Source organism: Burkholderia sp. BCC1999 (assembly GCF_905339975.1).
Lineage (GTDB): Bacteria > Pseudomonadota > Gammaproteobacteria > Burkholderiales > Burkholderiaceae > Burkholderia.
In genome coordinates this window covers 1-57,671 of sequence record NZ_CAJPHP010000026.1, presented here as the reverse complement: position 1 = coordinate 57,671, position 57,671 = coordinate 1, and the positions used below count along the sequence as shown (strand labels likewise).

Sequence of the window (57,671 nt, the reverse complement as noted above, 5' to 3'; positions counted from 1 at the left end):
CCTGCGCTGGATCCGGCGTAATCCGTGGCTCGTCGCGTCGAGTCTCGCGGAAGCCACGCTGACGTTCGTGCTCGTGCTGTTCGTGATGCTCGCGCTCGGCGTGTCGGGGATGGTCGCGCTCGTGCTGTCGGCGATCGCGATCGCCACGTCGCCGTCGATGGTGATCCAGCTCAAGACCGAGCTGCGCGCGGAAGGGCAGGTGTCGCAACGTCTCATCACGCTCACCGCGCTCAACAGCGTGTACGCGATCGTGCTGACCAAGCTCGTGACGAGCTGGCTTCACCAGGAAGCGTACGGCAACGTTTTCGCGACGATCCTGCAACCGCTCTACCTGATCGCCGGTTCGTTCATCGTCGCGTATCTCGTCGCGCGTTCGTGCAACTACCTGTTCCGCCACATGACCGCGACGATGCGCGACGAGCATTCGTTCGTCGCGCTGTTCGGGCTCGTGATGCTCGCGATCGCGGTCGCACAGGCATTGAAGCTGTCGACGCTGCTCACGCTGCTGCTCGCCGGCATCATCGTGAAGAACCTCGAAGCGCGGCCGCAGCTGTGGCCCGAGCATTTCGGCACGGCCGGCTGGCTGCTGACGGTGGTCCTGTTCGTGCTGACGCTCACGTCGTTCACGTGGGGCGACATAGCGCTCGGCGGGCTGCTCGCGATCGTGCTGATCGTCACGCGGCTTGCCGCGAAGCTGGCCGGCGTCGTCGCGTTCGCGAAGCCGAGCGGCCTCGGGATGAAGCAGGGCATTGCGCTCGGCATCGCGCTGACACCGATGTCCGCGCTGTCGTACCTGCTCGTCGACGATACGTACCAGCTCTACCCGAATTTCGACCCGCACCTGCGCGCGATCGTGATGTGCTCGATCGTGATCCTGCAGCTCGTCAGCCCGTTCGTCGTCTACCGCTGCCTGTCGGCGGTCGGTGAACGCAGCGACAGCAACTGATTCCGGAACCTGCCATGGCACTCGAAACCTTCGTCAATTCCGAACCGTTCACGTTCGGCGTCGAACTGGAGATCCAGGTCGTCAACACGCACAACTACGACCTGACCAAGGCTGCATCCGACCTGATGCGCCTGATCCAGGGCGAGACCTTTCCGGGCAACATCACGCCGGAAATCACCGAGAGCATGATCGAGCTGTCGACCGGCATCTGCCATTCGCACGAGCAGGCCGTCAGCGAGCTGCATGCGATCCGCGACGTGCTCGTGAAGGCGGCAGACCAGCTCAACGTCGGGCTGGCCGGCGGCGGCACGCATGCGTTCCAGCAATGGAGCGACCGGCAGATCTACGATGCGCCGCGCTTCCAGTACATCTCCGAGTTGTACGGCTATCTCGCGAAGCAGTTCACCGTGTTCGGCCAGCACGTGCACATCGGCTGTCCCGATCCGGACAGCGCGCTGTTCCTGCTGCACTCGATGTCGCGCTTCATTCCGCACTTCATCGCGCTGTCCGCGTCGTCGCCGTTCGTGCAGAACGTCGACACGGGCTTCCATTCGGCACGCCTGAATTCGGTGTTCGCATTCCCGCTGTCGGGCCGGGCGCCGTTCGTGCTGACCTGGGACAGCTTCGAGGAGTACTTCACGAAGATGGTGAACACGGGTGTCGTCAATTCGATGAAGGACTTCTACTGGGACATCCGCCCGAAGCCCGGCTACGGCACGATCGAGGTGCGCGTGATGGATACGCCGCTGTCGGTCGACCGCGCGGCCGCGATCGCCTGCTACATCCAGACGCTCGCACGCTACCTGCTGACCGACCGGCCCCTGACGCTGTCGGAGGACGATTACCTCGTCTACACGTTCAACCGTTTCGAAGCGTGCCGCTTCGGGCTCGAGGGCACCTGCGTGAATCCTCAGACGGGTGAGCGCCGCACGATCGCGGAAGACATCCTCGACACGCTCGACCGGATCGCGCCGCATGCAACCGCGCTCGGGTCGCGCGCGGCGCTCGACGAGATCGGTGCGCTCGCGAAAGCGCGCGTGAACGACGCATCGTGGTTGAGAACCGTTTTCAAACAGGAAAAATCGCTGAACGAGACGGTCCGGCAGCAGTGCTTACGTTGGCGTGAGTGAAAAAATGTTTTGCAGATTGCAGGCTCGACCGCGTCGCGATTCACTGAACGCCGGTTGGCGCCATTTCAGGCAGAAATCGTTGCCAGGCGTCCTGAAAATCTGTGGATAACCCGATATTCCGCTGCAAAGTCAACGATCTGTGCGCGGGATAACCCGGTGGATCAAACCCACCGAATCGATGGCCGATCCGGACAGGAAAATGCTGGCGCGCCCCGTTCCGCGGGCGCGCGACATAACAGGCACAACGAAAAATTTCAGTTATCCAGCGATTTTCCACAGAATGCAGGGGATAACTTAGCTGTGCGATTTTCCGCTCTCGCTTAGAATGTCGGCTTTGCGGACACCGGAACGACGCGTGTCTCTCCGGTCGCCGCGAACGCGACCGCCGCGTGTGCCTCGCGACGGCCGTGCTGACGCACTCGAGAGAGCGCGTCTGTTTTGAGATAGACATTCGATCTCCACACTACGGCCGCTCGGCAACCCGGGCGGCGGCAAAGCGAAAAGACTATGAGCGAAGGCGTTTACGGGAACCAGGCTTCGGGACGTGTGACCCACAGCCTGCTGCGGTTGAGTACGGCCATGCGAAGCCAGGCATGGGATTGGGCGGAAGGCGCTGGCCTCACGCCGACGCAGGGCGAGATTCTCGTGCTGCTGCTGCAGCGCAAGGGCCCGATGCGGCTCGGCGAGATCGCGCGCGAGACTCAGCTCACCGCGGCAACCACGAGCGATGCGGTCAGCACGCTCGAGACGAAGGGGCTCGTCGAGAAGCGCCGTGCGCTGGACGACGGCCGTGCACTGGCCGTGCGTCTGTCGGCGCGTGGCCGGACCGCCGCGAAGAAGGCGCTGCAATGGCCTGAATTCCTGACGAAGGCGGTCGGCAAGCTCGGCGCGGACGAGCAGGGCGCGCTGTACCGCGCGCTGCTGAAGACGCTGCGCGAGCTGCAGGTGGCCGGTGCGACGCCGCCGCAACGCATGTGCGTGACGTGCGCCCACTTCCAGCCGGGCAAGCTGTCGAAGAAGACCGTGCATCACTGCGCGGCGCTCGACATCTCGATGTCGGACAGCGATCTGCGTCTCGACTGCTCGGTGCAGGAAGAGGCAGACGCGGCGACGCAGAAGAAGACCTGGAAGATTTTCGCCGGCTGACGTCCGTCGATCGACCGGGAGGCCGATGATGAACGCTGAAGTCGTGGCGATCCGCCATGTGCATTTCGAGGATCTCGGGAGCTTCGAGCAGGTGCTCGGCAAACGGGGGAGGCGGGTGCGCTATGTCGACGTCGGATCGTCGCGGGTCGAGGTGCTCGACGTGCTCGAGCCGTCGCTGTTCGTCGTGCTCGGCGGGCCGATCAGCGTGTACGACGATGCGCAGTATCCGACGATCGCGCCGCTTCTGACGCTCGTCCGGCAGCGCATCGACGCAGGGCTGCCGATCCTCGGCATTTGCCTCGGCGCGCAGTTCATCGCGCGGGCGCTCGGTGCACGCGTCTATCCGGCCGCGCAGCACGAACTCGGCTGGGCGCCGCTGGCGCTCACCGATGCAGGCCGCGCGTCGCCGCTGCGTCATCTCGATGGCGCGGCGACTTCGATGCTCCACTGGCACGGCGATACGTTCGACCTGCCGGGCGGCGCGATCCATCTCGCGTCGACGCCGGCGTGCCGCCACCAGGCGTTCGCTTGGGGGCAGCACGTGCTGGCGCTGCAATGCCATCCGGAAATCCGCACCGACCGCTTCGAACCCTGGCTGATCGCGAACGCTGGCGAAATCGCGGCGATGCCCGGTATCGATGCGCGCCAGTTGCGTGCCGATACCGCGCAGCACGGCCCCGTGCTAGAAACGGCCGCGCAACGCATGTTCGGGGAGTGGCTCGACAGCGTCGGGCTCTGACGCCGCGCGCGGCGCTGTTTGCCGCGAAGGTCCAGCCCGGCCTGCATCGATTGCAGGCCGGCGCCTCGCTGTACGCCGCGCATTTGACGCATCGCCGGCCTCTCTTCACTTGCCCTGCCTGACCATCCGCTTACTGCCGGTTGCGCCATCTGCAGGCTTTGGGGCTGCGTGCTACGCTCGTCCGCTCATTCCCTTTCCAGGCGAGCGGCTTCCATGACTGCGCTGTTTTCTCCATTCACGCTGCGCGGCGTGACCATTCCGAACCGGATCGTGATCTCCCCGATGTGCCAGTACTCGGCCGAACGCGGTGAAGCGACCGACTGGCACATGATTCACCTCGGCCATCTCGCGCTGTCGGGCGCGGGGCTGCTGTGCATCGAGGCGACGGCCGTGGAACCCGACGGGCGCATCACGCACGGCGACCTCGGCCTCTGGGACGACGTGACCGAAGCCGCGCTGAAGCCCGTGCTGGCCGCGATCCGCAAGCATTCGCCGATCCGCATCGCGATGCAGCTGTCGCATGCTGGGCGCAAGGCGTCGAGCGCCGTGCCGTGGGAGGGCGGCCAGCTGATATCGGTCGCCGACGGCGGCTGGCTGCCGCACGGGCCGTCGGCCGTGCCGCACAAGGACGGCGAGACGCCGCCGCTCGCGCTCGATGCCGCGGGCCTGAATCGCATTCGCGAAGCGTTCGCGGCGTCGGCGAAGCGTGCGGCACGGCTCGGCATCGACGCGCTCGAAGTACATGCGGCGCACGGCTATCTGCTGCACCAGTTCCTGTCGCCGCTCGCAAACCGGCGTACCGACGAATATGGCGGCTCGCGCGAGAACCGGATGCGTTTTCCGCTCGAGATCTTCGAGATCGTGCGCGCGGCGTTTCCGGAGGACCGGCCGGTTGGCGTGCGCGTGTCCGCGACCGACTGGGTCGAAGGCGGCTGGGAGCTCGACGATACGATCGCGTTCGCGCACGAGCTGAAGCGGCGCGGCTGCGACTGGATCGACGTGTCGTCCGGCGGCGTGTCGCCGCTGCAGAAGATTCCGCTGTCGCCCGGCTACCAGGTGCCGTTCGCGCAGGCCGTGAAACGCGCGGTTGGCATGCCGACGATGGCGGTCGGCCTGATCAACGAGCCCGAGCATGCGAACCGGCTGATCGAAGCCGGCGATGCCGACTTCATCGCGATGGCGCGCGCGATGCTGTACGACCCGCGCTGGCCGTGGCATGCGGCGGCCGAGCTCGGCGCGCAGGTGACGGCGCCGCCGCAATACTGGCGTTCGCAGCCGCGCGAGCACAAGGCGTTGTTCGGCGACATCGCATTCGGCCAGCGTTGAGCGTCCGGCGTGCAATATTGCGCGCGATGTTGAACGAAGCAATCGTGAACGTGTAGGATGCGGGTGATTCGCCGCATGCCCCGACGCGGCACCAACCGGTGCCGCGTTTTCGTTTGGCGCGACGCCAGGCCGCGATCGCGGCCGCTTCCATTCAAGTCGTCTTCACAAGGATTCGTTCGATGAGTTCACGCAGGATCGCGGTGCGCCGCTCGGGAGTACACGGCAAGGGCGTGTTCGCCGTGGCGCCGATCAAGGCCGGCGAGCGCGTAGTGGAATACAAGGGCGAGCGAATCTCGTGGAAGGAAGCGCTGCGTCGCCATCCGCACGACCCGAGCGAACCGAACCATACGTTCTACTTCGCACTGGACGAAGGCGGCGTGATCGACGGCAAGATCGACGGCAACAGCGCGCGCTGGATCAACCATTCGTGCGCGCCGAACTGCGAAGCCGAGGAAGTCAAAGGCCGCGTGTTCATCCATGCGCTGCGCGACATCGGGCCGGAAGAGGAGCTGTTCTACGACTACGGCCTCGTAATCGACGCAAAGCTGACGAAGACGCTCAAGCGCGAATACGCGTGCCATTGCGGTGCGGCGTCGTGCCGCGGCACGCTGCTCGCGACGTCGGACGAAGGCGGGAAGAAGAAAAAGAAGAAGGACAAGAAGGACGGCAAGTCCGAGTCCAGGTCGAAAGACAAGAAGAGCAAGAAGTAAGGCAGGCGGCGGCGCACCAAACGCCGCCGTTGTCGTTTTGGCGGACGGTGGCCGCGCCGTGATCGTCCTTCCTGCTTCCCGTATCCGGCGGGCGGCCCGGCCAACGGGCCGGCGGTTGCCGCCGCGAATCGTTCAGCTCACGCTCAGTGCGTCGATGCGGCAGCAGGCGTTTCGCTGGTCGGCTTCTCCGTCTGCAAGGCGAGCGGCACGCGCACCACGAAGCGCGAACCACCTTCCGACGCGTCCTGGTACGACACGGTGCCGCCGTGCATCGCGATGATGTCGTGCACGATCGCCAGGCCAAGCCCGGCACCCGTTTCGACGCCGTTGCCGCTTTGCGCGTCGCCGCGGAAGAAGCGCTTGAACAGGTCGGCCTGCTGGTTCGCGGGCACGCCGGGGCCGTTGTCTTCCACGACGATCTCGGCAGCCGGCTGGCCATCCTCGAGCGCGCCGCGCGCGACATTCACCGTGATCCGCGCACCGTCCGGCCGCGCGAGCGGCACGTATTTCAGCGCATTGTCGAGCAGGTTCGCGATCACCTCGCGCAGCAGCACGGGGTTGCCGCGCACGGTCAGCTTTTCGTCGTCGTCCGCGCCGTCGGTGCGCTGGAAGCCGAGATCGACATGCGACGCGAGCGCGCGCGGCACCCATTCGGCACCGGTCTCGAACGCCATCGCCGCGAGGTCGACGTCGACGAAGCGGGCGGCCTGTTCGCCGGGTTCCGCACGGGCGAGCGACAGCAACTGGTTGGACAGCCGCACCGCACGGTCGGCGGCCGCGCGCAACTCGCGCACCGCGGCGAAGGTCTGGTGCGGGTCACGCGCGACGGCGGCCTGCTCGGCATGCAGCTTCACGGCCGTGAGCGGCGTGCGCAGTTGGTGCGCGGCATCGGCGATGAACTTGCGCTGCGCGTCGAGCGCGGTCTTCAGGCGGCCGAGCAGGGCGTTCATCGCGCTCGTCAGCGGCCGGATTTCCAGCGGCACCTCGGTTTCGTCGACCGGTTCCAGCGACGTGTGGGTCTGCCGGTTCAGCGAATCGGCCAGATGCGTGAGCGGGCCGAGCTGCTGGTTCACGACGCGCCACACGATGCCCCAGCCCGCGAGCAGCAGCAGCAGCAGCGGCATCATGATCGCGACGAGGAATTCGGCCGCGATCCGGTAGCGGTGCCGCACCGGCTGCGCGACTTCGACGACCATCGGCTTGCCGCCCTCGACGTCGTCGACGCGCACCTGCGCGACGCGCACCGCGCGGTTGTCGTACTCGGCCTCGAACACGTATGCGTGATGCATGCGGCGCACGTTGATGCCCTGCAGCGGCAGCTTCGGATCGCCGGCAAGTTCCTGCTCGCCGTCGCTGATCCGGTAGATCAGCGCTTCGGCGGGATCGGAGAACATCGCCTGCGCGAGCGGCGGCACCGTGAACGGCGCGTCGGGGCCGGCGATCTGGATCTGTTTGGAGATGGCGGTGGCGAGATCCGCGAGCGAGCGGTCGATCACGTGCTGCGTGTATTGCCACGCGAGCCAGTAGGCGATCAGGCCGCTCATCAGCGCGAGCATCGACAGCGGGGCGGCGAGGCGCCGGAGCAGCGAGCGGCGCAGGCTGGTGGTCACAGCCGGATCAGGAGACATTTCGACGGGCAAATGGATAAGCGCCGCTCACGGGGAGCGGCGCGGTCGTGCGCCGGGCGGCGACGCGGAGCAGGGCGCACACGCCGGCGGCACGCGGCCGGCCGGCGCGCGGCGCCGCTCAGACGCTCGCCGTCTGGCGGATTTCCTGCAGCAGGTAGCCGAAGCCGCGCACCGTGACGATTTCGACACGGCACTGCTCGAGTTTCTTGCGCACGCGGTGCACGTAGACTTCGATCGCGGTGTCGCCGAGATCGCCGCCGAAGTGCGTAAGGTGATCCTGCAGCTGGGCCTTGCTGACGACGCGGCCGTGACGCAGCAGCAGCATCTCGAGCACCGCGAATTCGCGCGGCGACAGCTCAAGCGGCTTGTCGTCGTTGAAGATGCGGCGATCGACGCCCGACAGGCGGACGCCGCCGAGCGACACTTCCGGGCGCGGCATGTCGCTGTGCGGGCCGCTGCGGCGCATCACCGCACGGATGCGCGCTTCGAGCTCGGCCGGCTCGAACGGCTTGAGCATGTAGTCGTCGGCGCCCGAGTTCAGGCCCTGGATCCGGTCGTTCAGCTCGTCGCGTGCGGTCAGCACGATGACGGGCGTGTGGCGGTTGGTCTGGCGGAAACGCGTGAGCAGCGTCATCCCGTCGATGCCCGGCAGGCCGAGGTCGAGGATCACGAGTTCGTGGCGGTTTTGTGCCAGCGCCTGTTCGGCAAAAATGCCGTCATGCACCATGTCGACGGTGAAGCCAGCCTGCTCGAGGCTGCTCTGGATACCGCGTGCGATGGGGCGGTCGTCTTCGATCAGAAGGAGTCGCATGAAGTTCGCTCAAGTACAATGGGTTGGCGGTTCAGGCACGCGGACAGCACGAGGCCGTTTCCACAGGGGCGCCGCATCGCGTGACATCAAGCATGGCGGCCAGCGAACGATTAAATCCAATCATGTCCGATATTTCGATCAACGACCTTGAAGCCGCGATCAATTTCTGGCGCGCCCGCTCGCCGTCGAGCGGCGACGAACTCAAACTCTGCGAAGAGGCCAGCGCGCTCTCCAAGCCGTATGCGCTGCTGATTGTACAGCGCGAAAGCGCGCTGCAACTGGAAGGTTTGGACCCCAAGGCACGGAAAGCATACGAGACTTACGTGCGCCTTAAGGATGGCTTGGAAAGCTGAAGGCTTTCGCTGACTACATCCTAGAAAACGTTCATCGAAATGAAAAGTTGACGCGCCGCGCATCGAAAGACGCGCGGCGGTAGAGGAAAGCCTCAGGCGGCCGGTTTTGCGTGCGCGCCGGCACGATCGATGAACAGGGCCAGTTCGATATCGCGTTCGGTCAGGCCGTCGGCGTCGTGGGTCGACAGCGTGACGTCGACGCGGTTGTACACGTTGAACCATTCCGGATGGTGGTTCATTTCCTGCGCCTTGATCGCGACGCGCGTCATGAAGCCGAAGGCTTCGTTGAAATCGGCGAAGCGCAGGCTGCGCTGGATCGCGTCGCGGCCCGGCACGGCCGTCCAGAGCGGCAGGCCCTCGAGCCGTGTCTTGCGTTCTTCTGATGTGAGCTTGTGAATCATCTTGCACCTCTCGTTCGGTAGCGGCGCTCGCGCACGGCTGCGCCGCGCGGCGAAGCCGGCACCGGTCATTGTTTCATAGTTGCGGGAAGGGTGACGGGCGCCGGCCCCGGCGCCCTGAAGCGTCACGCGTCGGCGTCGTCGGGCCAGCCTTCGCCCGTGCCGCGGTGCAGCACGCGATCGGTATCGAGCACCGCGCCGGCCGCGAACTCGGGCAGGGCCGCGAGCCGGTCGGCCAGCGCGCGGCCGTCGACGTCGGCGAGCGCGAACAGTTGCGCGAAATCGTCGATCACGAAGTAGGTCTTCTGGAACGTGTCGATCCGGTACTTCGTGCGCATCACGCGCTCGAGGTCGAAACCGAGCCGGTTCGGCGCCGCGCTTTCGAGGCTGTACAGGCTTTCGCCCTTGCTCGACACGATTCCGGCGCCGTAGATCGACAGCCCGTTCGTGCCGCGCGGGTCGCGGATCAGCCCGAATTCCACCGTATACCAGTAGAGCCGCGCGAGCCGCGCCAGCGTCGCTTCGTCGTCGGCGACCGCGAGCGCGGTGCGGCCGTACGCCTGCATGTAGTCGGCGAACACCGGGTCGATCAGCAGCGGCACGTGGCCGAACAGGTCGTGGAAGCAGTCGGGTTCCTGCAGGTAGTCGAGCTGGTCGGGGCGCCGCATCCACCAGGTGACCGGGAAGCGCCGGTTCGCGAGGTGCTCGAAGAACACACGATCGGGCACGAGGCCGGGCACCGCGACGATCTCCCAGCCGGTCGCGGGCTTCAGCTGGCGGTTCACGTCGGCGAACGACGGCACGCGGTCGGCCGGCAGATCGATCTTGCCCAGCCCCGCGACGAATGCGTCGCACGCGCGACCGCGCAGCAGCGCCGACTGGCGCGCATAGAGCTGCTTCCACACCGCGTGGTCGACCTGGCCGTAGCGCTGCAACGGCTGGTCGATGGTGAAATCCGCGCGGGTTTCGAGGCCCGCGTCGAACTGCTCCTGCAGTTTCGCGGTGACGACGGTGGACATGATCAGGCTCTGCATGCTGTGGTGGGTAACCATGCAAGTGTAGAGCGGGCCGTGCGCGGAATGGGCGCATAGTTGGCGTTGATTTGCAGGTTGATGCGATAATCGCGCATCAAATCATGAATCAATGCGGAGAATGCTCATGCTGGAACTCGATCACTTCGATCTCGCGCTGCTGGACGTGCTGCAGCGCTTCGGTCGCGCGACGCATCAGCAGCTCGGCGAGGAGGTGCCGCTGTCGCCGTCGCAGATCGGCCGGCGGCTGCAGCGGCTCGAGGCGGCCGGCGTGATCGAAGGCTATCGCGTGATGTTGCGGCCCGAAAAGCTCGGGCTCGGCGTGACCGCGTTCACGAGCCTGAAGCTCAAGCACCACGGCGATTCGATCATCGAGCAGTTCCAGCAGCAGATCGACGTGCTGCCCGAAGTGCTCGAATGCCACGCGGTGGTGGGCGATGCCGACTACCTGCTGCGGATCGTCGCGCCCGACCTGAACGCGCTGTCGCAGTTCGTGATGAAGAAACTGATGCGCGTGCCGGGCGTCGACAGCGTGCGCTCGAACATCGTGCTGACGACCTTCAAGCGCAACGGCGCGCTGCCGCTCGCGCACCTGGCACCCGGCGCCGCTTGAAGCAGCGATGAGGCGGCGGCAGGGCTGAAGGCGGCCGTGCTGCACCGCCCGTCGTGGGGACGGATCAGGCCGGTTCGTGCTGCGTGTCGGCGTTCAGCAGGTCGACGTATGCAACCGCGACGAGATCGTCCTGCGCCACGCCGAGCTTCGCGAACACGTCGTGCGCTTCGGCTTCGCCGCCGGCTTCATCGTCGTCCGGGCCGAGCACGACTTCCAGTTCGATGAAATCGCCGAGACCGTCCACGCGGTCGAGGTGGATGCGCGTGCGGCCCGCGAGGTACACGTGCCGTTCCTTCGTCACGATTCCGCGCGTGGTCAGCGCGGTCGCGAGCAGCGAATGCATCGCGTCGGGGTTCGTCACGGGGCTGCGCGTGTAGTACGACGCCTTCGGGCCGTCGCGGTCGTCGCGCTGATAGAAGATCAGTTCGGCCGGCGTGCCGTCCTCGAAGCGGCGCAGCTTCAGCCGGCCGCGCGGCACGTCATAGAAGAAATCCTGCTGGCGGTAGAACAGCGGCGCTTCGGTCGCGAGCTTGGCAGCCTGCTCGCGCAGCCGGTCGAATTCACGGGCGCGGGCTTTGATCTCGATGTTGCGGGCCATGCGGGTCTCCTTCAATCGGGGTCTCGCGGTGTGCGAACGCACAATCTAGCAAAAACGCGGAGTCGCTGGCGTGACGGTCGGTGTGGCGCGATGACGCGTCCGCGCGCGGACGCCGCTTCATCAGCGCCGCTCATATCGCCCACTGGGCCTCGATCAGCCGCAGCGCGGCCGCGATCGCCGGTTCGTCGCGCCGCTCGGCGAGCGTCACGAACGTCAGCTCGGTCGGCACCGTCACGCGCTCGACGATCGTCAGTGCGTGCGCATGCGCTTCGGCCAGCGCGGTCGAGTCGCGCGCGAGCGTCAATCCGATCCCCGATTTGACGAGATCGAGCATCGACTGCTCCTGGTCGACCTCGGCGACCTTCACCGGTTGCGCGCCGGCATCCGCGAAGCGCCGCGACAGCAGCCGGTGGTGCGCGGACGCCGGCGGCGTCCAGATCCACGGCAGCGTGGCGAGCGCGCGCCAGTCGTGCGCTCGCTGCACGCGCTCCTTCCAGCCGGCCGGCGCGAGTACGCGGTACTGGAAATGCGTGAGCGTGACGGTGTGGAACAGTGCGCCGTCGAGCGAATCGTCCTCGCCCGGCCGGCCGATGTAGTAGCCGACGTCGAGCGCGCGTGCGCGCACCTGTTCGATCACCCAGCCCGACATCCCGTGCCGCAGCGCCGTCTCGATCTGCGGATGGGTTTCGACCAGCGCGCGCAGGAAGCCGCCGAGCCGCAGGAAGCCCGGATCGAGGATCGTGCCGATTCGCAGCCGGCCGCGCACCTCATGCCGCAGCGCAGCAGCGGCGCGCTGCACGTCGGCGGCCGCGGCGAGCGCGCGTTCCGCGTGCGGCAGCAGCGTCTGGCCGTCGCGCGTGAGCGCGAGCCCGCGCGACGTGCGCGTGAACAGCGTGACGCCGAGCGTCTCCTGCAGATGCTTGATCTGCAGGCTGACGGCCGGCTGCGTCAGGTGCAGTTGCGCGGCGGCGCGCGTCAGGTTGCCTTCGCGCGCGACCGTCGCGAACGCGCGGAGCAGGGTGAGATCCATCGTCGTGATATGAGCGCAGCTTATAACGCAGTTCAGCATAACTCATTGGATCGGCGGCCGGCGGCGGGAGTACGCTTCCTCGGGTTGCAGCGCACGGCCGCCAGCGCGGCCCGCGACGCACTATGCTGAAAATGCGCGCGGCACCGCGCCGCGCGCCGCACAACAAGGAAGAAGGGGACACGCCGTGAGTACTCCACGCACGCTCGAAGGCGAATTCGATTACGTGATCGTCGGCGCGGGCACCGCGGGCTGCGTGCTCGCGAACCGCCTGACCGAGGATCCCGACATCCACGTCCTGCTGCTCGAGGCAGGCGGCAAGGACGACTATCACTGGATCCATATCCCGGTCGGCTATCTGTATTGCATCGGCAACCCACGCACCGACTGGCTGTACAAGACGCAACCCGAAGCGGCGCTCAACGGCCGTGCGCTGTCGTATCCGCGCGGCCGCGTGCTCGGCGGCTGCTCGTCGATCAACGGAATGATCTACATGCGCGGCCAGTGCGAGGATTACGACAGCTGGGCGGAGGCCACCGGCGACGCCGGCTGGTCGTGGGACAGCGTGCTGCCGATCTTCAAGCGCAGCGAGGACCACCACGCGGGCGCGAGCGATGCGCACGGCGCGGGCGGCTACTGGCGCGTCGAGAAGCAGCGGCTGCGCTGGGAAATCCTCGAATCGTTCGCGCAGGCCGCGCAGCAGACGGGCATCCCCGCCACCGACGATTTCAACCGCGGCGACAATACCGGGGTCGGCTATTTCGAGGTGAACCAGAAGCGCGGCGTCCGCTGGAATACGTCGAAGGCATTCCTGCGTCCCGCAATGGCCAGGCCGAACCTGACCGTGATCACCGGCGCTCAGGCGCAGCGCGTGATCTTCGAGGGGCGGCGCGCGGTCGGCGTCGAGTATCGCGGCGGCGGCACCGATTACGTCGCGCGGGCGCGCTCGGAAGTGCTGCTGACGTCCGGCGCGGTGAATTCGCCGCAACTGCTCGAACTGTCGGGGATCGGCGACGGCCGTCGGCTGCAGGCGCTCGGCATCGACGTCGTGCAGGATTTGCCGGGCGTCGGCGAAAACCTGCAGGATCACCTGCAGTTGCGGATGGCGTTTCGCGTCGAGGGCGTGCGCACGCTCAATACGCTGTCCGCGCACTGGTGGGGCAAGCTGATGATCGGCGCCGAATATGCGTTGCTGCAGCGCGGGCCGATGTCGATGGCGCCGTCGCAGCTCGGCGCGTTCGCTAAATCCGATCCGGATGATCCTGCGCTCACGCGCCCCGATCTCGAATACCACGTTCAACCGCTGTCGCTCGAACGCTTCGGTGAGCCGCTGCACAGCTTCAACGCATTTACGGCGTCGGTCTGCCATCTGCGGCCGACATCGCGCGGCAGCGTGCATGTCACGAGCGCCGATCCGGGCATCGCGCCGGCGATCGCGCCGAACTATCTGTCGACCGACCACGATCGGCATGTCGCCGCGAACGCGCTGCGCCTGACCCGCCGGATCGCATCCGCGCCGGCGCTCGCGCGCTATCGTCCCGCGGAAATCCTGCCGGGCACGCAATACCGGAGCGAAGCCGAGCTGATCGAGGCGGCCGGCGCGGTCGGCACGACGATCTTCCATCCGGTCGGAACCTGCCGGATGGGGCGTGCCGACGATGCGCGCGCGGTGGTCGACAGCCGGCTGCGCGTGCGCGGCATCGCCGGGCTGCGAATTGTCGATGCGTCGGTGATGCCGTTCATCACCTCGGGCAACACCAATTCGCCGACGCTGATGATTGCCGAGCGCGCGAGCGACATGATCCGCGCCGATCGCCGTGCGGCGCGCGATGCGACGACGGTGCGAACCGAGCCGGCGGTGACAGCCGCGTGACGGCGCGCTGACACGCGCGACAGCAGGCCGTCATGAAAGCGCCCGCTGATTCGCTATGCGAAACAAGCTGCCGTTGCGTTTGTTCGAACGGCACGTGCCTTGCCAGCCGCGCAGTCGCGCGGCTTTTTTCATCGTAGGCGTGCCGTGCATGTCGGAAGGTCAACGCGCGATGATGCACGTGTCAAAAAAGCATGGCGAAAAATCGCGCACAGCCGCATGCGACAGGGCGGCCAGCCCTATAAGTGCAAATCCCGATGATTGCACTGCACCAACGGCGCGACAATGTTGCGCAATGTGCATACGCGTCGGCGCGGGAGACCAACCCTCGAGGCGTACCACGGCGCCCGGGGGCAGCCCGCTGATCCGCTGACCTGTTCGCGGCCGCTTGCGCCAGGCATCCCGGTGCTTCGCCTGACTTCGTACGGAAGGGAACATGATTCTCGGCGACACGATTCTGGAAACACGCGGACTGACAAAAGAATTCAGGGGCTTCACCGCCGTGAACGGCGTCAACCTGCGTGTGCGTCGCGGCGCGATCCACGCACTGATCGGGCCGAACGGCGCGGGCAAGACCACCTGCTTCAACCTCCTCACCAAGTTCCTGACGCCGACGGCCGGCCAGATCGTCTTCAACGGCATCGACATCACCAACGAGCGGCCCGCGCAGGTTGCGCGGCGCGGCATCATCCGCTCGTTCCAGATCTCGGCCGTGTTCCCGCACCTGAGCGCGCTGCAGAACGTGCGCATCGGCCTGCAGCGTGCGCTCGGCACCGAATTCCATTTCTGGCGCAGCGAAAGCACGCTGAAACGGCTCGACGATCGCGCGATGGATCTGCTCACGCAGGTCGGTCTCACCGATTTCGCGCACGTGCCGACCGTCGAGCTCGCGTACGGCCGCAAGCGCGCGCTCGAGATCGCGACGACGCTCGCGATGGAACCCGAACTCATGCTGCTCGACGAGCCCACGCAGGGGATGGGCCACGAGGACGTCGACCGCGTGACCGCGCTGATCAAGAAGGTCGCGAACGGCCGCACGATCCTGATGGTGGAGCACAACATGAACGTGATCGCGGGCATCTCCGACACGATCACCGTCCTGCAACGCGGCGAGGTGCTGGCCGAAGGCTCGTATGCGGAGGTATCGAAGAATCCGCTCGTCATCGAGGCCTACATGGGCAGTGCCGACGCGGCGCTCGCGGGGGCGCACGCATGAAGCACAGCGAACGGGAGGAACGCGAATTGAGCGGCGTCGAGAGCGGTACGCCCGCGCTGGAGATCACGGGCCTGGAGGCCTGGTACGGGGAATCCCACATATTGCACGGTGTCGACCTGACGGTGCATCGCGGCGAGGTCGTCACGCTGCTCGGCCGCAACGGCGCGGGCCGCACGACGACGCTACGCGCGATCATGGGCCTTACGGGCCGCCGCAGCGGGTCGATCAAGGTCGCGGGCAACGAGACGATCGGCCTCGCGACGCACCGCATCGCGCATTTCGGCATCGGTTACTGCCCGGAGGAGCGCGGGATCTTCTCGAGCCTGTCGTGCGAGGAGAACCTGATGCTGCCGCCGCTGATCGGGCCGCGCGAGCACGCGATGTCGCTCGACGAGATCTACGCGATGTTTCCGAACCTCGCGTCGCGCCGGCAGAGCCAGGGCACGCGCCTGTCCGGCGGCGAACAGCAGATGCTCGCGGTCGCGCGGATCTTGCGCACCGGTGCGAACCTGCTGCTGCTCGACGAGATTTCCGAAGGCCTCGCACCGGTGATCGTGCAAGCGCTCGCACGGATGATCGTCGCGCTGAAGGCGCGCGGCTACACGATCGTGATGGTCGAACAGAATTTCCGCTTCGCCGCGCCGCTTGCCGACCGTTTCTACGTGATGGAGCACGGCAACATCGTCGAGCATTTCCAGGCGGCCGAACTGGAAAGCAAGATGCCGACCCTGCACGACCTGCTCGGGGTGTGACGCCGCCCCGTTTCCCTTGCCGCTAGCCGTGGCGGCCCTCGAATAACCACAACGCATCAGAACAACAGGAGACGTCAATGAAAATGAAGACCCTCGCACAGGCCTGTCTCGCGCTCGCGACCGCCGCGTTCACCGCCGGCGCCGCACACGCGGCGGATACCGTGAAGATCGGCTTCATCACCGACATGTCGGGGCTTTACGCGGATATCGACGGGCAGGGCGGCCTCGAAGCGATCCGCATGGCGGTCGCCGACTTCGGCGGCAAGGTGCTCGGCAAGCCGATCGAAGTCGTCTACGCCGACCACCAGAACAAGGCCGACATCGCCGCGTCGAAGGCGCGCGAATGGATGGACCGCGGCGGGCTCGACCTGCTGGTCGGCGGCACGAACTCGGCCACCGCGCTGTCGATGAACCAGGTCGCGGGCGAGAAGAAGAAGGTCTACATCAACATCGGCGCGGGCGCCGACACGCTGACCAACGAGCAGTGCACGCCGTACACGGTCCACTACGCGTACGACACGATGGCGCTCGCGAAGGGCACCGGTTCGGCGGTGGTGAAGCAGGGCGGCAAGTCGTGGTTCTTCCTGACGGCCGACTACGCGTTTGGCAAGGCGCTCGAGAAGAACACGTCGGATGTCGTGAAGGCGAACGGCGGCCAGGTGCTCGGCACCGTGCGTCACCCGCTTTCCGCATCGGATTTCTCGTCGTTCCTGCTGCAGGCGCAGGCGTCGAAGGCGCAGATCCTCGGCCTCGCGAACGCGGGCGGCGACACGATCAACTCGATCAAGGCCGCGAAGGAGTTCGGCATCACGAAGACGATGAAGCTCGCCGCGCTGCTGATGTTCATCGACGACGTGCACAGCCTCGGCCTCGAGACGACGCAGGGCCTCGTGCTGACCGACAGCTGGTACTGGAATCGCGACGCGGCGTCGCGCCAGTGGGCGCAGCGCTACTTCGGCAAGATGAAGAAGATGCCGTCGAGCCTGCAGGCGGCCGACTATTCGTCGGTGACGACCTACCTGAAGGCAGTCCAGGCCGCCGGCACGACCGACTCCGACAAGGTGATGGCCGAGCTGAAGAAGATCAAGATCAACGACTTCTACGCGAAGGGTTACATCCGCACGGACGGCAGCATGATCCACGACATGTACCTGATGGAAGTGAAGAAGCCGTCGGAATCGAAGGAGCCGTGGGACTACTACAAGGTGCTCGCGACGATTCCGGGCGAACAGGCGTTCGGGACCAAGCAGGAAACGCGCTGCGCGTTGTGGAAGTAAGCAGGGCGTAGCGGCGTGCACGGGCACGCCGCTCGGCGGCGGCCGCAGCGATGTGCCCGTTGCGCCGCCCGCGTGCATGACGCAGAAAGGTTGCGCACGCAACGAAACTCATTCTGACGGCTAAGTCGATGGAAATCTTTGGCATTCCGTTGCCGGCGATGCTGAGCCAGTTGCTGCTCGGGCTCGTCAACGGCTCGTTCTACGCGATCCTGAGCCTCGGGCTCGCGGTGATCTTCGGGCTGCTCAACGTGATCAACTTCGCGCACGGCGCGCTGTTCATGCTGGGTGCGATGCTTGCGTGGATGGGCCTGTCGTACTTCGGGCTGCCGTACTGGGCGATGCTCGTGCTCGCGCCGCTGGTGGTCGGCGCGTTCGGGATCGCGATCGAACGCTCGATGCTGCGCTGGCTGTACAAGCTCGATCACCTGTACGGGCTGTTGCTCACGTTCGGCCTCACGCTGGTGGTCGAAGGCGTGTTCCGGTCGATCTACGGATCGTCGGGCCAGCCGTACGACGTGCCGTCCCAGCTGTCCGGCGCCACCAACCTCGGCTTCATGTTCCTGCCGAACTATCGCGCGTGGGTCGTCGTCGCGTCGCTCGCGGTGTGTCTCGCGACGTGGTTCGTGATCGAGAAGACGCGTCTCGGTGCGTATCTGCGCGCGGGAACCGAGAACCCGAAGCTCGTCGAGGCGTTCGGCGTGAACGTGCCGATGATGATCACGCTCACCTACGGCTTCGGCGTCGCGCTCGCCGCATTCGCGGGCGTGCTGGCCGCGCCGGTGATCCAGGTGTCGCCGCTGATGGGGCAGCCGATGATCATCACCGTGTTCGCGGTGGTCGTGATCGGCGGGATGGGCTCGATCCTCGGCTCGATCGTCACGGGCCTGCTGCTCGGCGTGATCGAGGGCTTCACGCGCGTGTTCTATCCCGAAGCGTCGGCCACGGTCGTGTTCGTGATCATGGCGATCGTGCTGCTGTTCCGCCCGGCGGGCCTCTTCGGCAAGGAAAAATGATGCAGAGAAAAGCGCTCTACGGCCTGCTGCTCGCCGCACTGCTCGCCGCGCCGTTCATCGGCGCGTACCCGGTGTTCGTGATGAAGGTGCTCGCGTTCGCGCTGTTCGCGGCCGCGTTCAACCTGCTGATCGGCTATACGGGGTTGCTGTCGTTCGGCCATGCGATGTTCCTGGCGACAGCCGGCTACGCGACCGGCTATTCGATGCAGACGCTCGGTTTCACGCCGGAACTCGGCGTGCTGACCGGCACCGTTGCCGCGACGCTGCTCGGGCTCGTCGTCGGGCTGTTCGCGATTCGCCGGCAGGGCATCTACTTCGCGATGATCACGCTCGCGTTCGCGCAGATGGTCTACTTCATCTACCTGCAGGCGCCGTTCACGCACGGCGAGGACGGCCTGCAGGGCGTGCCGCGTGGCCACCTGTTCGGGCTGCTCGACCTGTCGAACGACGTCGCGCTGTATTACGTCGTGCTCGCGGTGGTCGTCGCCGCCTGCGCGTTCATCGTGCGGGTCGTCCATTCGCCGTTCGGCCAGGTGCTCGTCGCCATCAAGGAGAACGAAGCGCGCGCGATCTCGCTCGGCTACGACACCGACCGATTCAAGCTGCTCGCGTTCATCCTGTCGGCAGGGCTCGCAGGGCTGGCCGGCTCGCTGAAGGTGCTCGTGCTCGGCTTCGAGACGCTGTCGGACGCGTACTGGACGATGTCGGGCCTCGTCGTGCTGATGACGCTGGTCGGCGGGATGGGCACGCTGTTCGGGCCGCTGCTGGGTGCGGCGCTGATCGTCGCGCTGGAAGACCGGCTCGGCGATATCGGCGAATGGCTCGCGTCGACGACGGGCGTCGCGTGGTTCCACTCGCTTGGCGAATCGGCGACGATCGTCACGGGGCTGATCTTCATCGCGTGCGTGCTTGCGTTCCGGCGCGGCATCGTCGGCGAGATGGTCGCGCGGATCAAGCCGCTCAGGGCGTCCTGAACGCGTGCGGCGCGCGTCACCGGGGCGTTGATGCGAAGCACCATCCGGCCCGCTCCGGAAGGGCGTTGCAGCGGGCTCGGGCCGGCGCCGCGCGGCCCGCTGATGCCCCATTTTCGTGCGGCAATGCACCATAGGGGTAAATGCTAAGTTGCCGCGGTGCTTAAGCCTCTTTAAGATTCACCCTAGTTCTGATGCACCGCGAAACGAATTTGCAGGTGGAGAACGAGGAGACAATCGAGGCACAAAGTGCCCGGACCCCAAAGCGCTGTTGGACGGAATCCAACAGCGCTTTTTCATTTGCGTGCACGGATTTCCCCCGATGGTGCATCGGCCTGCGCGATCATCCTGTCGCGCGCCTGCATTCGCACCGCCTCTCTTCCGCGCTTCGCGTCGTCCCCCCGTTTTTCCCGTTTCCGTTATTCGTTCGCAGACAGCACGCCATTGCGCACACGCTGTCCGGGCTTACCCGGTTGGCGTGCGCGAAACGCGTCCGTTACACTCAGCTTTCGCCGACCGAGCGGTCGGGAAAACGGTCGGCAGTTCTCCTACAAGCAGAATGCAGAAGAGGGAGTACGGTTGGATGAGCAGCGCAGGACGATGGTTCGGGGCAGGAGGGGCGGTTGGCGCCGCTCGTTCGTCGCGGGGTATGGGACAGCTCTTCGCGGCTATCCCGAGCCGTTCTGCGGCCTGTATGCGCGTTGCGACGCCATCGCGGGTCGTTGCGCTCGCATCCGTATCCGCATCCTCATGACCTGCCGGTTTTCCGACGTTTCGCCGTTCGCCGGCCCGGCCCCGTCGGGCCGGATCGGCGTGCCTTCCCGCTATCGTTGCACCCGCATCGATCTCCCGCACGATCCTGCATTTCTTCGCCTTCTTCATCCTGACGACATTGCTGTTGCGCATCGTGACGGTCGAATGACCGTTTCGGCCGGCATGGGGCGCATGGGTGCGGCGTTTCACGGGAAAACGAGCATGGGCGCGGCCGAGCGAGATATTTAAGATATTAAATTGTTTGGGGACCGGGAGCCGCCCGAGCACCCGTGGCTTTTTCGAGCAGCGTTTGGAGACAACGTAAATGAAGATGAATCGATGGATGGAGGCCGTGCTTGCCGCGGGCCTCGTGTGCGCGGCGGCAACGGCGTCGGCGCAGGTGAAGATCGGCGTGACGCTGTCGGCCACCGGGCCGGCCGCATCGCTCGGGATTCCGGAAAAGAACACGATCGCGCTGCTGCCGAAGGAAATCGCGGGCAAGAGCGTGCAGTACATCGTGCTGGATGACGCCTCCGATACGAGCCGCGCGGTGCAGAACGTGCGCAAGCTGATCGACGAGGATCACGTCGACGCGATCATCGGTTCGTCGGTCACGCCGAACTCGCTCGCGATGCTCGATCCCGTGTCGCAGGGCAAGACGCCGACGATTTCGCTCGCGGCGAGTGCGCAGATCATTGCGCCGATGGACGCGAAGCGTGCGTGGATGTTCAAGGTGCCGCAGAACGACCAGCTGATGGCCGACGCGATCGCCGGCTACATGGCGAAGCACGGCGTGAAGACGGTCGGCTTCATCGGCTTCGCCGATGCGTACGGCGACAGCTGGTACAACACGTTCAATGCGGCGGCCGCGAAGAACGGCCTGAAGGTCGTGTCGAACGAGCGCTTCAACCGCACCGACGCGTCGGTGATGGGGCAGGTGCTGAAGCTGATGGGATCGAACCCGGATGCGGTGCTGATCGCCGGCTCGGGCACGCCGGCGGCGCTGCCGGCGAAGACGCTGAAGGAGCGCGGCTACAAGGGTAAGGTGTACCAGACGCACGGCGTTGCGAACAACGACTTCCTGCGTGTGTGCGGCAAGGATTGCGAAGGCGAGATCCTGCCGGCCGGCCCGGTGCTCGTGACCGACCAGCTGCCCGATTCGAATCCGGTGAAGAAGCCGGCGCTCGGCTACAAGGCCGCGTATGAGAAGGCCTACGGCGCGGGCTCGCTGGCGACGTTCGGCGGCCATGCATGGGATGCGGGGCTGCTGCTGCAGCGTGCGATTCCGGAAGCGCTGAAGAAGGGCCAGCCGGGCACCGAGGCATTCCGCGAAGCGCTGCGCGCGTCGCTCGAAAACGTGAAAGACCTGCCCGTGTCGCACGGCGTGATCAACATGACGGCGACCGATCACAACGGCTTCGACACGCGCGCGCGCGTGATGGTGCAGATCGTCGACGGCAAGTGGAAGCTGCAGGCCGAGTAAGCATCACGTGAAACCGGCATGCGCGGCGCGAACGGCGCCGCGCATGCCGTCGGCAGGGTGCCGGGCCGGATGGGCCCGCACCCGTGCCGCCTGGAACGTCCGGGGCCCGGCACATGGCGCGTGATGCGCCTGTCGTGTCGTCCGCGCCCCGGCCGTCTCCGTCTTTCGTTTCTCCGCAGCATTCTCGATACACGAAACGTATGGATCTCTCGATTGCGGCGATCCTCGCGCAAGACGGCATCACGACCGGCGCCATTTATGCATTGCTGTCTCTGGCGCTCGTGCTGGTGTTTTCCGTCACGCGGGTGATCTTCATTCCCCAGGGCGAATTCGTCGCCTACGGTGCGCTGACGCTAGCCGCGTTACAGGCGCAGAAATTCCCGGCCACTTGCTGGCTGCTGTTTGTGATGGGCATCGCGTGCTTCCTGCTCGAAGTCGGCGGCCTGATCCGGCATCGCGAACGCCGCCATCAACTCGGCCGCACGCTCGCGACGCTCGGTAGCCGCTACATCCTGCTGCCGCTCGCGGTGTTCGCGATCACGCGCAGCTTTGCCGCGCAGCCGATGCCGATGCTTGCGCAGATCGCACTGACGCTCGCGATCGTCGTGCCGATGGGGCCGTTCGTCTACCGGCTCGTCTACCAGCCGATCGCCGAAGGCACGACGCTGCTGCTGCTGATCGTGTCGGTTGCCGTCCACTTCGCGATGGTCGGCCTCGGGCTCGTGATGTTCGGCGCGGAAGGCTCGCGTACCAACGGGTTCTCGGATGCGTCACTCGCGGTCGGCAGCATGACGGTGTCGGTGCAGAGCATCCTGGTCGTCGTCACGGCGCTCGTGCTGATCGGTGCGCTCTACGTGTACTTCGGCCGCACGATCGCCGGCAAGGCGCTGCGCGCGACGTCGGTGAACCGGCTCGGCGCGCGGCTAGTCGGCATCGGCACGACCGAAGCGGGGCGGCTCGCGTTCACGTTCGCGGCGGGGCTCGGCGTGCTGTCCGGGATCCTCGTCGGCCCGCTGACGACGATCTACTACGACTCGGGTTTCCTGATCGGCCTGAAGGGCTTCGTCGGCGCGATCATCGGCGGGCTCGTCAGCTATCCGCTCGCGGCCGCCGGCTCGCTGCTCGTCGGCGTGCTCGAATCGTATTCGTCGTTCTGGGCGAGCGCGTACAAGGAGGTCATCGTGTTCACGCTGATCATTCCGGTGCTGCTGTGGCGGAGCTTCGTGACGCCGCACGCGGAAGAGGAAGAGGAGTGACGCGATGAAGACGATGGTACGCAACAAGACCTTCTGGGTGTTTCTCGTGGTGCTGTTCGCGTTGCCGGTGCTGCCCGGCGCGCTGCAGGTGCCCGAGTACTGGATCACGCTGCTGAACTATATCGGCCTCTATGCGATCGTCGCGATCGGGCTCGTGCTGCTGACGGGCGTCGGCGGGATGACGAGCTTCGGCCAGGCCGCGTTCGTCGGCATCGGTGCATATGCGACCGCGTTCCTGACGACGCACTACGGCGTGTCGCCGTGGCTCGCGCTGATCGTCGGCGTCGTATTGACCGCGGTTGTCGCGCTCGTGCTGGGCGCGGTCACGATGCGCCTGTCCGGCCACTTCCTGCCACTCGGCACGATCGCGTGGGGCCTCGCGCTGTTCTACCTGTTCGGCAACCTCGAACTGCTCGGCAAGTACGACGGGATCAACGGGATTCCGGCGTTGAACCTGTTCGGCATCACGCTCGAAAGCGGCCGCAGTCTGTACTTCCTGATCTGGGCCGTCGTGCTGGCCGCGATCGTGTCGGTGCAGAACCTACTGAACAGCCGCCCGGGACGCGCGATCCGCGCGCTGCGTGGCGGCGGCGTGATGGCCGAGGCGATGGGCGTGAACACCGCGTGGATGCGCGTGGTGATCTTCGTCTACGCAGCGGTGCTGGCAGCCGTGTCGGGCTTCCTGTACGCGCATCTGCAGCGTGCGGTGAACCCGACCCCGTTCGGCCTGAACCACGGGATCGAATTCCTGTTCATGGCCGTGGTCGGCGGTGTGTCGCACGTGTGGGGCGCGGTGCTCGGCGCGGCGATCCTCACCGTGCTGCAGGACTACCTGCAGACGCTACTGCCGAAGCTGCTCGGCTCGGAAGGCAACTTCGAGATCATCGTGTTCGGCGTGCTGATGGTGCTGCTGCTGCAGTACGCGCGCCAGGGCGTCTGGCCGTTCGTTGCGAGGCTGTTCCCGCGCGGGCCGCGCGCGCACGTGCCCGAGCAGGCCGATCCGCTGCCGCAACGTGCGAAGCCGGTGGCCGGCGAGCCGCTGCTCGTAGTCGACAACGCGCGCAAGCAGTTCGGCGGGCTCGTGGCCGTCAACGACGTCAGCTTCGATGTGAAAGCGGGGCAGATCATCGGGCTGATCGGCCCGAATGGCGCCGGCAAGTCGACCACGTTCAACCTCGTGACGGGCGTGCTGAAGCCGACAGGCGGCACGATTACGTTCCGTGGCGAGCGCATCGACGGGCTCACGTCGCGCCAGATCGTCCGCCGCGGCATCGGCCGTACGTTCCAGCACGTGAAGCTGCTGCCGGCGATGACGGTGCTCGAGAACGTCGCGATCGGTGCGCATCTGCGTGGCCATACGGGCGTCTGGCGCAGCATCGCGCGGCTCAACGCACACGAGGAGGCGCAGTTGCTGGCCGAAGCCGCACGCCAGATCCGCCGCGTAGGGCTTGAAAAGCACATGTACGACGAAGCGGGCAGCCTCGCGCTCGGCCAGCAACGGATTCTCGAAATCGCACGCGCGCTGTGCTGCGATCCGACGCTGTTGCTGCTCGACGAGCCGGCTGCGGGGCTGCGTTACCAGGAGAAGCAACAGCTCGCCGACCTGCTGCGACGGCTAAAGGCCGAAGGCATGAGCGTGTTGCTCGTGGAACATGACATGGATTTCGTGATGAATCTCACCGACCGGCTGGTGGTGATGGAGTTCGGCACGCGGATCGCGGAAGGGCTGCCGCAAGATGTGCAGCAGGACCCGGCCGTGCTCGAAGCGTATCTGGGCGGGGTGGAGTGATGACGGGCACGACAATGCCGATTCTCGAAGTGCGCGGGCTGGCGGTCCGGTACGGGAAAGTGGAAGCACTGCACGGCGCGGCGATCAAGGTCGGCGCCGGGCAGATCGTCAGCGTGATCGGCCCGAACGGCGCCGGCAAGTCGACGCTGCTGAACGCGATCATGGGTGCGTTGCCGGTGACGGGGCATGCATCGGGCGCGGTCGTGTATCGCGGCAACGATGTCGGCGCGTTGCCGGTCGAGCAGCGTGTCGCGCGCGGGATGTGCCTCGTACCGGAAAAGCGCGAGCTGTTCAGCACGATGACGGTTGAAGACAACCTCGTGTTGGGTGCGTATCGGCGCAAGCTGGCTGGCGAATCGAACTTTCTCGACCAGCTCGATCACGTGTTTGCACTGTTTCCGCGGCTGAAGGAGCGCCGCAAGCAGGCGGCCGGCACGCTGTCAGGCGGCGAGCGGCAGATGCTCGCGGTCGGGCGCGCGCTGATGGGCAAGCCTGACCTGCTGATGCTCGATGAGCCAAGCCTCGGGCTCGCGCCGCTGATCGTGAAGGAGATCTTTCATATCATCAGCGCGTTGCGCGGTACAGGCGTCGCGACGCTGCTGATCGAGCAGAACGCGCGGGCTGCGTTGCAGATATCGGACTACGGCTATGTGCTGGAGACCGGTGAGTTTGCACTGGAAGGGCCGGCTGCCGAGCTCGCGCAGAATCCGCGTGTGATCGAAACGTACCTTGGGCTGGCGAAGAAGACGGCTTGATGGTTGTGGCAGTTGGCGGGAAACGGGCGGCGTGTTTCACGTGAAACACGCCGTTTTTGTTTGTGGGGTGCCGGTATACGACGGCTAGTGACCGGGTATAAGTGCCAGGGAAACAGTCGGAAGTTCTGTGTGATAGCGCTGGTCGAGGCGCCAGCAGCGCGGATGGACGGTTCGACGCATCGTTCGCGGAGGGCTGCCGCTTGTTCCACAGGCCGAGGATGTGCCGGGCCACAGGGGATTAGTGTCGGGCGAATCGTCGGAAAATCTGAGAGGAAGAGGGCGGGCGCGGTCGCACAAGATGTTCCGTCCGGGTTGTCGTGCGGAGCACGGGCATAGTCGTGACCGGGGGATAAGTGCGAGGGAAACAGTCGGAAGTTCTGTGTAATAGCGCTGGTCGAGGCGCCCACAGCGCGGATGACGGTTCGACGCATCGTTCGAAGAGGGCTGCCGCTTGTTCCACGGAACGAGGATGTGTCAGGTCGCACAGGATGTTCCGTCCGGGTGGTCGTGCGGAGCACGGGCATAGTCGCGAGGAAAACAGTCGGAAGTTCTGTGCAATCGCATTGTTCGAGGCGCCCACAGCGCGGATGACGGCCCGACGCATCGTTCACGGAGGGCTGCCGCTTGTTCCACGGAACGAGGATGTGCCACGTCACAGGGGATATCTGTCGAGCGAACCGTCGGAAAATCTGTGGGGAAGAGGGCGGGCACGGTTGCACAGAATGTTTCGTCGGTGTTGTCATGCAGGGCCCGGGTATCGAATGGGTGTGTGTTTCACGTGAAATTTCCCCGCAAGCGAATCTTCGCACAGGCGCCACAATGTGCTGACAAGCGGGCTGGAAGCGTTGCCGGAGCGGGCTCTGCGCCACGGATTCATCGGCCGATCACGGAAAAATCGACGAAATGCACAGACCCTACCATTCGGACGGCATTCGGGTGAAAAGCGAACCCGCTATAATTCGGCCCATACATTTCTCTGATAGGTTCGTGCGCAGCTCTGCGTGCGGAATCCACCATGCTTTTTCCCACAGAATTTGACGTCATCGTCGTCGGTGGCGGCCATGCCGGCACTGAAGCCGCGCTGGCGTCCGCCCGTATGGGCGCGAAGACGCTGCTGCTGACTCACAACATCGAAACGCTCGGGCAGATGAGCTGCAATCCGTCGATCGGCGGCATTGGCAAGGGCCATCTGGTCAAGGAAGTCGACGCGCTGGGCGGCGCAATGGCCGCGGCGACGGACGAGAGCGGTATTCAGTTCCGGATCCTCAATTCGTCGAAAGGCCCGGCCGTGCGGGCGACGCGCGCACAGGCCGACCGCATCTTGTACAAGGCGGCAATCCGCCACCGGCTCGAGAACCAGCCGAACCTGTGGCTGTTCCAGCAGGCCGTCGACGACCTGATGGTCGAAGGCGACCGTGTGGTGGGCGCCGTCACGCAGATCGGCATCCGCTTCCGCGCCCGCGCTGTCGTGCTGACCGCCGGCACGTTCCTCGACGGCAAGATCCACGTCGGCCTGAACAACTACACGGGTGGCCGTGCAGGCGATCCGGCGGCCGTGTCGTTGTCGTCGCGCCTGAAGGAGCTGAAGCTGCCGCAGGGCCGCTTGAAGACCGGTACGCCGCCGCGTATCGACGGCCGGACGATCGACTTCTCGCAGCTCGACGAGCAGCCGGGCGATCTCGATCCGATCCCCGTGTTCTCGTTCCTGGGCCGCGCGGAGCAGCATCCGCAGCAGCTGCCGTGCTGGGTTACGCACACGAACGAGCGCACGCACGACATCATTCGCGGCGGCCTCGACCGTTCGCCTATGTATACAGGCGTGATCGAAGGTGTCGGGCCGCGCTACTGCCCGTCGATCGAGGACAAGATCCATCGGTTCGCATCGAAGGAATCGCACCAGATCTTCCTCGAACCGGAAGGGCTGACGACCAACGAGTACTACCCGAACGGGATCTCGACGAGCCTGCCGTTCGACGTCCAGCTCGAGCTCGTGCATTCGATGCGCGGCCTCGAGAACGCGCACATCCTGCGCCCTGGCTATGCGATCGAGTACGACTACTTCGACCCGCGCGCGCTGAAGGCGTCGCTCGAGACGAAGGCGATCAACGGACTGTTCTTTGCGGGCCAGATCAACGGCACGACGGGCTACGAAGAAGCGGCAGCGCAGGGCCTGCTGGCCGGTCTCAATGCGGGCCGCTACGTGCAGGAGAAGGACGCATGGTGCCCGCGCCGCGATCAGGCTTACCTGGGCGTGCTGGTCGACGATCTCGTGACGCGTGGTGTGGCCGAGCCTTATCGGATGTTCACGAGCCGCGCCGAGTACCGCCTGAGCTTGCGTGAAGACAATGCCGACATGCGACTGACCGAGATCGGCCGCGAGCTGGGGCTCGTCGACGACGCGCGCTGGGACGCATTCAGCCGGAAGCGCGACGCTGTTTCACGTGAAACCGAACGCCTGAAGTCGACGTGGGTCACGCCGAAGACACTGCCGCCGGAAGAGGCGACTGCACTGCTGGGCAAGGCGATCGATCACGAATACAGCCTCGCCGAGCTGCTGCGCCGCCCGGGCATCAGCTACGACGGCGTGTGCGACCTGAAGGGTGGCGAATGCGGCCCTGCGGAGCCGCTGAGCGACGATCCGGTGCTGCTCGAGCAGATCAAGGAGCAGGTCGAGATCGGCATCAAGTATCAGGGCTATATCGAGCGCCAGGCATCCGAGATCGAGCGCAACGATGCGAACGAGAACACGCGTTTGCCGGACGGCATCGATTACCGCGAAGTGCGCGGGCTGTCGTTCGAAGTGAGCCAGAAGCTGAACGAGTTCCGGCCGGAAACGATCGGGCAGGCTTCGCGTATTTCGGGCGTCACGCCGGCGGCAATCTCGCTGCTGATGGTGCACCTGAAGCGTCGCGGCCTGGGCCGCCGGAATGGCCCTGCCACTGAGGCAACGGAGCAGGGGGACGGCGCTGTCCCGACGCAACAATGACGGCGCGTCGCGCGCCGGCGGTTAATCGGGACGTACTGGAACAGATGCTTGTCGAAGGCACGACGGCGCTCGGCCTCGCGCTGACGGATGCACAACGCAACCAGCTGCTCGACTATGTCGCGCTGCTCGGCAAGTGGAACGCGGTCTACAACCTGACCGCGATCCGCGACCCGAAGCAGATGCTGATTCAGCACATCCTCGATTCGCTTTCGATCGTTCCGCATCTGCGTGGCCGCGCATCGGCGCGCGTGCTCGACGTCGGCTCGGGCGGCGGGCTGCCCGGCATCGTGCTGGCGATCGTCGAGCCCGACTGGCAGGTCACGCTGAACGATATCGTGCAGAAGAAGTCTGCATTCCAGACGCAGATGCGCGCGGAGCTGAAGCTGGCGAACCTGTCGGTCGTCACCGGCCGAGTCGAATCGCTGCAGCCGGGTGTCGAAGTGCCAGAAAAATTCGACATGATCGTGTCCCGCGCTTTCGCGGATCTATCCGACTTCGTTAAACTTGCTCGACATCTGGTCGCGCCGGGCGGATCGATCTGGGCAATGAAGGGCGTTCACCCGGATGACGAAATTGCGCGCTTGCCGGAAGGCAGCCGCGTGAAGCAGACGATACGGCTGGCGGTGCCGATGCTCGATGCCGAACGGCATCTGTTCGAAGTGGCCGTCGACGACGCGAATTGAAGGCGCGCGGTAGCGCGCCGTTTGTTTGAAGGTAAAGGGAACACACCAACGATGGCAAAGATCTTCTGCGTTGCGAACCAGAAGGGGGGCGTCGGCAAGACGACGACATCGGTCAATCTCGCCGCAAGCCTTGCAGCGCAGGAGCAACGAGTCCTGTTGATCGATCTCGACCCGCAGGGCAACGCGACGATGGGCAGCGGGATCGACAAGGCCGCCTGCGAATCGACCGTGTACGAAGTGCTGATCGACGGCGTGTCGGTGACCGACGCGCGCATCCGCCCGGACGGCGTCACCTACGACGTCCTGCCCGCGAATCGCGAGCTGTCGGGTGCCGAGATCGAACTGATCAGCATCGACAACCGCGAGCGCCGGCTGAAGGCGGCGCTCGAGCACGTGGCCGACGACTACGATTTCGTGCTGATCGATTGCCCGCCGACGCTGTCGCTGCTGACGCTGAACGGGCTGTGCGCGGCACATGGCGTCGTGATCCCGATGCAGTGCGAGTACTTCGCGCTGGAGGGGTTGTCCGACCTCGTCAACACGATCAAGCAGGTTCACGCGAACATGAATCGCGACCTGAAGATCATCGGCTTGCTGCGCGTGATGTTCGACCCGCGTATCACGCTGCAGCAGCAAGTCTCCGATCAACTGAAAGCGCACTTCGGCGACAAGGTGTTCGACGCGGTGATTCCGCGCAACGTGCGCCTGGCGGAAGCGCCGAGTTACGGGTTGCCGGGCGTCGTGTTCGACCGCAACTCGCGCGGTGCGCAAGCGTATCTCCAGTTCGGAGCCGAGATGATCGAGCGCGTGCGCGCGTTCGAGGTGTCGTGATCCGGACATGAGCGAAGCGAGGAAGAAAGACATGAACGCGGTACCAAAGAAGAAGGGCTTGGGACGTGGCCTCGAAGCGCTGCTCGGCGGCAGTGCCGATATCACCGAAGCGGTGAAGATCGAAGGGGCGCCGAACACGCTCGCGCTCGGCAAGCTGCAGGCTGGCAAGTACCAGCCGCGGACGCGGATGGACGAGGGCAGCCTGCAGGAGCTCGCCGCGAGCATTCGCGCGCAGGGCGTGATGCAGCCGATCCTGGTGCGGCCTATTTCATCAGACAAATACGAGATCATCGCGGGCGAGCGGCGTTTCCGCGCGGCGCGCCTGGCCGGCCTCGATGAAGTGCCGGTGCTCGTGAAGGACGTATCCGATCAGGCCGCCGCCGCGATGGCGCTGATCGAGAACATCCAGCGCGAGGATCTGAACCCGCTTGAAGAAGCGCACGGTATCCAGCGCCTGCTCGACGAATTCGGTTTCACGCACGAACAGGCGGCCGAATCGGTCGGCCGTTCGCGCAGCGCGGTGTCGAACCTGCTGCGCCTGCTGAACCTCGCGTCGCCGGTACAGACGATGCTGCTGGCCGGCGATCTCGACATGGGCCACGCGCGTGCGCTGCTCGCCGTCGATGCGGCGACGCAGATTACGCTCGCGCATCAGGTCGTCAACAAGCGCATGTCGGTGCGCGAGACCGAGAAGCTGGTGTCGCACACGACGAAGGAAGCGCCGGCCGTGAAGGCACGCGCGAAAGACGACGGCGGCCGCGACACGCGCCGTCTCGAGGAGGAGTTGTCTGACCTGCTCGCGTCGACCGTGAAGATCAAGCTCGGCCGCCGCGGGCGCGGGCAGGTATTGATCGACTTCGGCAATCTCGACGCGCTCGAGGGCATTCTCGCGCGGCTGCGCGGTAACGTCGCGACCGAAGAGTAACGCGGTGCCGATGGAGAAAGCCGGCGCACCTGCGCCGCGCCGGTGGCTCGGCTGGCTTGCGCAGGAACCGGTTCTGTCGGTGCTTGCGCTCGGCCTGATCGTGCTGCAATGGGTGCGCCCGCAACCATTTGCGGTACTCGCCGGTCGCGTCGACTGGCAAACCGTCGCGACGCTCGCGGGCCTGTTGATGCTGACCAAGGCACTCGAGTTGTCCGGCTGCCTGATGTGGCTCGCACATCGCATCGTTCATCACGTGCACTCCGAACGCGGGCTCGCGATGCTGCTCGTCGGATTCGCCGCGGTGCTGTCGATGTGGCTCACCAACGACGTCGCACTGTTCGTCGTCATGCCGTTGATGGTGTCGCTGCGTGCACTGACACCACTGCCGTTCCGGCGCCTCGTGATCGTCGTCGCCTTGGCCGTCAATGCAGGGTCCGTCGCGACACCGCTCGGCAATCCCCAGAATCTTTTCCTGTGGCAATTGAGCGGCGTGTCGTTTGGCCGCTTCGTGGTCACGCTCGGGCCGCTCGCGCTCGCGCTGATGGGGCTGCTGCTTGTGCTGACCGCATGCGTGTTTCGCGCGAAGCCTCTCGACCTGTCCGGCGATGCCACTGCGTTGCCCGTACAACGCATGCACGCGCTGATCGCGGCGGTGCTGTTCGCGGCGTTCGTGCTGCTCGCCGATGCGCATCATCCGCTGCCCGGTCTCGTCGGTGTCGCCATCGTGCTGCTCGCCGTCAAACGCGACGCAGTCCTAAAGATCGACTGGCTGCTGCTGCTGATCTTCGTACTGATGTTCGTCGTGCTGCGTACTGCGGCTGCGCTGCCCGTCGTGCACGACACGATTGCGAATGCGCAACTCGATTCGCCGCTGCGTGTCTACGCCGCCGGCGCGCTCCTGTCACAGGTAATCAGCAACGTGCCGGCCGCGATCCTGCTGTCGGAATTCGCGCACGACTGGCGCGCGCTCGCATTCGGCGTATCGGTCGGCGGTTTCGGTTTCGCGATCGGCTCGCTCGCGAACCTGATCGCGGTGCGTCTCGCGAAGGAGCCGCGCATGTGGCTGCCGTTTCATCTGGTGTCGATTCCGTTCGCGCTCGTGAGCGCGATACTCGGTGCGTGGCTGCTCGTTCACGGTTGAGCGAGGCGGGTGCGCGCGGCACAGATATGCGAGTCGGGTGGTTGGGAGGAGGGCACAGCGTTCGCTGTGGCTATAGGTTGTTGATAAGTGCCGCAACCCACAGTCGAACATCTGTGGCGGCGCGACAACTGATTGGACTTAACGATGCATGAGCGTCGGATCGAAATTCGCACGTTGCGTGCGCTCGATCGGTCACAGCCTTTCGTGTGTTCCGGGGCGTCGCGCGGCGTCATTCCGGATCGCTGTTCCACCGCACGTTCCCCGCGGCGATCGCGCCGCTCCGTCCGGGCCCGCATCGGACGTCGTTTCCCGTCATTTCCGCCTTCACCGGCTTTTTTCGAGCAAGAAATACCGGTGCAAAAAATTGACCTTACAACTGTCATCGTACGTCGTCGAATCGGGCGTTTTTTCACATGATGAGGCGTCGTTTTATGCAGGTTTTTGTCGCTTCTAAAGCCTTGAATCACTTGCAACTATCGCTTACAATCGCCCGGATTTGTTAGCTAGGCACCCCTGAAAGCTTTCAGAAAGCTTGGGGTCGGGTTCAAGGACTTTGCGGAAGATTGCGATGGCGGGTCAGGCGCCGGACGACAGGCACGATGATCAGCGCACGCAACGCACCGCTTCGGCGGCCGGCGAGTGGCGCGAATCCGACGATGACTGGGATGTCGAGCAGCAAGATAACAACATCGTTCCGCTTACACGGACAGAAGCCGAGAGGCTGTTCGGTCCGGACGTGAGCAAGCCCTCGCGCGTGACCCCCTACAAGGTGGTGTTCGCGCAAGTGGTCCTGTCCCTGGTTGCAACGCTGGCGTGGTGGCTGTTTTCGAAGTCGCCGGGCGCCGCTGCGCAATCCGCGTTTCTGGGCGGAGCGATCGGCTGGGTGCCAAGTGCGGTATTCGTGGCACGACTGAAGGCAGGTGGCTCGGCCACCGTGATGAGCTGGGTGATGGGCGAAGCCCTGAAGCTCGCTCTGACGATCGGGATGTTCACTGCAGTGGCGTTCGGTTGGGCCGGCGTGCACTGGGTGCCGTTCCTCGTCACGTACCTCGTCGTGCTGAAGACGTACTGGATCGCGCTGGCCTGGCGGTAAGGAACAAGCAGCGTGCGGTTTCGACAACGAACCGCACCGGCCCGTTCCCGCAATAGCGTGTTGCGGAACAGGCAAAACGATTTTCGACAATTTGGGTGGCATTAACGATATGGCAGCTAGCGAAGGCACGCGCGGTCCGGATCCGTCCGAGTACATTGCGCACCACTTGCAGAATTTCTCCACCTCGCATCAGACGTCGATTTTCGACATTCACGTCTGGAATCTCGACACGCTGTTCTGGTCGATCGTTTGCGGCATCGTGACGTTCGTCCTGCTGCGTCTGGCTGCCCGCAAGGCGACGTCGGGCGTGCCGGGCCGTTTCCAGTGCGCAATCGAGATGCTCGTCGAAATGGTCGAAGACCAGTCGAAGGCCATCGTCCACGGCAATCGTACCTTCATCGCTCCGCTCGCCCTCACGGTGTTCGTGTGGGTCGCGCTGATGAACGCCCTCGACTTTCTCCCGGTCGACCTGCCGGGCCGCGTGATCGGCCTGCTGGGTCTGTCGGACGTGATTTCCCACCATCGCATCGTCCCGACTGCCGACCTGAACGGCACGCTCGGCATCGCGCTCGGCGTGTTCGTCCTGATGATCTACTACAGCATCAAGATCAAGGGCGCGGGCGGCTTTGTGCATGAGCTGCTGTCGGCCCCGTTCGGCGCCCACCCGCTGCTGTGGATCCCTAACCTCGCGCTCAACATCGTCGAATATCTCGCAAAGACCGTCTCCCTCGGTATGCGGTTGTTCGGCAACATGTACGCGGGTGAGCTGTTGTTCCTGTTGATCGCCCTGCTCGGCAGCATGTGGAGCTTCGGTGGCGATGCAACGTTCCTCGGCTTCGTTGGCCACGTGATCGCGGGCAGCGTCTGGGCAATCTTCCACATCCTGATTGTTCTGTTGCAGGCATTCATTTTCATGATGCTGACGCTGGTGTATCTCGGCCAGGCGCACGACAAGCACTAAGCGCGGCGTGCAAGAAAGAGTTTCCGTTTTAGTTTTTTAAATCTCAGTTCCAAGTCTTTTCACAAAGGAGTGATCATGCAAGCTTACATCGCCAACATCCAGGGTCTGACCGCCATCGGTATCGGCATCATCATCGGCCTGGGTGCAATCGGCGCCTGTATCGGTATCGCGCTGATGGGTGGCAAGTACATCGAAGCCTGCGCACGTCAGCCGGAACTCATCAACCCGCTGCAAACGAAGATGTTCCTGCTGGCTGGTCTGATCGACGCGGCATTCCTGATCGGCGTGGGTGTTGCAATGCTGTTCGCGTTCGCGAACCCGCTCCTGTCGAAGCTCGCAGGCTAAGGTTCCTCGGAAATATGCGTCCGGCGCAAGCCGGCGCAGGGCGGAACGGAGACTTGGGGCGCTGATCGAATGCAACTCGATGAGCGCCTTACCGTTTCATTTTTCCGGAATAGCAGATAAGGAAACACCGTGAATCTCAACGCAACTCTGTTTGCGCAAATGGTCGTGTTCCTGGTCCTCGCGTGGTTCACGATGAAATTCGTGTGGCCGCCGTTGATCAACGCCCTCGACGAACGTTCGAAGAAGATCGCCGACGGCCTCGCCGCCGCCGAAAAGGGCAAGGCGGAACTCGACGCAGCGCACAAGCGCGTGGACCAGGAACTCGCGCAGGCCCGCAATGACGGCCAGCAGCGCATCGCCGACGCTGAAAAGCGTGCCCAGGCGGTCGCCGAGGAAATCAAGGCCAACGCCCAGGCTGAAGCCGCCCGCATCGTCGCTCAGGCGAAGGCGGAAGCAGAACAGCAAATCGTGAAGGCGCGCGAAGCGCTGCGTGGCGAAGTCGCCTCGCTGGCCGTGAAGGGCGCCGAGCAGATCCTGAAGCGCGAAGTCGATCAAACGGCCCACGCCCAACTGCTGAATCAACTGAAAGCCGAGCTCTGATCATGGCCGAACTTGCAACCATCGCCCGCCCTTACGCAGAAGCGCTGTTCCGCGTGGCCGAGGGCGGTGACATCGCCGCCTGGTCCACGCTCGTGCAAGAGCTGGCCCAGGTTGCGCGTCTGCCGGAAGTGCTGTCGGTCGCGTCGAGCCCGAAGGTGACGCGCACGCAAGTAGCCGAGTTGCTGCTTGCTGCGGTGAAGTCGCCGCTCGCGGCTGGCGCCGAAGCGAAGAACTTCGTGCAGATGCTGGTCGACAATCATCGCATCGCGCTGCTGCCGGAAATTGCCGAGCAGTTCGAGGCGCTTAAGAACGAACGTGAAGGTGCAGCCGACGCCGAGATCGTGAGCGCGTTCCCGCTGAACGGCGCGGATCTCGACAGTCTCGTCTCGGGCCTCGAACGCAAGTTCAAGCGCAAGCTGAAACCGACGGTCGAAGTCGATTCGTCGCTGATCGGCGGCGTGCGCGTGACGGTCGGCGACGAAGTGCTCGACACCTCGGTTCGCGCGCGCCTCGCATCGATGCAGGCTGCCTTGACCGCCTGAGCGCCACGCCGGCACGCAACAGAATTGACTATCAGGAGCGAATAATGCAACTCAATCCCTCTGAGATCAGCGAGCTGATCAAGAGCCGGATCCAGGGCCTTGAAGCGAGCGCAGACGTTCGCAACCAGGGCACCGTGATCTCCGTGACCGACGGTATCGTGCGTATCCACGGCCTGTCGGACGTGATGCAGGGCGAAATGCTCGAGTTTCCGGGCAACACGTTCGGTCTCGCGCTGAACCTCGAGCGCGACTCGGTCGGCGCGGTGATTCTCGGCGAATACGAACACATTTCGGAAGGCGACATCGTCAAGACGACGGGCCGCATTCTCGAAGTCCCGGTTGGTCCGGAACTCGTCGGCCGCGTGGTCGACGCGCTCGGCAACCCGATCGACGGCAAGGGCCCGGTCAACGCCAAGCTGACCGACGCGATCGAAAAGATCGCCCCGGGCGTGATCTGGCGTAAGTCGGTGTCGCAGCCGGTGCAGACGGGCATCAAGTCGATCGACGCGATGGTGCCGATCGGCCGTGGCCAGCGTGAGCTGATCATCGGCGACCGTCAGTGCGGCAAGACCGCGGTGGCGCTCGACGCGATCATCAACCAGAAGGGCAAGGACCTGATCTGTATCTACGTCGCGATCGGCCAGAAGGCTTCGTCGATCATGAACGTGGTTCGCAAGCTCGAAGAAACGGGCGCGATGGAATACACGATCGTCGTCGCCGCTTCGGCTTCGGATTCGGCAGCGATGCAGTACCTCGCGCCGTACGCCGGCTGCACGATGGGCGAATACTTCCGCGACCGTGGCCAAGACGCGCTGATCATCTATGACGACTTGACCAAGCAAGCCTGGGCATACCGTCAGATCTCGCTGCTGCTGCGCCGCCCGCCGGGCCGTGAAGCGTACCCGGGCGACGTGTTCTATCTGCACTCGCGTCTGCTGGAACGTGCGGCTCGCGTGTCGGAAGAGTACGTCGAGAAGTTCACGAACGGCGAAGTGAAGGGCAAGAGCGGTTCGCTGACGGCACTGCCGGTCATCGAAACGCAGGCTGGCGACGTGACCGCGTTCGTTCCGACGAACGTGATCTCGATTACCGACGGCCAGATCTTCCTGGAAACCGACCTGTTCAACGCAGGCATCCGCCCGGCAATCAACGCCGGCGTGTCGGTGTCGCGAGTCGGTGGCGCCGCTCAGACGAAGGTCGTGAAGAAGCTGTCGGGCGGTATCCGTACCGACCTCGCGCAGTACCGTGAACTGGCCGCATTCGCGCAGTTCGCATCGGACCTCGACGAAGCGACCCGCAAGCAGCTCGAGCGCGGCCGCCGCGTGACGGAACTGCTGAAGCAGCCGCAGTACCAGCCGCTGCAGGTCTGGGAACTGGCCGTGTCGCTGTACGCCGCGAACAACGGCTACCTCGACGACCTCGACGTCAAGCAAGTGCTGTCGTTCGAGAAGGGCCTGCGCGAAAACCTGAAGACCAGCCACGCTGACCTCATCAAGCGCATCGAAGACACCAAGGATCTCTCGAAGGACGACGAAGGCGCACTGCGCTCGGCGATCGAATCCTTCAAGAAGTCCGGTGCCTATTGATCCGCGAGTGACACACTGAGGCCGCGCGGGTGCTGAGGCGCCCGCGCCGCTTCGGTCAAGGAGCAAGCTATGGCTGGAATGAAGGAAATTCGCGGCAAGATCAAGAGCGTGCAGAACACGCGCAAGATCACGAAGGCGATGGAGATGGTGGCCGCATCGAAGATGCGTCGCGCGCAGGAACGCATGCGCGCCGCTCGTCCGTATGCGGACAAGGTCCGTGCCATCGCCGCGCACATGAGCCGCGCGAACCCGGAGTACCGCCACCCGTTCATGGTGGCGAACGAAGGCACGAACACGGCCGGCATCATTCTCGTCACGACGGACAAGGGTCTGTGCGGCGGGTTGAACACCAACGTGCTGCGTGCGACGGTTCAGAAGTTCAAGGAGCTGGAAGAGAAGGGCCAGAAGGTCGAAGCCACCGCGATCGGTAGCAAGGGCCTCGGGTTCCTGAACCGCTTCGGCGCGAAGGTGATGTCGCAGGTCGTGCACCTCGGCGACACCCCGCATCTGGACAAGCTGATCGGCGCCGTGAAGACGCAGCTCGATCTGTACTCGGAAGGCAAGCTGTCGGCGGTTTATATCGCTTACACGCGCTTCGTCAACACGATGAAGCAAGAAGCCGTGATCGAGCAGTTGCTGCCGCTGTCGTCGGAACACTTCGAAGCCGATGACGGTACGCCGGCCACGTCGTGGGACTACATCTACGAGCCGGACGCGCAGGCAGTCGTCGACGAACTGCTCGTGCGTTACGTCGAGGCGCTGGTGTACCAGGCCGTCGCGGAAAACATGGCGTCCGAGCAATCGGCGCGCATGGTCGCGATGAAGGCCGCGTCCGACAACGCGAAGACGGTGATCAGCGAACTGCAGCTCGTGTACAACAAGAGCCGTCAGGCCGCGATTACGAAAGAACTGTCGGAGATCGTCGGCGGCGCAGCCGCTGTTTAAGCGCGCGCCACGGACGACAACTGCGCCTTTGCGCGAGTAAAGAATCAGGTATTTAAAGGAAAAGCGATGAGTACTGCTGCTTTGGTAGAAGGCAAGATCGTACAGTGCATCGGCGCCGTTATCGACGTGGAATTCCCGCGCGACAGCATGCCGAAGATCTACGACGCGCTCATTCTCGATGGCTCGGAACTGACGCTCGAAGTCCAGCAGCAGCTGGGTGACGGCGTGGTCCGTACCATTTGTCTGGGTGCATCCGACGGCCTGCGCCGCGGCCTGACCGTGAAGAACACGGCAAAGCCGATCTCGGTGCCGGTCGGCAAGCCGACCCTCGGCCGGATCATGGACGTCCTCGGCCGTCCGATCGATGAAGCTGGCCCGATCGAAAGCGCAACGACGCGTTCGATCCACCAGAAGGCTCCGGCGTTCGACGAACTGTCGCCGTCGACCGAACTGCTCGAAACGGGTATCAAGGTTATCGACCTGATCTGCCCGTTCGCAAAGGGCGGCAAGGTTGGCCTGTTCGGCGGTGCTGGCGTGGGCAAGACCGTCAACATGATGGAGCTCATCAACAACATCGCGAAGGAACACGGCGGTTACTCCGTGTTCGCGGGCGTGGGCGAGCGTACCCGTGAAGGGAACGACTTCTACCACGAAATGAAGGACTCGAACGTTCTCGACAAGGTCGCGCTGGTGTACGGCCAGATGAACGAGCCGCCGGGCAACCGTCTGCGCGTCGCGCTGACCGGCCTGACGATGGCCGAGCACTTCCGTGACGAAGGCCTCGACGTGCTGTTCTTCGTCGACAACATCTACCGTTTCACGCTGGCCGGTACCGAAGTGTCGGCACTGCTCGGCCGTATGCCGTCGGCAGTGGGCTATCAGCCGACGCTGGCTGAAGAAATGGGCAAGCTGCAAGAGCGCATCACGTCGACCAAGAAGGGCTCGATTACGTCGGTCCAGGCCGTGTACGTCCCTGCGGATGACTTGACCGACCCGTCGCCGGCTACGACCTTCGGCCACTTGGACGCAACCGTCGTTCTGTCGCGTGACATCGCTTCGCTGGGTATCTACCCGGCGGTCGACCCGCTCGACTCGACGTCGCGCCAGATCGACCCGAACGTGATCGGTGAAGAGCACTACTCGATCACCCGTCGCGTTCAGCAGACGCTGCAGCGCTACAAGGAACTGCGCGACATCATCGCGATTCTGGGTATGGACGAACTGTCGCCGGAAGACAAGCTGTCGGTCGCGCGCGCTCGTAAGATCCAGCGTTTCCTGTCGCAGCCGTTCCACGTCGCTGAAGTGTTCACGGGCTCGCCGGGCAAGTACGTGCCGCTGAAGGAAACGATCCGCGGCTTCAAGATGATCGTCGACGGCGAGTGCGACCACCTGCCGGAACAGGCGTTCTACATGGTCGGCACGATCGACGAAGCCTTCGAAAAGGCCAAGAAGATCTCGTAAGGGGCAGGCGTAATGCAGCGGGCGCCGTGCGTCCGCGATTGCTACCGTTCGGGTAGTTTTCGCGGACGAGCGCCCACGTAATACGCTCAACCCGCCGTGCATGGGATCGGAGCAGGCGCCAAAGCGCTGACTCTGATCGACAGGAGTCGATATGGCAACCATCAAAGTAGACGTCGTCAGCGCGGAAGAGCAGATCTTCTCGGGCGAGGCGAAATTCGTCGCGCTGCCGGGCGAAACGGGTGAGCTGGGCATTCTGCCGGGTCACACGCCGCTGATCACGCGGATTCGTCCGGGTGCGGTGCGCATCGAAGTCGAGGGCGGCAACGACGAATTCGTGTTCGTCGCGGGCGGCATTCTCGAAGTGCAGCCGGGCGCCGTGACGGTGCTCGCCGATACCGCGATCCGCGGCAAGGACCTCGACGCGGCGAAAGCCGAGGAAGCGCGCAAGCGTGCCGAGGAAACGCTGCAGAACGCGAAGTCGGATCTCGACCTCGCGAAGGCGCAATCCGAGCTCGCGACCGCAATGGCGCAGCTCGAAGCGATCCAGCGTCTGGCGAAGATCCGCAGCCGGCACTGAGCCGCGCCGCGTATCCCGCGAAAGAAAGCAGCCTTCGGGCTGCTTTTTTTTCGCCTGTCGTTTTCGTCTGTTTTTTGCGGGCCGGATCATTCCGTCCGGTCGTGCTATTTCACCCGTCTGCCGCGATTCGATGTCAGAGTGTCGTCAGCGGAGCGCGGCATCATCCGCGGTGAGGCTGTCCGTCGCGATCCGGCGGCGGAGGCGGGCGCAGCAGGCGCGCGCGGGCCGATCAGACAAAAAGGACGGAGACATTCATGGCAGCAGACCTTGGCGTGGGCGCGCTGATCGCGCCCGAGAACGGCTTGTCGTACGTGCGTGGCGCGACCGACGTACCGCTATCCGAAGCGACGATCGGCCGGTTCCTGCGCGATACCGCCGGCCGCTTTCCCGACCGTCCGGCCGTCGTGTTCCGCGAACAGCAGGTGCGCTGGACCTGGCGCGAGTTCGCGAACGAGGTCGACGTGCTCGCGGTCGGCCTGGCCGCGCTCGGTATCGTGAAGGGCGACCGCGTCGGCATCTGGTCGCCGAACCGCAGCGAATGGCTGCTCACGCAGTTCGCGACCGCGCGGATCGGCGCGGTGCTCGTCAACCTGAATCCGGCCTACCGGCTCGCCGAGCTCGAATACGCGCTGAACAAGGTCGGCTGCAAGGCCGTGATCACGGCCGAGCGCTTCAAGTCGTCGGCCTACGTCGAGATGCTGCAGGCCATCGCGCCGGAGCTTGCGACCGCGACGCCGGGCGACCTGCACGCGGCACGCGTGCCGAGCCTGCGCACGGTCGTGTCGATGGGCGACGTCGCGCCGGCCGGCATGTTCCGTTTCGCGGACGTGATGACGCGCGGCCGCCAGGCGGTCGATCCCGCGTTGCTCGATGCGATCGGCGCGACGCTCACGGCCAACGAGCCGATCAACATCCAGTTCACGAGCGGCACGACGGGCAGCCCGAAGGGCGCGACGCTCACGCACCGCAACGTCGTCAACAACGGGCGCTCGATCGCGACCGCGATGCGTTTCACCGAGCAGGACACGCTGTGCATTCCCGTGCCGCTGTACCACTGCTTCGGGATGGTGCTGGCCGTGCTCGCATGCGTATCGAAGGGCGCGGCGATGGTGTTCCCGGGCGAAGCGTTCGACCCGGTCGCGACGCTCGCGGCCGTGGCCGGCGAGCGCTGTACCGCGCTGCACGGCGTGCCGACGATGTTCATCGCGGAACTCGATCATCCGGAGTTTTCGAAGTTCGACCTGTCGACGCTGCGCACCGGGATCATGGCCGGCTCGCCGTGCCCGATCGAGACGATGAAGCGCGTCGTGTCGCAGATGCACCTGTCGGAGATCACGATCGCGTACGGGATGACGGAGACGAGCCCCGTGTCGTTCCAGAGCTCGACCGACGATCCGCTCGAGAAGCGCACGACGACGGTCGGCCGCATCCAGCCGCACCTGGAAGTGAAGATCGTCGATGCGAGCGGCGACATCGTGCCGGTCGGCGCGACGGGTGAGCTCTGCACGAAGGGCTATTCGGTGATGCTCGGCTACTGGGACGACGACGCGAAGACGCGCGAGGTGCTGGTCGACGGCTGGATGCATACGGGCGACCTCGCGACGCTCGATGTGGACGGCTACTGCAACATCGTCGGCCGCCTGAAGGACATGGTGATTCGCGGCGGCGAGAACGTCTATCCGCGCGAGATCGAGGAGTTCCTGTTTCGGCATCCGAAGATCCAGAGCGCGCAGGTCTTCGGCGTGCCCGATGCGAAGTACGGCGAGGAGCTGTGCGCGTGGATCGTGCTGCGCGCGGACGAGCAGATGACGGAGGACGACGTGCGTGCGTTCTGCAGCGGGCAGATCGCGCACTACAAGATTCCGCGCTACATCCGCTTCGTCGACGAGCTGCCGATGACGGTGACGGGCAAGGTGCAGAAGTTCGTGATGCGCGACCGGATGATCGAGGAACTGAAGCTCGACGTGCAGAAGACCGCTTGAAGCGGTATGGCGGCGGGAAACATGCGGGAAAAACGTGGCGGCCTGCGGGCCGTTACGCTTTCGATGGACGAAAAAAAGCGGGCTTATTAGCCCGCTAAAAACCACACGCTACGGGGTTAGCGCGAGGAGACCAAAGATGAAACCGAATCCGGCGGGGGGCCGGAAACGACTCCAACAAGGATGCCCCTCGGAAGGGCTTCGGTACGTGACCGACTGGCTCGCAGCGCTTCGCGTCCGCTCACACTTGGCACACGAGACCGCATCCGTGTTGAAACCGTTGAGCCCATTGTGGGCGAATTAATGACCCGTCGCGGTAACAAAGTGTTTCAGGTTGTAACGCCCGCCAGATAAGGCTTGGCGGGATTTTTTGCTGTTTTCGGGGTCCTGAAAAAGGTCATTTTTACCCATATTTTCCGCAGCGTTTTCAGCGCATGCGCACGATGCGTTTTTCATGCGTATCAGGCGCGATGAATTGCCGATTTTCACGCGAGAAAGTGCGCGGCATGACCGATACCGCGCATGACGATTCATTCGTCAGAAAGATTTTGAAACGTGATTGGAATGCGCGGAAGTCGGACGAATGGCCAATTCGGGTGGTTTCGCGCCGGTTGCGGGTCGCGGCGGCGCGATGGAGATGTGTAACGGCGGCACGTTTGCCGCCGCCGTACCACGCATTCCGCGGGCAGCGGCCACGGGGTCGATGCCCGTTATCGGCCGCCGCGGGCGGGCGCGCCTACTTCAGCCACTTGTCCGAAATCGCCTGGTATTCGCCGGTCGACAGCGCGAGATGCAGCCACTGGTCGACGTACTGCTGGAACACGACATCGCCGCGCGGCACCATGTATGCCTTCTCGCCGAACTGGAACGGCTTGTCCGGATGCACCGAGCACAGCCCCGGATTCAGCTTTTGCTGCAGCTGCGTCTCGGACGCGTCCGTCACCATCACGTCGGCCTTGCCCGCGAGGATCTGCTTGAAGATCGTCACGTTGTCCGGATAGACGGTCAGGTTCGCATGCGTGAAGAACTGTTTCGCGAACCGCTCGTTGGTGCCGCCCGGGTTCACGATCACGCGCGTCTCGGGCCGGTCGATCTGCGCGACGGTCTGGTACTTGTCGGCGTCCGCGCAGCGCACGATCGGCGTCTTGCCGTCGACGACATACGGCTGCGTGAAGAACACGCGCTTCTGGCGCTCGAGCGTCGTCGAGACGCCACCGACCGCGATATCGCATTTCGCGACGAAATCGGCGGTCAGGTTCGGCCAGCTCGTCTTGACGAAGTCGGTCTTCACGCCGAGCGATTTCGCGAGCGATTCGGCCATGTCGATGTCGATGCCTTCGAAGCGGCCGTCCGCGCGGTAGTACGAATACGGCTTGTAGTCGCCCGTCGTGCACACGCGCAGCGTGCCGCGCGCGAGCACGTCGTCGAGCCGCGAACCGGCGCCCGGCGCGGCGGCGCTGCCCGCGGCGGTCTGCGCGTGCGCGGTGGCGCAGCAGAGCAGCGCGGCGGCGGCCAGCGTGGCGAATGTCTTCATCGGTCTCCTCCTTCGTTTCGTTCGATATGAGCGTCCGATCATAACGGAGCCATCGCGCGCGTCATATGGCCGCCATCGCGTCGGCATGCGCAGCCTGAGGGCGGCTGTCCGGTAAAATGCCGCTTTGCCTTCGCATCGTCGCTCCTACCGTGGCCCATAACCTGCTCAACGACACCTTCCTGCGTGCACTTCTGCGCGAGCCGACCGACTACACGCCGATCTGGCTGATGCGCCAGGCCGGCCGCTACCTGCCCGAATACAACGCGACGCGTGCGCGCGCCGGCAGCTTTCTCGGTCTCGCGAAGAATCCCGACTACGCGACCGAGGTGACGCTGCAGCCGCTCGACCGATTCCCGCTCGACGCCGCGATCCTGTTCTCGGACATCCTGACGATTCCCGACGCGATGGGGCTCGGCCTCGACTTCCAGGTCGGCGAAGGGCCGAAATTCGCGCATCCGGTGCGTACCGAGGCCGACGTCGCGAAGCTCGCGGTGCCGGACATCGAGGAAACGCTCGGATACGTGACGGGCGCCGTGCGCGAGATCCGCCGTGCGCTCACCGACGGCCAGGGCCGCCAGCGCGTGCCGCTGATCGGCTTCTCCGGCAGCCCGTGGACGCTCGCGTGCTACATGGTCGAAGGCGGCGGGTCGGACGATTTCCGTACGGTGAAGTCGATGGCGTATTCGCGCCCTGACCTGATGCACCGGATCCTCGACGTGAACGCGCAGTCGGTGGCCGCGTACCTGAACGCGCAGATCGAAGCGGGCGCGCAGGCCGTGATGATCTTCGATACGTGGGGCGGCGCGTTGGCCGACGGCGCATACCAGCGCTTCTCGCTCGACTATATCCGCCGCGTGGTGTCGCAGCTCAAGCGCGAGCACGACGGCGAGCGCGTGCCGGTGATCACGTTCACGAAGGGCGGCGGGCTGTGGCTCGAGGAGATCGCGGCGACCGGCGTCGACGCGGTCGGGCTCGACTGGACGGTCAACCTCGGCGCCGCGCGCGAGCGCGTGACGGGGCGCGTCGCGCTGCAGGGCAACCTCGATCCGACGATCCTGTTTGCGCCGCCGGCCGCGGTGCGCGAACAGGCGCGCGCGGTGCTCGACAGCTACGGCAACCATCCGGGCCATGTGTTCAACCTCGGCCACGGCATCTCGCAATTCACGTCGCCCGATCACGTCGCCGAACTCGTCGACGAAGTGCATAGCCACAGCCGCAAGATCCGTAGCGGAGCCGCCGGCTGAACGCAAGCGCTGTCATGCTGCACTGCGGGGTGACAGCGTTTCGCTGCCGGCACTAAACAGGGCGCAACCCCGCACTGGTTGCCGATGCGGTGCTTGTCAAGACTTGACTTATACACATTTTCCACGTTGCAGCGCGGTAGAGCCCTGTATCGGTCAATTTGTCTGGCTATGGTTCGGTAATTTGAATAGCAGCCTTATGGAATAAGGCTCCGCGGGGCGGTGCAATGCACGGCGAAAAACAGCGGAAAGCACGGCCCCGCGTGCGTTGCGGCCATTGAGCGGCGAGTTCTCAACAAAGTTATCCACAGGCTGGGCAGGGTATACGGCGATTCCTAATGCGAATCCAAAACTTAGCGCCGAATCTGGAGTTTTACTTTAAGTGCGCTGTCGCGATGCGGGCGCGGACGCAAGCCGCCTGTATTTCGCATATCGCTGCCGCCGGAGCGCCGCAATGAGCGGCACCTACCTGCGCGTCGCGCTCGATCATCCGCTCGCGACCCTGTTCGACTACCGCTGCGACGCGCAACCGACACCGGTGCCCGGCACGCTCGTGCAGGTGCCGTTCGGCAAGCGGCAGGCCGTCGGGCTCGTCTGCGAAGTGACGACTCACACCGATGTGCCGCCGTCGCGGCTGCGTGCGGTCGACGCGATCTGCACCGACCTCCCGCCGCTGTCGCCCGACTGGCTCGCGCTCGTGTCGTTCGCTGCTGATTACTATCAGCGCGGGCGCGGCGAGGTCGCGCTGCCGGCGCTGCCGCAGGCGTTGCGCGACGCCGGGCGCTGGGGGCGGTTGCTCGCGCCCGAGGTGCGCTACCAGCCGACGGAAGCCGGCCGCGCGGCGCTGCCCGATACATTGCCGGCACGCGGCGCCGCATTGCGGCGGCTCGCGCAGGCGCTCGTCGATACCGGCTCGCTGACGCTGCCCGACGCGCGCGCGCTGCATCCGAAGGCGGCCGCGACGCTCGACGACTGGGCGGCGCGCGGCTGGGTCGAGGTCGAAGAGATCGGCTGGGCCGATGCGCCTGTGCCCAAAGCTGTGGATAACCTGTCGACAACCGGTGGACGAACTGTGCCGCCGGCGCTGAACGACCAGCAGGCCGAGGCGCTCGACGCGATCCGCGCGGCGAAGGGCTTCGCGCCGTTCCTGCTGCATGGCGTGACGGGCAGCGGCAAGACCGAGGTCTATCTGCATGCGCTCGCGGCGCTGCTCGAGGCGCGGCCGGACGCGCAGGCGCTCGTGCTCGTTCCCGAAATCAACCTGACGCCGCAGTTCGAGGCCGCGTTTCGCGCGCGCTTCGCGGGCGCGCTCGCCGACGACGCGATCGTCACGCTGCACAGCGGGCTCGCCGAGGGCGAGCGGGCGCGCAACTGGCTGGCCGCGCACACGGGCCGCGCGCGGATCGTGCTCGGCACGCGCCTCGCGGTGCTCGCATCGATGCCGACGCTCGCGCTGGTCGTCGTCGACGAGGAGCACGAACCTGCGTACAAGCAGCAGGAAGGGCTGCGCTATTCGGCGCGCGATCTCGCTGTCTGGCGCGCGAAGCAGCTCGGTATCACGGTCGTGCTCGGCTCGGCCACGCCGTCGCTCGAAAGCTGGTGGCAGGCCGAGCAGGGGCGCTACACGCGGCTCACGCTTTCGCGCCGCGCGGTGGCCGACGCGACGTTGCCGACCGTGCGGCTGATCGATCTCGAGGAGGAGCGGCGGCGCGGGCGCGCGTCGATGGGCGGGCTGTCGGGGCCGCTCGTCGCGGCGCTGAAGGCACGGCTCGAACGCGGCGAGCAGAGCCTCGTGTTCCTGAACCGGCGCGGCTACGCGCCGCAGCTCGCGTGCGACGCATGCGGCTGGGTCGCCGGCTGCCCGCGCTGCAGCGCGTATGTCGTGCTGCACAAGCCCGAGCACGCGCTGCGCTGCCATCACTGCGGTTGGGAAGCGCGCATTCCGCGGTCGTGCCCCGAGTGCGGGAACGTGGACATCGCACCGCTCGGGCGCGGCACGCAGCGCATCGAGGAGGCGCTCGCGGAGGCCGTGCCGGGCGCGCGCGTGCTGCGGATCGACGCGGACAGCACGCGCCGCAAGGGCAGTGCGCAGGCGCTGTTCTCCGACGTGCACGCGGGCGAGGTCGACATCCTGGTCGGCACGCAGATGATCGCGAAGGGGCACGACTTCCAGCGTGTGTCGCTCGTCGGCGTGCTCAATGCCGACACGGCGCTGTTCTCGCACGACTTCCGCGCGAGCGAGCGGCTGTTCGCGCAGCTGATGCAGGTGAGCGGCCGCGCGGGGCGTGCCGGGCTGCCGGGCGAGGTGATGGTGCAGACGCGCTACCCGCGTCACGCGCTGTATCACGCGCTCGGGCGGCAGGATTACGTCGGTTTCGCGAATTCGACGCTCGGCGAGCGCCGCGACGCGCACCTGCCGCCGTTCGTCTACCAGGCGCTGTTGCGCGCCGAAGGGCGCACGCTCGACGCGGCGCTCGCGTTCCTGCTGCAGGCCGCGGCCGTCTTGCCGGGGCTGCCGGGCGCCGATCGCGTGACCGTGTACGACGCGGTACCGATGACGATCGTCAAGGTCGCGAACGTCCATCGCGCGCAATTGCTGCTCGAAAGCGCTTCGCGGGCAGCGCTGCAGCATGCGCTGCGGGCATGGCAGCCGGAGCTGCGCGCGCTGAAGGGCGTGCTGCGGTGGAGTGTCGAAGTCGATCCGCTGGATATCTGAGCGGCGCGCTGCCGTATCGAAGCTGCCCGGCCCGCCGGGCAGCACCCAACTGTCTCCCGTCGTGCGCCCGAACCGGGCCCCACATCCCGTTATCCCGCCCAGTGCAACCCGTTTTCGGCCGCATCCGTGCGCACCGAAGGTTGCACACGTGCGTCGAATCGGCCCGATCAGGGAAAACACCGATCCGCCGACCACGGGCAACCCCTAGGTTGCAACCGCATAAGTGGCTGATTATATTGACTAACTTGAGGGTGCAACCTATCTCGCAATTTGGTTGCACCTTTTTATTGCGTGCCGTAGGATTTCGCGCATCCTCTTACACCTCATTGCCGGGCTCGCACCGGCGCACGAACCCACCATGGCAAGCACGACTCTCGGCGTCAAAGTCGACGACCTTCTCCGCTCGCGCCTCAAGGACGCCGCCGCGCGTCTCGAGCGCACTCCCCACTGGCTGATCAAGCAGGCGATCTTCGCGTATCTCGAGCGGATCGAGCACGGCCAGCTGCCGCCCGAGCTGTCGGGCAACAGCGGCGTGACGGAGCTCGCCGACGGTCAGGCGGCGGATGGCGACGACGACAACTCGCCGCATCCGTTCCTCGAGTTCGCACAGAACGTGCAGCCGCAATCGGTGCTGCGCGCGGCGATCACGGCTGCATACCGTCGACCCGAGCCGGAATGCGTGCCGTTCCTGCTCGGCCAGGCGCGCCTGCCGGCGAACCTACAGGCGGACGTGCAGGCGCTCGCGACGAAGCTCGTCGAGGCGCTGCGTGAGAAGAGCTCGGGGGGCGGCGTCGAAGGGCTGATCCACGAGTTCTCGCTGTCGAGCCAGGAAGGCGTCGCGCTGATGTGCCTCGCCGAAGCGCTGCTGCGCATTCCCGATCGCGCGACGCGCGATGCGCTGATCCGCGACAAGATCAGCAAGGGCGACTGGCGCTCGCACGTCGGCCACGCGCCGTCGCTGTTCGTGAACGCGGCGACCTGGGGGCTGATGATCACCGGCAAGCTCGTGACGACCAACAGCGAAGCGGGCCTGTCGTCGGCGCTCACGCGCCTGATCGGCCGCGGCGGCGAGCCGCTGATCCGCAAGGGGGTCGACATGGCGATGCGCCTGATGGGCGAGCAGTTCGTCACCGGCGAAACGATTTCCGAAGCGCTCGCGAACAGCCGCAAGTACGAAGCGCGCGGCTTCCGCTACTCGTACGACATGCTCGGCGAAGCGGCGACGACCGAAGAGGACGCGCAGCGCTACTACGCGTCGTACGAGCAGGCGATCCACGCGATCGGCAAGGCGGCCGGCGGCCGCGGCATCTACGAAGGCCCGGGCATCTCGATCAAGCTGTCGGCGCTGCATGCGCGCTACTCGCGCTCGCAGCAGGACCGCACGATGAGCGAACTGCTGCCGCGCGTGCGTGCCCTTGCGCTGCTCGCGCGCCGCTACGACATCGGCCTGAACATCGACGCGGAAGAAGCCGATCGTCTCGAACTGTCGCTCGACCTGCTCGAGGCGCTGTGCTTCGATCCGGATCTCGCGGGCTGGAACGGCATCGGCTTCGTCGTGCAGGGCTACCAGAAGCGCTGCCCGTTCGTGATCGACTACCTGATCGATCTCGCGCGCCGCAGCCGTCACCGCCTGATGATCCGCCTCGTGAAGGGCGCGTACTGGGATACCGAGATCAAGCGTGCCCAGGTCGACGGCCTCGAAGGCTACCCGGTCTACACGCGCAAGATCTACACCGACGTGTCGTACCTCGCGTGCGCGAAGAAGCTGCTCGCGGCGCCGGACGCCGTCTACCCGCAGTTCGCGACGCACAACGCGCACACGCTGGCCGCGATCTACCAGCTCGCGGGCCAGAACTACTACCCGGGCCAGTACGAATTCCAGTGCCTGCACGGGATGGGCGAGCCGCTGTACGAGGAAGTCACGGGCCGCGACAAGCTGAACCGTCCGTGCCGCGTGTACGCGCCGGTCGGCACGCACGAGACACTGCTCGCGTACCTGGTGCGCCGCCTGCTGGAAAACGGCGCGAACACGTCGTTCGTGAACCGCATCGCGGATAAGGCCGTGCCGGTGAAGGAACTGGTCGCCGATCCGGTCGACGAAGCGTCGAAGGTCGTGCCGCTCGGCGCGCCGCACGCGAAGATCCCGCTGCCGCGCAACCTGTACGGCGACGAGCGCCCCAACTCGATGGGCCTCGACCTGTCGAACGAACACCGTCTCGCGTCGCTGTCGTCCGCGCTGCTCGCGAGCGCGCACTTCCCGTGGCGCGCGGCGCCGATGCTCGACGACGACACGCTCGTCGACGCCCCGGCACGCGACGTGCGCAACCCGGCCGATCAGCGTGACCTGGTCGGCACGGTCAGCGAAGCGACGGCCGAACACGTGAGCGCGGCGCTCGCGCATGCGGTGGCCGCCGCGCCGATCTGGCAGGCGACGCCGGTCGACGCACGCGCCGACTGCCTGGTGCGCGCAGCCGACCTGCTCGAAGCGCAGATGCACACGCTGATGGGCCTGATCGTGCGCGAAGCCGGCAAGTCGCTGCCGAACGCGATTGCCGAGATCCGCGAAGCGGTCGACTTCCTGCGCTACTACGCGGCGCAGATCCGCGACGAATTCTCGAACGACACGCACCGTCCGCTCGGCCCCGTGGTCTGTATCAGCCCGTGGAACTTCCCGCTCGCGATCTTCATGGGCCAGGTGGCCGCGGCGCTCGCCGCCGGCAACACGGTGCTCGCGAAGCCGGCCGAACAGACGCCGCTGATCGCGGCACAGGCCGTGCGCCTCTTGCGCGAGGCCGGCGTGCCGGCCGGCGCGGTGCAACTGCTGCCGGGCACCGGCGAGACCGTCGGCGCCGCGCTGGTTGCCGATCCGCGCACGCGTGCGGTGATGTTCACCGGCTCGACCGAAGTCGCGCGCCTGATCAACAAGACGCTGTCGGCGCGCCTCGACCCGGACGGCAAGCCGATTCCGCTGATCGCGGAAACGGGCGGCCAGAACGCGATGATCGTCGACTCGTCGGCGCTCGCGGAGCAGGTCGTCGCGGACGTGATGCAGTCGTCGTTCGACTCGGCCGGTCAACGGTGTTCGGCGCTGCGCGTTCTGTGTCTGCAGGACGATGTCGCGGACCGCACGCTGACGATGCTGAAGGGCGCGATGCACGAGCTGGCGCTCGGCAACCCCGACCGGCTGTCGACGGACGTCGGCCCGGTGATCGACGGCGAAGCGAAGCAGACGATCGACACGCACGTCGCGGCGATGAAGGACAAGGGCCACGCGGTCACGCAACTGCCGTCGCCGGAAGCCTGCGCGCACGGCACGTTCGTGCCGCCGACGCTGATCGAGATCGGCACCATCGACGAGCTGAAGCGTGAAGTGTTCGGCCCGGTGCTGCACGTGGTGCGCTACCGCCGCAGCCAGCTCGACAAGCTGCTCGAGCAGATCCGCGCGACCGGTTACGGGCTGACGCTCGGCATCCACACGCGGATCGACGAGACGATCGCGCACGTGATTTCGAACGCGCACGTCGGCAACATCTACGTGAACCGCAACGTGATCGGCGCGGTGGTCGGCGTGCAGCCGTTCGGCGGCGAAGGGCTGTCGGGCACGGGCCCGAAGGCCGGCGGCGCGCTGTACCTGCAGCGCCTGCTCGCGACGCGTCCGTCGGGCCTGCCGCGCTCGCTCGCGCAGACGCTGATCGCGGACGGCGCGGTCGAAGGCGATACGCGCGGCAACCCGGCGGCAGCGCTCACGACGCTGCGCGACTGGTTGATCGAGCAGCGCGAGCCGGTGCTGGCCGCACGTTGCGACGGCTATCTGGCACAGGTGCCGGCCGGCGCGACCGCGGTGCTGAGCGGGCCGACGGGTGAGCGAAACACGTATACACTCGGCCCGCGCGGCACGGTGCTGTGTGTCGCGGCCACGCCGGGCGGTGCGCGCGCGCAGTTCGCGGCGGTGCTGGCTACGGGCAACCGCGCGCTGTTCGCCGGCGCGGCCGGCGAGGCGCTGGTCGCCGCGCTGCCGGCGTCGCTGAAGGCGCATGCGAGCGTGCGCAAGCAGGCCGACGCGCCGTTCGACGCCGTGCTGTTCGAAGGCGACAGCGACGAGCTGCAGACGCTCGTGAAGGACGTCGCGCAGCGGCCGGGCCCGATCGTGTCGGTGCAGGGCGTGTCGGTGGGCGCGTTCGAGAACGGCGATGCGGAAGATTACGCGCTGGAACGGCTGCTGACGGAACGCTCGGTGAGCGTGAACACGGCGGCGGCCGGCGGCAATGCGAATTTGATGACGATCGGCTGATCATCCTTGCCGTTCGGATCAAACATAGGAAGCGGCAAGGCGATCCCGAAGCCGCTCCATTTACCCTGGTACCAAGGAGATGCTATGCAACACACGATGAAAAAGCTGGCAGGCGCGACGTTTGTCGCCGTCATGTCGCTGGCGGGGACGGCCCATGCAGATGACGTGAAGATCGGTTACGCAGGGCCGATGACGGGCGCGCAGGCGCACTACGGCAAGGATATGCAGAACGGGATCGTGCTCGCGCTGGAAGACTTCAACGCGACGAACCCGAAGATCGGCGGCAAGCCGGTGAAGTTCGTGCTGAGCACGCAGGACGACCAGGCTGACCCGCGCACGGGTACGACGGTCGCGCAGAAGCTCGTCGACGACGGCATCAAGGGCATGCTCGGCCACTTCAACTCGGGCACGACGATTCCCGCCTCGCGCATCTACGCGAACGCGGGCATTCCGGAAATCGCGATGGCGACGGCGCCGGAATACACGCAGCAAGGTTACAAGACGACCTTCCGCATGATGACGTCCGACACGCAGCAGGGCTCGGTGGCCGGCACGTTCGCGTCGAAGGATCTCGGCATGAAGAAGATCGCGATCGTCGACGACCGCACGGCCTACGGCCAGGGTCTCGCCGACCAGTTCGAGAAGGCCGCGAAGGCCGGCGGCGCGACGATCGTCGACCGTGAATTCACGAACGACAAGGCAGTCGACTTCAAGGCGATTCTGACCAAGATCAAGTCGACGAAGCCGGATCTCGTCTACTACGGCGGCGCGGATTCGCAGGCAGCGCCGATGGTCAAGCAGATGAAGACGCTCGGCATCGCCGCACCGCTGATGAGCGGCGAAATGGTGAAGACGCCGACGTTCCTGAAGATCGCGGGCAACGCGGCCGACGGCACGATCGCTTCGCTGGCCGGCCTCCCGCTGGAAGAAATGCCGGGCGGCAAGACCTACGCCGACAAGTACAAGAAGCGTTTCGGCGAAGACGTGCAAACGTACTCGCCGTACGCGTACGACGGCGCGATGGCGATGCTGAACGCGATGAAGAAGGCTGACTCGACCGATCCGGCGAAGTACCTGCCGGTGCTCGCGAAGTCCGACATGGCCGGCGTGACGTCGACGCACGTCGCGTATGACGCGAAGGGCGACCTGAAGAACGGCGGCATCACGATGTACAAGGTCGAGAAGGGCGAGTGGAAGCCGCTGAAGAGCATCGGCGGCAAGTAAGCAGCCTGATGTGATGTGACGCGCGGGCGGCGGCGCAGGTCGCTGCCCGGCCGATCATGAAAAAGCCACCGGGCCGTCGAGGCCGGGTGGCTTTTTTGTTGCAGCGGGCTGGCGCTAATCCCGGCGCACGCGCAGCAGGAACTTCTGCAGCTTGCCGGTCGGCGTGCGCGGCAACGCCTGCGCGAACGTGAATTCGCGCGGGACCTTGTACGCGGCCAGCCGCTCGCCGCAGAACGCGCGCAGCGCGTCCGCGTCGGGCGCCGCGTTCGCGCGCAGCACGACGTGCGCGACGACCGTCTCGCCCCAGTCGGGATGCGGGACGCCGACGACGGCCGCCTCGGCGATGTCGGGGTGCGCGCCGAGCACGTCCTCGACTTCCTTCGAATAGACGTTCTCGCCACCCGTGACGATCATGTCCTTCAGCCGGTCGACGATAAACAGATAGCCATCCTGATCGATCCGCGCGATGTCGCCGGTGCGATACCAGCCGTCCGGCGTGAACGCGGCACGCGTCGCGGCCGCGTCGTCGAGATAGCCGAGCATCATGCAGTCGGCCTTCAGCCAGATCTCGCCGGTCTCGCCCGGCTGCGCGTCGATGCCGTCCATCCGCACGACGCGCAGGTCGACGCCCGGGCCGCCCTGGCGGCCGATCGAACCGGCCTTCGCGATCTGCTCGTCCGGATACAGCGTCGTGCCGGCCGGCCCCGTTTCGGTCATCCCGTACACCTGGAAGAACGCGTGGCTGCGATACGCCTGGGCGAGCCGTTCGGCCTGCGCTGCGCCGATCGGGCCGCCGCCATACAGCCACGCGCGCACGCTCGACAGGTCGAACGCGCCGAAGCCGTCGATCGTGTCGAGCGGCAGCGTGTACGACACCGGCGCGCCGAAATACATCGTCACGCGCTCGCGCTCGACGGTTTGAAGGAAGCGCAGCGGATGGTATTCGCGCAGCAGCACGACGGTGCCGCCGGCGAACAGCGTGCCGCCGAACCAGTTGTTCAGCGGTGACGAATGCCAGATCGGCATTGCCATCAGCGTGCGCTCGTTGCGGCCGATGCCGGTCGCGAGCGCTGCCTGAATCGCCGCGAGCGTCACGGTGCGATGACTGTGCACGCAGCCTTTCGGGCGGCCGGTCGTGCCGGACGTATAGAGGATCTGCGCGATGTCGCCGTCGGCAGGTTCAATGCCCGCGAGGCCGTCCCGCGTCGCGCACATCGTGTCGAAGTTCGCCACACCGTCCAGCTCGCCCTCGGTCACGAGCCGCCGCGCCGGATGCACGAGGCGCTCGACCACCGGCGCGAGCGTCACGTCGAACAGCAACGCCTTGCAGCGGCTGTGCTCGAGCACGTAGTCGACTTCCGGCGCCTGCAGCTTGTGGTTGATCGGCACGAACGCCGCGCCGAGCCGCCATGCGCCGAACATCAGGTCGACGAAGGCCGGCGTGTTGAAGCACATCGCGGCGACGCGGTCGCCGGCCGCGACGCCGAGTGCGCTCAGCACGGCCGCCGCGCGGTGCGAGCGCTCACGTGCGGCGGCATAGGTGATCGTCGCGGATTCGCTGACGAGGAACGGCTTGTCGGGCGTCGCACGGGCGGCGCGGTCGAGTGCGGCGACGAGGTTCATCGGGGCTCCGGGCGGGTGAGCGAAGGCGAACGAGGGGGAACGAGCCGGCGTCAGGCCGGATACGCGCGCTGCAGCAGCGCGGCGACGTCGAGCGCGCGCGGATCGAAGCCGCCCGCGATGCGGCCCCAGTCGGGCGCGGCGAGCCGTGTCGCGACGAATGCGTCGGCGACCGCGGCCGGCGCATCGCGGCGCAGCAGGCACGCCTGCGCGACGAGCGCGAGCCGCTGCACGAACACGCGGGCCGACGCTTCGAGCGTGTCGGCCGGCGCGGCGAGCATCGCGCGCAATGCGTCGAGCGCGGCGCGAATGCGCGGTTCGTCCGCGCCGAGGTCGGCGAGTTCGTCGAACAGCGCGGCGGCCGCGTCGGGCTCGCGTGACACCGCGCGCAGCACGTCGAGGCACATCACGTTGCCGGAGCCTTCCCAGATCGAGTTGACGGGTGCCTCGCGGAACAGCCGCGCGATCGGGCCGTCGTCGACATAGCCGTTGCCGCCGAACACTTCCATCACTTCGCCGGTCAGCTCGACCGCGCGCTTGCAGACCCAGAATTTCGCGGCGGGCGTGACGATCCGCTTCCACGCGCGTTCGAGCGGCGAGTCGTCGCGTTCGAACGCGTCGGCGAGACGCATCGCGAGCGACAGCGCGGCTTCGCTTTCGAGCGCGAGATCGGCGAGCACGGTGCGCATCAGCGGCTGTTCGGCGAGCGCGCGGCCGAACGCGTGGCGCTGACGCGTGTACGCGATCGCCTGCACGACGCCCTGGCGCAGCATCGCCGCGCTGCCGAGCACGCAGTTCAGCCGCGTGTAGGTGGCCATCTCGATGATGGTCGGGATGCCGCGGCCTTCGTCGCCGAGCATGATGCCCCACGCATCGTTCAGCTCGATTTCGCTGCTGGAGTTGCTGCGGTTGCCGACCTTGTTCTTCAGCCGCTGGATCTCGACCGCGTTCTTCGTGCCGTCCGGCCGCCAGCGCGGCACGTAGAAGCACGATGGGCTGCCTGCCTCGGTGCGCGCGACGACGAGGTGCGCGTCGCACATCGGCGCGGAGAAGAACCACTTGTGGCCGCGCAGCCGGTATTCGCCGCCGCGCCCGCCCGCGCCGACCGGCGTGGCGAGCGTCGTGTTCGCGCGCACGTCGGAGCCGCCCTGTTTCTCGGTCATGCCCATGCCGAACCAGATCGCGCGTTTGTCGGCGACCGGCACGTCGCGCGGATCGTAAGCGTCGCTATAGAGCTTGTCGCGCAGCAGGTCCCACAGCGCGGGTTCCTTCTGCAGTACGGGGATCGCGGCCTGCGTCATCGTCGCGGGGCACAGCGTGCCGGCCTCGATCTGGCCATGGAGGTAGAAGCCGGCGGCGGTCGCGGCCCAGCGGCCGCGGCGCGACTCGCGGAACGCGAGCGACACGAAGCCTTCGTGGCGGTACTGCCCGAGCAGCGCGTGCCATGCCGGGTGGAAGTCGACGCGGTCGATGCGCCGGCCGCGCCGGTCGAACGTGTTCAGTTCCGGCGTGTGGCGGTTCGCTTCGTCGGCGAGCCGCGCGGTATCGGCGCTGCCGAGCCGTGCGCCGTACGCGTCGAGCCGCGGCATGGCCCAGTCGGCGCCTGCCCGGGCGAGCGCGTCGCGCAGCGCGATATCCGTCGCGAAGAGGTTATAGTCGACGAGTTCGTCGAACTGGTTCGTGACGGCGTGAGTCGATTCGGTCATCGGGCGTGTCTCCGGTCTCATGCTTCGCGGGCAGTCGGCGTCGTGCCGCCCGGAGGGCACTTCGGCGCGGGTTCCGGCTCCCGGTAAACGTATTCCCTGCTGATTTCAGAGTAGCAAATATGCCGCCGCGACATGTTCAGGTTCCGGCGCCGCCCGGCCAGCCGGCGGCGCAACCCGCGCCCGCCTTGCGCCGCCGGCCGCGCCAGTCGCGCGCGCAGGCGAGCTCCGACGCGCTGCAGCAGGCGTTCGTTCAGCTTTTGCTCGAGCGCGGCTATGCGAAGGCGACGATCCGCGAGATCGCGGCCGTCGCGGGCGTCAGCATCGGCACCTTCTACGAGTATTTCGGCGACAAGCAGAGCCTCGCGGCGCTCTGCATCCACCGCCGCGTGCTGGCGCTGGCCGACCGGTTGCGCGACGCGGTCGAGCGCTTGCGTGGCGTGCCGCGGGCCGAACTCGCGGCCGCGCTCGTCGACCTGCAGGTCGACGCGATCGCCGCCGACGCGGCACTGTGGGGCGCGCTGTTCGTGCTGGAGCGGCAGGTGTCGCCGCTCACCGCGTACCGCCGGCATTACGACGCGTATGTCGCGCTGTGGCGCGACGCGCTGGCCCATGCGGCCGATCCGCCGCCGGCCGCGCGGCTCGACGGGCTCGCCCGGATGGCCCATGCGATCTGCTACGGCGGCCTGTCGCAGGCCTTGCTGACGCTCGGGCCCGCGCTCGATTTCGCCGTGCAACGCCGCGAACTGCGGGCCGTGCTGCTCGCGTACCTGGCGGATGCGGACGCGTAGCGCCGCCTAGGGGAAATGCCTGATCCGCATGTCGGGCCGGTCGGCCAGCCTCGCCGTCCCGTGCTTCTCCGGGCGAGCCATGAGAAAAACGCATGGCCGCCATGACGAACTTTCGATTGTCCACCGATATTGACTCGGGCTAAATCATGCGGCAGATGCTGGGCCGCGCACGTCGCGCGGGCCTGCCCGAAGGACATCAGAAGGAGAAGTCATGCGAAGCGCCACCGCGCCCCGTTCGAAATTGCCCGACGTCGGGACGACGATCTTCACGGTGATCGGCCAACTGGCCGCTCAACACGATGCGC

48 protein-coding genes (1 of these 48 running past the window's edge) are annotated in these 57,671 nt (G+C 65.8%); 39 read left to right on the top strand and 9 right to left on the bottom strand.

Annotated features, from left to right (window positions below; genetic code table 11):
- From U5809_RS29455 to U5809_RS29430, 6 genes are all read left to right on the top strand, one after another.
- Positions 1-946, top strand: partial view of a cation:proton antiporter gene (locus U5809_RS29455; RefSeq protein WP_176049151.1) — the 3' portion only. It extends 269 nt beyond the left edge of the window; 946 of the gene's 1,215 nt are visible here — the last part of the coding sequence; its start codon lies off the left edge, out of view; its stop codon occupies positions 944-946.
- 14 nt (positions 947-960) lie between these two features.
- Positions 961-2,076, top strand: coding sequence for a YbdK family carboxylate-amine ligase (locus U5809_RS29450; protein WP_322089080.1), 1,116 nt, complete (start codon positions 961-963; stop codon positions 2,074-2,076).
- A 507-nt stretch (positions 2,077-2,583) separates the two neighbouring features.
- Positions 2,584-3,222 (top strand): MarR family winged helix-turn-helix transcriptional regulator, encoded by a 639-nt coding sequence (locus U5809_RS29445; RefSeq protein ID WP_043184842.1) that lies wholly within the window; start codon positions 2,584-2,586, stop codon positions 3,220-3,222.
- Positions 3,223-3,250: 28 nt separating this feature from the next.
- A complete protein-coding gene (locus tag U5809_RS29440) occupies positions 3,251-3,961 on the top strand; it encodes a glutamine amidotransferase (protein WP_322089079.1) in 711 nt (236 codons plus the stop codon).
- Positions 3,962-4,174: 213 nt separating this feature from the next.
- A complete protein-coding gene (locus tag U5809_RS29435) occupies positions 4,175-5,287 on the top strand; it encodes an NADH:flavin oxidoreductase/NADH oxidase (protein ID WP_322089078.1) in 1,113 nt (370 codons plus the stop codon).
- 179 nt (positions 5,288-5,466) lie between these two features.
- Positions 5,467-5,997 (top strand): SET domain-containing protein, encoded by a 531-nt coding sequence (locus tag U5809_RS29430; RefSeq protein WP_282506291.1) that lies wholly within the window; start codon positions 5,467-5,469, stop codon positions 5,995-5,997.
- A gap of 143 nt (positions 5,998-6,140) precedes the next feature.
- Here U5809_RS29430 and U5809_RS29425 read toward each other — a convergent pair whose 3' ends face one another.
- Positions 6,141-7,625: a sensor histidine kinase gene (locus tag U5809_RS29425; RefSeq protein ID WP_322089077.1), complete on the bottom strand. Its 1,485-nt coding sequence runs from the start codon at positions 7,623-7,625 to the stop codon at positions 6,141-6,143.
- Between the two features lie 118 nt (positions 7,626-7,743).
- Positions 7,744-8,436: a response regulator transcription factor gene (locus tag U5809_RS29420; RefSeq protein WP_006401494.1), complete on the bottom strand. Its 693-nt coding sequence runs from the start codon at positions 8,434-8,436 to the stop codon at positions 7,744-7,746.
- Positions 8,437-8,558: 122 nt separating this feature from the next.
- Here U5809_RS29420 and U5809_RS29415 point away from each other — a divergent pair, with 122 nt between their 5' ends.
- Positions 8,559-8,789, top strand: coding sequence for a DUF3717 domain-containing protein (locus U5809_RS29415; protein ID WP_034183818.1), 231 nt, complete (start codon positions 8,559-8,561; stop codon positions 8,787-8,789).
- A 92-nt stretch (positions 8,790-8,881) separates the two neighbouring features.
- Here U5809_RS29415 and U5809_RS29410 read toward each other — a convergent pair whose 3' ends face one another.
- Positions 8,882-9,259 (bottom strand): 4a-hydroxytetrahydrobiopterin dehydratase, encoded by a 378-nt coding sequence (locus U5809_RS29410; protein WP_322089076.1) that lies wholly within the window; start codon positions 9,257-9,259, stop codon positions 8,882-8,884.
- Positions 9,260-9,312: 53 nt separating this feature from the next.
- Positions 9,313-10,206, bottom strand: coding sequence for a phenylalanine 4-monooxygenase (gene phhA / locus U5809_RS29405; protein WP_322089075.1), 894 nt, complete (start codon positions 10,204-10,206; stop codon positions 9,313-9,315).
- Positions 10,207-10,345: 139 nt separating this feature from the next.
- Between phhA and U5809_RS29400 the strand changes: the two genes are divergently transcribed.
- Positions 10,346-10,831, top strand: a complete 486-nt coding sequence (locus tag U5809_RS29400; protein WP_006408082.1) for an Lrp/AsnC family transcriptional regulator — start codon at positions 10,346-10,348, stop codon at positions 10,829-10,831.
- Between the two features lie 64 nt (positions 10,832-10,895).
- Here U5809_RS29400 and U5809_RS29395 read toward each other — a convergent pair whose 3' ends face one another.
- Complete coding sequence (locus U5809_RS29395) at positions 10,896-11,429, bottom strand: class IV adenylate cyclase (RefSeq protein ID WP_176049141.1); 534 nt, start codon at positions 11,427-11,429, stop codon at positions 10,896-10,898.
- Between the two features lie 130 nt (positions 11,430-11,559).
- Entirely contained in the window at positions 11,560-12,459 is a 900-nt protein-coding gene (locus tag U5809_RS29390) for a LysR family transcriptional regulator (protein WP_322089074.1), read from the bottom strand.
- Between the two features lie 184 nt (positions 12,460-12,643).
- On the opposite strand from U5809_RS29390, the gene U5809_RS29385 reads away from it, so the two are divergent.
- From U5809_RS29385 to U5809_RS29260, 26 genes are all read left to right on the top strand, one after another.
- The gene (locus U5809_RS29385; protein WP_322089073.1) at positions 12,644-14,329 is read left to right on the top strand and encodes a GMC family oxidoreductase; all 1,686 of its coding nucleotides are present in this window, start codon (positions 12,644-12,646) and stop codon (positions 14,327-14,329) included.
- A gap of 433 nt (positions 14,330-14,762) precedes the next feature.
- A complete protein-coding gene (locus U5809_RS29380; protein ID WP_282506296.1) occupies positions 14,763-15,542 on the top strand; it encodes an ABC transporter ATP-binding protein in 780 nt (259 codons plus the stop codon).
- On the top strand, positions 15,539-16,294 hold the full coding sequence (locus U5809_RS29375; RefSeq protein ID WP_309286939.1) for an ABC transporter ATP-binding protein: 756 nt from the start codon (positions 15,539-15,541) through the stop codon (positions 16,292-16,294). The genes U5809_RS29380 and U5809_RS29375 overlap by 4 nt, the downstream gene beginning before the upstream one ends.
- Before the next feature lie 77 nt (positions 16,295-16,371).
- Complete coding sequence (locus tag U5809_RS29370) at positions 16,372-17,571, top strand: ABC transporter substrate-binding protein (protein WP_176049133.1); 1,200 nt, start codon at positions 16,372-16,374, stop codon at positions 17,569-17,571.
- Positions 17,572-17,699: 128 nt separating this feature from the next.
- Positions 17,700-18,584, top strand: coding sequence for a branched-chain amino acid ABC transporter permease (locus U5809_RS29365; RefSeq protein WP_034188182.1), 885 nt, complete (start codon positions 17,700-17,702; stop codon positions 18,582-18,584).
- On the top strand, positions 18,584-19,558 hold the full coding sequence (locus U5809_RS29360; RefSeq protein WP_322089072.1) for a branched-chain amino acid ABC transporter permease: 975 nt from the start codon (positions 18,584-18,586) through the stop codon (positions 19,556-19,558). Before U5809_RS29365 ends, U5809_RS29360 begins: the two co-directional genes overlap by 1 nt.
- A 576-nt stretch (positions 19,559-20,134) precedes the next feature.
- On the top strand, positions 20,135-20,557 hold the full coding sequence (locus tag U5809_RS29355) for a hypothetical protein (protein ID WP_322089071.1): 423 nt from the start codon (positions 20,135-20,137) through the stop codon (positions 20,555-20,557).
- A 76-nt stretch (positions 20,558-20,633) separates the two neighbouring features.
- Entirely contained in the window at positions 20,634-21,791 is a 1,158-nt protein-coding gene (locus U5809_RS29350) for an ABC transporter substrate-binding protein (protein WP_282506297.1), read from the top strand.
- Positions 21,792-21,991: 200 nt separating this feature from the next.
- On the top strand, positions 21,992-23,047 hold the full coding sequence (locus U5809_RS29345; RefSeq protein ID WP_322089070.1) for a branched-chain amino acid ABC transporter permease: 1,056 nt from the start codon (positions 21,992-21,994) through the stop codon (positions 23,045-23,047).
- 4 nt (positions 23,048-23,051) lie between these two features.
- The gene (locus tag U5809_RS29340) at positions 23,052-24,836 is read left to right on the top strand and encodes a branched-chain amino acid ABC transporter ATP-binding protein/permease (RefSeq protein WP_322089069.1); all 1,785 of its coding nucleotides are present in this window, start codon (positions 23,052-23,054) and stop codon (positions 24,834-24,836) included.
- The gene (locus U5809_RS29335; RefSeq protein ID WP_176049126.1) at positions 24,836-25,591 is read left to right on the top strand and encodes an ABC transporter ATP-binding protein; all 756 of its coding nucleotides are present in this window, start codon (positions 24,836-24,838) and stop codon (positions 25,589-25,591) included. Before U5809_RS29340 ends, U5809_RS29335 begins: the two co-directional genes overlap by 1 nt.
- A 1,015-nt stretch (positions 25,592-26,606) precedes the next feature.
- Positions 26,607-28,577 (top strand): tRNA uridine-5-carboxymethylaminomethyl(34) synthesis enzyme MnmG, encoded by a 1,971-nt coding sequence (gene mnmG / locus U5809_RS29330; protein ID WP_322089068.1) that lies wholly within the window; start codon positions 26,607-26,609, stop codon positions 28,575-28,577.
- A complete protein-coding gene (rsmG, locus tag U5809_RS29325) occupies positions 28,574-29,260 on the top strand; it encodes a 16S rRNA (guanine(527)-N(7))-methyltransferase RsmG (RefSeq protein ID WP_322089067.1) in 687 nt (228 codons plus the stop codon). The genes mnmG and rsmG overlap by 4 nt, the downstream gene beginning before the upstream one ends.
- A 51-nt stretch (positions 29,261-29,311) precedes the next feature.
- On the top strand, positions 29,312-30,091 hold the full coding sequence (locus U5809_RS29320) for a ParA family protein (RefSeq protein WP_176049120.1): 780 nt from the start codon (positions 29,312-29,314) through the stop codon (positions 30,089-30,091).
- A gap of 31 nt (positions 30,092-30,122) precedes the next feature.
- On the top strand, positions 30,123-31,016 hold the full coding sequence (locus tag U5809_RS29315; protein WP_011546803.1) for a ParB/RepB/Spo0J family partition protein: 894 nt from the start codon (positions 30,123-30,125) through the stop codon (positions 31,014-31,016).
- Positions 31,017-31,026: 10 nt separating this feature from the next.
- Positions 31,027-32,157: an SLC13 family permease gene (locus tag U5809_RS29310; RefSeq protein WP_322089066.1), complete on the top strand. Its 1,131-nt coding sequence runs from the start codon at positions 31,027-31,029 to the stop codon at positions 32,155-32,157.
- A gap of 568 nt (positions 32,158-32,725) precedes the next feature.
- Positions 32,726-33,250 carry an ATP synthase subunit I gene (locus U5809_RS29305; RefSeq protein ID WP_176049115.1) on the top strand — a complete coding sequence of 175 codons (525 nt, stop codon included), beginning with the start codon at positions 32,726-32,728 and terminating at the stop codon, positions 33,248-33,250.
- A 109-nt stretch (positions 33,251-33,359) separates the two neighbouring features.
- Complete coding sequence (gene atpB, locus U5809_RS29300; protein ID WP_069746380.1) at positions 33,360-34,211, top strand: F0F1 ATP synthase subunit A; 852 nt, start codon at positions 33,360-33,362, stop codon at positions 34,209-34,211.
- A 75-nt stretch (positions 34,212-34,286) separates the two neighbouring features.
- Positions 34,287-34,556 carry a F0F1 ATP synthase subunit C gene (gene atpE, locus U5809_RS29295; RefSeq protein ID WP_006482730.1) on the top strand — a complete coding sequence of 90 codons (270 nt, stop codon included), beginning with the start codon at positions 34,287-34,289 and terminating at the stop codon, positions 34,554-34,556.
- A gap of 129 nt (positions 34,557-34,685) precedes the next feature.
- On the top strand, positions 34,686-35,156 hold the full coding sequence (locus tag U5809_RS29290) for a F0F1 ATP synthase subunit B (RefSeq protein WP_006751767.1): 471 nt from the start codon (positions 34,686-34,688) through the stop codon (positions 35,154-35,156).
- Between the two features lie 2 nt (positions 35,157-35,158).
- Entirely contained in the window at positions 35,159-35,698 is a 540-nt protein-coding gene (locus U5809_RS29285; RefSeq protein ID WP_034188172.1) for a F0F1 ATP synthase subunit delta, read from the top strand.
- 44 nt (positions 35,699-35,742) lie between these two features.
- Entirely contained in the window at positions 35,743-37,284 is a 1,542-nt protein-coding gene (atpA, locus tag U5809_RS29280; protein WP_021160444.1) for a F0F1 ATP synthase subunit alpha, read from the top strand.
- Between the two features lie 69 nt (positions 37,285-37,353).
- Positions 37,354-38,229, top strand: a complete 876-nt coding sequence (gene atpG / locus U5809_RS29275) for a F0F1 ATP synthase subunit gamma (RefSeq protein WP_166963895.1) — start codon at positions 37,354-37,356, stop codon at positions 38,227-38,229.
- Between the two features lie 66 nt (positions 38,230-38,295).
- A complete protein-coding gene (gene atpD, locus U5809_RS29270) occupies positions 38,296-39,690 on the top strand; it encodes a F0F1 ATP synthase subunit beta (protein WP_174940224.1) in 1,395 nt (464 codons plus the stop codon).
- Between the two features lie 151 nt (positions 39,691-39,841).
- Positions 39,842-40,267 carry a F0F1 ATP synthase subunit epsilon gene (locus tag U5809_RS29265; protein WP_006477288.1) on the top strand — a complete coding sequence of 142 codons (426 nt, stop codon included), beginning with the start codon at positions 39,842-39,844 and terminating at the stop codon, positions 40,265-40,267.
- Positions 40,268-40,521: 254 nt separating this feature from the next.
- The gene (locus U5809_RS29260) at positions 40,522-42,249 is read left to right on the top strand and encodes an AMP-binding protein (protein ID WP_322089065.1); all 1,728 of its coding nucleotides are present in this window, start codon (positions 40,522-40,524) and stop codon (positions 42,247-42,249) included.
- A 733-nt stretch (positions 42,250-42,982) separates the two neighbouring features.
- Here the strand turns inward: U5809_RS29260 and U5809_RS29255 are convergent.
- The gene (locus tag U5809_RS29255) at positions 42,983-43,780 is read right to left on the bottom strand and encodes a transporter substrate-binding domain-containing protein (RefSeq protein WP_322089064.1); all 798 of its coding nucleotides are present in this window, start codon (positions 43,778-43,780) and stop codon (positions 42,983-42,985) included.
- A gap of 149 nt (positions 43,781-43,929) precedes the next feature.
- Here U5809_RS29255 and hemE point away from each other — a divergent pair, with 149 nt between their 5' ends.
- The 4 genes from hemE to U5809_RS29235 all read left to right on the top strand — a co-directional run bounded on the left by hemE (position 43,930) and on the right by U5809_RS29235 (position 53,252).
- The gene (gene hemE / locus U5809_RS29250; protein WP_322089063.1) at positions 43,930-45,024 is read left to right on the top strand and encodes a uroporphyrinogen decarboxylase; all 1,095 of its coding nucleotides are present in this window, start codon (positions 43,930-43,932) and stop codon (positions 45,022-45,024) included.
- Between the two features lie 451 nt (positions 45,025-45,475).
- Positions 45,476-47,737: a primosomal protein N' gene (locus tag U5809_RS29245; protein WP_322089062.1), complete on the top strand. Its 2,262-nt coding sequence runs from the start codon at positions 45,476-45,478 to the stop codon at positions 47,735-47,737.
- A gap of 358 nt (positions 47,738-48,095) precedes the next feature.
- Entirely contained in the window at positions 48,096-52,028 is a 3,933-nt protein-coding gene (putA, locus tag U5809_RS29240) for a trifunctional transcriptional regulator/proline dehydrogenase/L-glutamate gamma-semialdehyde dehydrogenase (protein WP_322089061.1), read from the top strand.
- Positions 52,029-52,112: 84 nt separating this feature from the next.
- Positions 52,113-53,252, top strand: coding sequence for a branched-chain amino acid ABC transporter substrate-binding protein (locus U5809_RS29235; RefSeq protein WP_322089060.1), 1,140 nt, complete (start codon positions 52,113-52,115; stop codon positions 53,250-53,252).
- A gap of 114 nt (positions 53,253-53,366) precedes the next feature.
- Here the strand turns inward: U5809_RS29235 and U5809_RS29230 are convergent, their stop codons facing one another.
- Positions 53,367-54,875 carry a class I adenylate-forming enzyme family protein gene (locus U5809_RS29230; RefSeq protein ID WP_322089059.1) on the bottom strand — a complete coding sequence of 503 codons (1,509 nt, stop codon included), beginning with the start codon at positions 54,873-54,875 and terminating at the stop codon, positions 53,367-53,369.
- A 50-nt stretch (positions 54,876-54,925) separates the two neighbouring features.
- A complete protein-coding gene (locus U5809_RS29225) occupies positions 54,926-56,578 on the bottom strand; it encodes an acyl-CoA dehydrogenase family protein (RefSeq protein WP_322089058.1) in 1,653 nt (550 codons plus the stop codon).
- Positions 56,579-56,697: 119 nt separating this feature from the next.
- Here U5809_RS29225 and U5809_RS29220 point away from each other — a divergent pair, with 119 nt between their 5' ends.
- Positions 56,698-57,366, top strand: coding sequence for a TetR/AcrR family transcriptional regulator (locus tag U5809_RS29220; RefSeq protein WP_322089057.1), 669 nt, complete (start codon positions 56,698-56,700; stop codon positions 57,364-57,366).
- The last annotated feature ends 305 nt before the right edge of the window (positions 57,367-57,671 follow it).

What these genes read in the sequence shown, in the direction of transcription:
- U5809_RS29285 (WP_034188172.1), top strand. Translation starts at nt 35,159, where the DNA reads ATGGCCGAACTTGCAACCATCGCCCGCCCTTACGCAGAAGCGCTGTTC.
- U5809_RS29245 (WP_322089062.1), top strand. Translation starts at nt 45,476, where the DNA reads ATGAGCGGCACCTACCTGCGCGTCGCGCTCGATCATCCGCTCGCGACC.
- mnmG (WP_322089068.1), top strand. Translation starts at nt 26,607, where the DNA reads ATGCTTTTTCCCACAGAATTTGACGTCATCGTCGTCGGTGGCGGCCAT.
- U5809_RS29415 (WP_034183818.1), top strand. Translation starts at nt 8,559, where the DNA reads ATGTCCGATATTTCGATCAACGACCTTGAAGCCGCGATCAATTTCTGG.
- U5809_RS29435 (WP_322089078.1), top strand. Translation starts at nt 4,175, where the DNA reads ATGACTGCGCTGTTTTCTCCATTCACGCTGCGCGGCGTGACCATTCCG.
- U5809_RS29345 (WP_322089070.1), top strand. Translation starts at nt 21,992, where the DNA reads ATGGATCTCTCGATTGCGGCGATCCTCGCGCAAGACGGCATCACGACC.
- U5809_RS29430 (WP_282506291.1), top strand. Translation starts at nt 5,467, where the DNA reads ATGAGTTCACGCAGGATCGCGGTGCGCCGCTCGGGAGTACACGGCAAG.
- atpG (WP_166963895.1), top strand. Translation starts at nt 37,354, where the DNA reads ATGGCTGGAATGAAGGAAATTCGCGGCAAGATCAAGAGCGTGCAGAAC.
- U5809_RS29425 (WP_322089077.1), bottom strand. Translation starts at nt 7,625, where the DNA reads ATGTCTCCTGATCCGGCTGTGACCACCAGCCTGCGCCGCTCGCTGCTC.
- U5809_RS29445 (WP_043184842.1), top strand. Translation starts at nt 2,584, where the DNA reads ATGAGCGAAGGCGTTTACGGGAACCAGGCTTCGGGACGTGTGACCCAC.
- U5809_RS29315 (WP_011546803.1), top strand. Translation starts at nt 30,123, where the DNA reads ATGAACGCGGTACCAAAGAAGAAGGGCTTGGGACGTGGCCTCGAAGCG.
- putA (WP_322089061.1), top strand. Translation starts at nt 48,096, where the DNA reads ATGGCAAGCACGACTCTCGGCGTCAAAGTCGACGACCTTCTCCGCTCG.
- U5809_RS29380 (WP_282506296.1), top strand. Translation starts at nt 14,763, where the DNA reads ATGATTCTCGGCGACACGATTCTGGAAACACGCGGACTGACAAAAGAA.
- U5809_RS29440 (WP_322089079.1), top strand. Translation starts at nt 3,251, where the DNA reads ATGAACGCTGAAGTCGTGGCGATCCGCCATGTGCATTTCGAGGATCTC.
- U5809_RS29395 (WP_176049141.1), bottom strand. Translation starts at nt 11,429, where the DNA reads ATGGCCCGCAACATCGAGATCAAAGCCCGCGCCCGTGAATTCGACCGG.
- U5809_RS29220 (WP_322089057.1), top strand. Translation starts at nt 56,698, where the DNA reads ATGCCGCCGCGACATGTTCAGGTTCCGGCGCCGCCCGGCCAGCCGGCG.
- U5809_RS29320 (WP_176049120.1), top strand. Translation starts at nt 29,312, where the DNA reads ATGGCAAAGATCTTCTGCGTTGCGAACCAGAAGGGGGGCGTCGGCAAG.
- U5809_RS29370 (WP_176049133.1), top strand. Translation starts at nt 16,372, where the DNA reads ATGAAAATGAAGACCCTCGCACAGGCCTGTCTCGCGCTCGCGACCGCC.
- U5809_RS29265 (WP_006477288.1), top strand. Translation starts at nt 39,842, where the DNA reads ATGGCAACCATCAAAGTAGACGTCGTCAGCGCGGAAGAGCAGATCTTC.
- U5809_RS29400 (WP_006408082.1), top strand. Translation starts at nt 10,346, where the DNA reads ATGCTGGAACTCGATCACTTCGATCTCGCGCTGCTGGACGTGCTGCAG.
- U5809_RS29410 (WP_322089076.1), bottom strand. Translation starts at nt 9,259, where the DNA reads ATGACCGGTGCCGGCTTCGCCGCGCGGCGCAGCCGTGCGCGAGCGCCG.
- U5809_RS29230 (WP_322089059.1), bottom strand. Translation starts at nt 54,875, where the DNA reads ATGAACCTCGTCGCCGCACTCGACCGCGCCGCCCGTGCGACGCCCGAC.
- U5809_RS29225 (WP_322089058.1), bottom strand. Translation starts at nt 56,578, where the DNA reads ATGACCGAATCGACTCACGCCGTCACGAACCAGTTCGACGAACTCGTC.
- U5809_RS29310 (WP_322089066.1), top strand. Translation starts at nt 31,027, where the DNA reads ATGGAGAAAGCCGGCGCACCTGCGCCGCGCCGGTGGCTCGGCTGGCTT.
- U5809_RS29375 (WP_309286939.1), top strand. Translation starts at nt 15,539, where the DNA reads ATGAAGCACAGCGAACGGGAGGAACGCGAATTGAGCGGCGTCGAGAGC.
- atpB (WP_069746380.1), top strand. Translation starts at nt 33,360, where the DNA reads ATGGCAGCTAGCGAAGGCACGCGCGGTCCGGATCCGTCCGAGTACATT.
- atpE (WP_006482730.1), top strand. Translation starts at nt 34,287, where the DNA reads ATGCAAGCTTACATCGCCAACATCCAGGGTCTGACCGCCATCGGTATC.
- U5809_RS29360 (WP_322089072.1), top strand. Translation starts at nt 18,584, where the DNA reads ATGCAGAGAAAAGCGCTCTACGGCCTGCTGCTCGCCGCACTGCTCGCC.
- U5809_RS29305 (WP_176049115.1), top strand. Translation starts at nt 32,726, where the DNA reads ATGGCGGGTCAGGCGCCGGACGACAGGCACGATGATCAGCGCACGCAA.
- U5809_RS29365 (WP_034188182.1), top strand. Translation starts at nt 17,700, where the DNA reads ATGGAAATCTTTGGCATTCCGTTGCCGGCGATGCTGAGCCAGTTGCTG.
- U5809_RS29390 (WP_322089074.1), bottom strand. Translation starts at nt 12,459, where the DNA reads ATGGATCTCACCCTGCTCCGCGCGTTCGCGACGGTCGCGCGCGAAGGC.
- U5809_RS29255 (WP_322089064.1), bottom strand. Translation starts at nt 43,780, where the DNA reads ATGAAGACATTCGCCACGCTGGCCGCCGCCGCGCTGCTCTGCTGCGCC.
- U5809_RS29335 (WP_176049126.1), top strand. Translation starts at nt 24,836, where the DNA reads ATGACGGGCACGACAATGCCGATTCTCGAAGTGCGCGGGCTGGCGGTC.
- phhA (WP_322089075.1), bottom strand. Translation starts at nt 10,206, where the DNA reads ATGTCCACCGTCGTCACCGCGAAACTGCAGGAGCAGTTCGACGCGGGC.
- U5809_RS29450 (WP_322089080.1), top strand. Translation starts at nt 961, where the DNA reads ATGGCACTCGAAACCTTCGTCAATTCCGAACCGTTCACGTTCGGCGTC.
- atpD (WP_174940224.1), top strand. Translation starts at nt 38,296, where the DNA reads ATGAGTACTGCTGCTTTGGTAGAAGGCAAGATCGTACAGTGCATCGGC.
- U5809_RS29420 (WP_006401494.1), bottom strand. Translation starts at nt 8,436, where the DNA reads ATGCGACTCCTTCTGATCGAAGACGACCGCCCCATCGCACGCGGTATC.
- atpA (WP_021160444.1), top strand. Translation starts at nt 35,743, where the DNA reads ATGCAACTCAATCCCTCTGAGATCAGCGAGCTGATCAAGAGCCGGATC.
- U5809_RS29350 (WP_282506297.1), top strand. Translation starts at nt 20,634, where the DNA reads ATGAAGATGAATCGATGGATGGAGGCCGTGCTTGCCGCGGGCCTCGTG.
- U5809_RS29235 (WP_322089060.1), top strand. Translation starts at nt 52,113, where the DNA reads ATGCAACACACGATGAAAAAGCTGGCAGGCGCGACGTTTGTCGCCGTC.
- U5809_RS29260 (WP_322089065.1), top strand. Translation starts at nt 40,522, where the DNA reads ATGGCAGCAGACCTTGGCGTGGGCGCGCTGATCGCGCCCGAGAACGGC.
- rsmG (WP_322089067.1), top strand. Translation starts at nt 28,574, where the DNA reads ATGACGGCGCGTCGCGCGCCGGCGGTTAATCGGGACGTACTGGAACAG.
- U5809_RS29340 (WP_322089069.1), top strand. Translation starts at nt 23,052, where the DNA reads ATGAAGACGATGGTACGCAACAAGACCTTCTGGGTGTTTCTCGTGGTG.